Origin of the sequence: Gordonia oleivorans (assembly GCF_040044975.1) — a bacterium.
In the GTDB taxonomy this organism is placed as follows: Bacteria; Actinomycetota; Actinomycetes; order Mycobacteriales; family Mycobacteriaceae; genus Gordonia; species Gordonia oleivorans.
Map to the genome: position 1 here is coordinate 1 of NZ_JBDZDI010000015.1, position 57,671 is coordinate 57,671.

46 protein-coding genes, 2 tRNA genes and 1 pseudogene are annotated in these 57,671 nt (G+C 67.8%); 28 read left to right on the forward strand and 21 right to left on the reverse strand.

Annotated features, from left to right (window positions below; all coding sequences use genetic code 11):
- Positions 1-662 precede the first annotated feature (662 nt).
- From ABLE92_RS18445 to ABLE92_RS18455, 3 genes are read left to right on the forward strand one after another with little or no spacing between them, the layout of a single operon-like run.
- Entirely contained in the window at positions 663-1,709 is a 1,047-nt protein-coding gene (locus ABLE92_RS18445) for a nitronate monooxygenase (RefSeq protein WP_348806223.1), read from the forward strand.
- A 54-nt stretch (positions 1,710-1,763) separates the two neighbouring features.
- Positions 1,764-2,405, forward strand: coding sequence for a GntR family transcriptional regulator (locus ABLE92_RS18450; RefSeq protein ID WP_348806224.1), 642 nt, complete (start codon positions 1,764-1,766; stop codon positions 2,403-2,405).
- On the forward strand, positions 2,402-3,643 hold the full coding sequence (locus tag ABLE92_RS18455; protein WP_348806225.1) for an MFS transporter: 1,242 nt from the start codon (positions 2,402-2,404) through the stop codon (positions 3,641-3,643). The genes ABLE92_RS18450 and ABLE92_RS18455 overlap by 4 nt, the downstream gene beginning before the upstream one ends.
- Positions 3,644-3,670: 27 nt before the next feature.
- On the opposite strand, the gene ABLE92_RS18460 is transcribed toward ABLE92_RS18455, so the two are convergent.
- The gene (locus tag ABLE92_RS18460; protein WP_348806226.1) at positions 3,671-4,942 is read right to left on the reverse strand and encodes a competence/damage-inducible protein A; all 1,272 of its coding nucleotides are present in this window, start codon (positions 4,940-4,942) and stop codon (positions 3,671-3,673) included.
- Between the two features lie 201 nt (positions 4,943-5,143).
- On the opposite strand from ABLE92_RS18460, the gene ABLE92_RS18465 reads away from it, so the two are divergent.
- Positions 5,144-5,821, forward strand: a complete 678-nt coding sequence (locus ABLE92_RS18465) for a TetR/AcrR family transcriptional regulator (protein WP_348806227.1) — start codon at positions 5,144-5,146, stop codon at positions 5,819-5,821.
- 33 nt (positions 5,822-5,854) lie between these two features.
- Here ABLE92_RS18465 and ABLE92_RS18470 read toward each other — a convergent pair whose 3' ends face one another.
- Complete coding sequence (locus tag ABLE92_RS18470) at positions 5,855-6,550, reverse strand: CPBP family intramembrane glutamic endopeptidase (RefSeq protein ID WP_348806228.1); 696 nt, start codon at positions 6,548-6,550, stop codon at positions 5,855-5,857.
- Between the two features lie 117 nt (positions 6,551-6,667).
- Between ABLE92_RS18470 and ABLE92_RS18475 the strand changes: the two genes are divergently transcribed.
- The 4 genes from ABLE92_RS18475 (at position 6,668) to crtI (ending at position 11,678) form a co-directional block, all read left to right on the forward strand.
- Complete coding sequence (locus tag ABLE92_RS18475) at positions 6,668-8,485, forward strand: alpha/beta hydrolase (RefSeq protein ID WP_348806229.1); 1,818 nt, start codon at positions 6,668-6,670, stop codon at positions 8,483-8,485.
- A gap of 124 nt (positions 8,486-8,609) precedes the next feature.
- Positions 8,610-9,161: an isopentenyl-diphosphate Delta-isomerase gene (idi, locus tag ABLE92_RS18480; RefSeq protein WP_348806230.1), complete on the forward strand. Its 552-nt coding sequence runs from the start codon at positions 8,610-8,612 to the stop codon at positions 9,159-9,161.
- On the forward strand, positions 9,158-10,057 hold the full coding sequence (locus ABLE92_RS18485) for a phytoene/squalene synthase family protein (protein ID WP_348806232.1): 900 nt from the start codon (positions 9,158-9,160) through the stop codon (positions 10,055-10,057). Before idi ends, ABLE92_RS18485 begins: the two co-directional genes overlap by 4 nt.
- Positions 10,058-10,082: 25 nt before the next feature.
- Positions 10,083-11,678 carry a phytoene desaturase family protein gene (crtI, locus tag ABLE92_RS18490; RefSeq protein WP_348806234.1) on the forward strand — a complete coding sequence of 532 codons (1,596 nt, stop codon included), beginning with the start codon at positions 10,083-10,085 and terminating at the stop codon, positions 11,676-11,678.
- 298 nt (positions 11,679-11,976) lie between these two features.
- On the opposite strand, the gene ABLE92_RS18495 is transcribed toward crtI, so the two are convergent.
- The 5 genes from ABLE92_RS18495 to ABLE92_RS18515 are packed head-to-tail and all read right to left on the reverse strand — an operon-like array spanning position 11,977 to position 17,187.
- Positions 11,977-13,461, reverse strand: coding sequence for a phytoene desaturase family protein (locus ABLE92_RS18495; RefSeq protein ID WP_348806235.1), 1,485 nt, complete (start codon positions 13,459-13,461; stop codon positions 11,977-11,979).
- Positions 13,454-14,584: a glycosyltransferase family 2 protein gene (locus tag ABLE92_RS18500; protein ID WP_348806236.1), complete on the reverse strand. Its 1,131-nt coding sequence runs from the start codon at positions 14,582-14,584 to the stop codon at positions 13,454-13,456. Before ABLE92_RS18500 ends, ABLE92_RS18495 begins: the two co-directional genes overlap by 8 nt.
- On the reverse strand, positions 14,571-15,398 hold the full coding sequence (locus ABLE92_RS18505; protein WP_496560823.1) for a carotenoid biosynthesis protein: 828 nt from the start codon (positions 15,396-15,398) through the stop codon (positions 14,571-14,573). Before ABLE92_RS18505 ends, ABLE92_RS18500 begins: the two co-directional genes overlap by 14 nt.
- Positions 15,395-16,090, reverse strand: a complete 696-nt coding sequence (locus tag ABLE92_RS18510) for a monooxygenase (RefSeq protein WP_348806237.1) — start codon at positions 16,088-16,090, stop codon at positions 15,395-15,397. Before ABLE92_RS18510 ends, ABLE92_RS18505 begins: the two co-directional genes overlap by 4 nt.
- On the reverse strand, positions 16,087-17,187 hold the full coding sequence (locus tag ABLE92_RS18515) for a polyprenyl synthetase family protein (protein WP_348806238.1): 1,101 nt from the start codon (positions 17,185-17,187) through the stop codon (positions 16,087-16,089). Before ABLE92_RS18515 ends, ABLE92_RS18510 begins: the two co-directional genes overlap by 4 nt.
- Before the next feature lie 172 nt (positions 17,188-17,359).
- Here ABLE92_RS18515 and ABLE92_RS18520 point away from each other — a divergent pair, with 172 nt between their 5' ends.
- Positions 17,360-18,580, forward strand: a complete 1,221-nt coding sequence (locus ABLE92_RS18520) for an NAD(P)/FAD-dependent oxidoreductase (RefSeq protein WP_348806240.1) — start codon at positions 17,360-17,362, stop codon at positions 18,578-18,580.
- A gap of 47 nt (positions 18,581-18,627) precedes the next feature.
- Positions 18,628-19,056 (forward strand): hypothetical protein, encoded by a 429-nt coding sequence (locus ABLE92_RS18525; RefSeq protein ID WP_348806241.1) that lies wholly within the window; start codon positions 18,628-18,630, stop codon positions 19,054-19,056.
- A 79-nt stretch (positions 19,057-19,135) separates the two neighbouring features.
- Here the strand turns inward: ABLE92_RS18525 and ABLE92_RS26215 are convergent, their stop codons facing one another.
- The 4 genes from ABLE92_RS26215 to ABLE92_RS18540 form a co-directional block, all read right to left on the reverse strand.
- The gene (locus ABLE92_RS26215) at positions 19,136-19,294 is read right to left on the reverse strand and encodes a DUF8730 family Cys-rich protein (protein WP_496560824.1); all 159 of its coding nucleotides are present in this window, start codon (positions 19,292-19,294) and stop codon (positions 19,136-19,138) included.
- 65 nt (positions 19,295-19,359) lie between these two features.
- Positions 19,360-21,084, reverse strand: a complete 1,725-nt coding sequence (locus ABLE92_RS18530; protein WP_348806242.1) for an FAD-dependent oxidoreductase — start codon at positions 21,082-21,084, stop codon at positions 19,360-19,362.
- Positions 21,085-21,138: 54 nt separating this feature from the next.
- Entirely contained in the window at positions 21,139-22,257 is a 1,119-nt protein-coding gene (locus ABLE92_RS18535; RefSeq protein WP_348806243.1) for an Rv3169 family protein, read from the reverse strand.
- Entirely contained in the window at positions 22,257-23,423 is a 1,167-nt protein-coding gene (locus ABLE92_RS18540) for a phosphotransferase family protein (RefSeq protein WP_348806244.1), read from the reverse strand. Before ABLE92_RS18540 ends, ABLE92_RS18535 begins: the two co-directional genes overlap by 1 nt.
- A gap of 41 nt (positions 23,424-23,464) precedes the next feature.
- Between ABLE92_RS18540 and ABLE92_RS18545 the strand changes: the two genes are divergently transcribed.
- Positions 23,465-24,082: a TetR/AcrR family transcriptional regulator gene (locus ABLE92_RS18545; RefSeq protein WP_348806245.1), complete on the forward strand. Its 618-nt coding sequence runs from the start codon at positions 23,465-23,467 to the stop codon at positions 24,080-24,082.
- A gap of 80 nt (positions 24,083-24,162) precedes the next feature.
- Here ABLE92_RS18545 and ABLE92_RS18550 read toward each other — a convergent pair whose 3' ends face one another.
- Complete coding sequence (locus tag ABLE92_RS18550; RefSeq protein WP_348806246.1) at positions 24,163-26,205, reverse strand: OPT family oligopeptide transporter; 2,043 nt, start codon at positions 26,203-26,205, stop codon at positions 24,163-24,165.
- A gap of 167 nt (positions 26,206-26,372) precedes the next feature.
- On the opposite strand from ABLE92_RS18550, the gene ABLE92_RS18555 reads away from it, so the two are divergent.
- On the forward strand, positions 26,373-26,858 hold the full coding sequence (locus ABLE92_RS18555; RefSeq protein WP_348806247.1) for a PPOX class F420-dependent oxidoreductase: 486 nt from the start codon (positions 26,373-26,375) through the stop codon (positions 26,856-26,858).
- Between the two features lie 16 nt (positions 26,859-26,874).
- Here ABLE92_RS18555 and ABLE92_RS18560 read toward each other — a convergent pair whose 3' ends face one another.
- From ABLE92_RS18560 to ABLE92_RS18570, 3 genes are all read right to left on the reverse strand, one after another.
- Positions 26,875-28,143, reverse strand: coding sequence for an aspartate aminotransferase family protein (locus ABLE92_RS18560; RefSeq protein ID WP_348806248.1), 1,269 nt, complete (start codon positions 28,141-28,143; stop codon positions 26,875-26,877).
- A 10-nt stretch (positions 28,144-28,153) separates the two neighbouring features.
- Entirely contained in the window at positions 28,154-31,765 is a 3,612-nt protein-coding gene (locus ABLE92_RS18565; RefSeq protein ID WP_348806249.1) for a DUF3376 domain-containing protein, read from the reverse strand.
- 348 nt (positions 31,766-32,113) lie between these two features.
- Complete coding sequence (locus tag ABLE92_RS18570; RefSeq protein WP_348806250.1) at positions 32,114-32,977, reverse strand: ribokinase; 864 nt, start codon at positions 32,975-32,977, stop codon at positions 32,114-32,116.
- A 262-nt stretch (positions 32,978-33,239) separates the two neighbouring features.
- Here ABLE92_RS18570 and ABLE92_RS18575 point away from each other — a divergent pair, with 262 nt between their 5' ends.
- The 4 genes from ABLE92_RS18575 to ABLE92_RS18590 all read left to right on the forward strand — a co-directional run bounded on the left by ABLE92_RS18575 (position 33,240) and on the right by ABLE92_RS18590 (position 36,684).
- The gene (locus tag ABLE92_RS18575; protein WP_348806251.1) at positions 33,240-34,154 is read left to right on the forward strand and encodes an oxygenase MpaB family protein; all 915 of its coding nucleotides are present in this window, start codon (positions 33,240-33,242) and stop codon (positions 34,152-34,154) included.
- Positions 34,155-34,268: 114 nt separating this feature from the next.
- Positions 34,269-34,964: a GntR family transcriptional regulator gene (locus ABLE92_RS18580; RefSeq protein ID WP_348806252.1), complete on the forward strand. Its 696-nt coding sequence runs from the start codon at positions 34,269-34,271 to the stop codon at positions 34,962-34,964.
- A gap of 45 nt (positions 34,965-35,009) precedes the next feature.
- On the forward strand, positions 35,010-36,131 hold the full coding sequence (locus tag ABLE92_RS18585; RefSeq protein WP_425476192.1) for an alpha/beta hydrolase: 1,122 nt from the start codon (positions 35,010-35,012) through the stop codon (positions 36,129-36,131).
- 73 nt (positions 36,132-36,204) lie between these two features.
- A complete protein-coding gene (locus ABLE92_RS18590) occupies positions 36,205-36,684 on the forward strand; it encodes a GNAT family N-acetyltransferase (protein ID WP_348806253.1) in 480 nt (159 codons plus the stop codon).
- A 36-nt stretch (positions 36,685-36,720) separates the two neighbouring features.
- On the opposite strand, the gene ABLE92_RS18595 is transcribed toward ABLE92_RS18590, so the two are convergent.
- The gene (locus ABLE92_RS18595) at positions 36,721-38,475 is read right to left on the reverse strand and encodes an NAD(P)/FAD-dependent oxidoreductase (protein ID WP_348806333.1); all 1,755 of its coding nucleotides are present in this window, start codon (positions 38,473-38,475) and stop codon (positions 36,721-36,723) included.
- Positions 38,476-38,722: 247 nt separating this feature from the next.
- On the opposite strand from ABLE92_RS18595, the gene ABLE92_RS18600 reads away from it, so the two are divergent.
- The 6 genes from ABLE92_RS18600 to ABLE92_RS18625 are packed head-to-tail and all read left to right on the forward strand — an operon-like array spanning position 38,723 to position 45,448.
- Positions 38,723-40,555 (forward strand): hydroxysqualene dehydroxylase, encoded by a 1,833-nt coding sequence (locus ABLE92_RS18600; protein ID WP_348806254.1) that lies wholly within the window; start codon positions 38,723-38,725, stop codon positions 40,553-40,555.
- 51 nt (positions 40,556-40,606) lie between these two features.
- Positions 40,607-41,248, forward strand: coding sequence for a TetR/AcrR family transcriptional regulator (locus ABLE92_RS18605; RefSeq protein ID WP_348806334.1), 642 nt, complete (start codon positions 40,607-40,609; stop codon positions 41,246-41,248).
- 46 nt (positions 41,249-41,294) lie between these two features.
- On the forward strand, positions 41,295-41,603 hold the full coding sequence (locus ABLE92_RS18610; protein ID WP_348806255.1) for a hypothetical protein: 309 nt from the start codon (positions 41,295-41,297) through the stop codon (positions 41,601-41,603).
- 52 nt (positions 41,604-41,655) lie between these two features.
- Entirely contained in the window at positions 41,656-42,978 is a 1,323-nt protein-coding gene (locus ABLE92_RS18615; RefSeq protein ID WP_348806256.1) for an NAD(P)/FAD-dependent oxidoreductase, read from the forward strand.
- Positions 42,979-43,007: 29 nt separating this feature from the next.
- Positions 43,008-44,219 (forward strand): hypothetical protein, encoded by a 1,212-nt coding sequence (locus ABLE92_RS18620; protein ID WP_348806257.1) that lies wholly within the window; start codon positions 43,008-43,010, stop codon positions 44,217-44,219.
- Complete coding sequence (locus tag ABLE92_RS18625; RefSeq protein ID WP_348806258.1) at positions 44,216-45,448, forward strand: sulfotransferase family protein; 1,233 nt, start codon at positions 44,216-44,218, stop codon at positions 45,446-45,448. The genes ABLE92_RS18620 and ABLE92_RS18625 overlap by 4 nt, the downstream gene beginning before the upstream one ends.
- A 3-nt stretch (positions 45,449-45,451) precedes the next feature.
- On the opposite strand, the gene ABLE92_RS18630 is transcribed toward ABLE92_RS18625, so the two are convergent.
- Positions 45,452-46,042 (reverse strand): hypothetical protein, encoded by a 591-nt coding sequence (locus ABLE92_RS18630; protein ID WP_348806259.1) that lies wholly within the window; start codon positions 46,040-46,042, stop codon positions 45,452-45,454.
- Between the two features lie 115 nt (positions 46,043-46,157).
- Between ABLE92_RS18630 and ABLE92_RS26220 the strand changes: the two genes are divergently transcribed.
- A complete protein-coding gene (locus tag ABLE92_RS26220) occupies positions 46,158-46,286 on the forward strand; it encodes an Rv1535 domain-containing protein (RefSeq protein WP_425476195.1) in 129 nt (42 codons plus the stop codon).
- Between the two features lie 111 nt (positions 46,287-46,397).
- On the opposite strand, the pseudogene ABLE92_RS18635 reads toward ABLE92_RS26220, so the two are convergent.
- Positions 46,398-50,672, reverse strand: a pseudogene (locus tag ABLE92_RS18635) (cation-translocating P-type ATPase); the annotation flags it as partial.
- Positions 50,673-50,769: 97 nt separating this feature from the next.
- Entirely contained in the window at positions 50,770-51,840 is a 1,071-nt protein-coding gene (locus tag ABLE92_RS18640) for a magnesium transporter CorA family protein (RefSeq protein ID WP_348806261.1), read from the reverse strand.
- A gap of 82 nt (positions 51,841-51,922) precedes the next feature.
- On the opposite strand from ABLE92_RS18640, the gene ABLE92_RS18645 reads away from it, so the two are divergent.
- Complete coding sequence (locus ABLE92_RS18645) at positions 51,923-53,059, forward strand: acyltransferase family protein (RefSeq protein ID WP_348806262.1); 1,137 nt, start codon at positions 51,923-51,925, stop codon at positions 53,057-53,059.
- A 70-nt stretch (positions 53,060-53,129) separates the two neighbouring features.
- On the forward strand, positions 53,130-54,389 hold the full coding sequence (locus ABLE92_RS18650) for a hypothetical protein (protein WP_348806263.1): 1,260 nt from the start codon (positions 53,130-53,132) through the stop codon (positions 54,387-54,389).
- A gap of 15 nt (positions 54,390-54,404) precedes the next feature.
- Here the strand turns inward: ABLE92_RS18650 and ABLE92_RS18655 are convergent, their stop codons facing one another.
- On the reverse strand, positions 54,405-54,806 hold the full coding sequence (locus tag ABLE92_RS18655; protein WP_348806335.1) for an acyl-CoA thioesterase: 402 nt from the start codon (positions 54,804-54,806) through the stop codon (positions 54,405-54,407).
- A gap of 293 nt (positions 54,807-55,099) precedes the next feature.
- On the opposite strand from ABLE92_RS18655, the gene ABLE92_RS18660 reads away from it, so the two are divergent.
- Positions 55,100-56,095, forward strand: coding sequence for an alpha/beta hydrolase (locus tag ABLE92_RS18660; protein ID WP_348806336.1), 996 nt, complete (start codon positions 55,100-55,102; stop codon positions 56,093-56,095).
- A gap of 93 nt (positions 56,096-56,188) precedes the next feature.
- On the opposite strand, the gene hisC is transcribed toward ABLE92_RS18660, so the two are convergent.
- A complete protein-coding gene (hisC, locus tag ABLE92_RS18665; protein WP_348806265.1) occupies positions 56,189-57,256 on the reverse strand; it encodes a histidinol-phosphate transaminase in 1,068 nt (355 codons plus the stop codon).
- A gap of 157 nt (positions 57,257-57,413) precedes the next feature.
- Here hisC and ABLE92_RS18670 point away from each other — a divergent pair.
- Together ABLE92_RS18670 and ABLE92_RS18675 are read left to right on the forward strand one after the other, a co-directional pair.
- A tRNA-Ser gene (locus ABLE92_RS18670) sits at positions 57,414-57,502 on the forward strand.
- A gap of 63 nt (positions 57,503-57,565) precedes the next feature.
- Positions 57,566-57,641, forward strand: a tRNA-Arg gene (locus ABLE92_RS18675).
- Positions 57,642-57,671: the final 30 nt, after the last annotated feature.

Consider the following 57,671-nt stretch of genomic DNA (forward strand, 5'->3'; position numbering starts at 1 on the left):
CACTGGACATGCGCAACGCCGGAACTCCTCAGGTTTAGTCTTCGCAAACCAAACCTTAAGCAGGACAACGGCGTTGCGCCCTCACGCCACGCCGAACCCACCCACAACTACGTCACAAGAGCCAAGCTTCGCCACTATATGGTAAGTGGCGAGTTCAGGAGCTAACGGAGAAGCAATCTTGGGAATCCTACAGCGACGGCGTACATGAAAGCCGGGAGGGGAGATCTAAGATCGATTTTTTCGCCCCTCCATATGTCCGCCCAATATTTCCACAATTTCTCCCAATATGGGGACGGGGGCAGGATACCTTCACGCCGGACTCCGCGACACCTCTTACGGGGAGTAGAGTCCATCTCCGGTGCAGGTCGACAGGAGACGCCAACAACTTCGCAACGCTCGAGGTTGACATCGACAACTGGTTTCCTGTCACTTACCAAGAAACAACTTCAGGGAACCTGCATCTACTCGAGCATATTGTCGTGCATGCTGCCGTGGCGTGAGATGCGGCGCGCTGGTCGACGACGGTCTTGCACAAAGGGGTGCGTGGGCCGCGCGCTCACAGAGACTGTCCTAATTTCTCCCGCGCTGACTGATTAGACGCATTACCCGGGCGCCGCGGTGGTGATTACGCTGGCCCTGACCGCGACTGAGAGGAGTGCGAGATGTTCGATCTGACGAGTCCGGCGGTGCCCGTCATCGCCGCGCCGATGGCGGGTGGACCGAGTACACCGGAGTTGGTGATCGCCGCGGCACACGGCGGTGGGCTCGGTTTCCTGGCGGCCGGCTACAAGACGCCCGACGCCGTCGGTGCGGAGATCGATGCCGTCGCCGACGCCCGAATCAACTATGGCGTCAACATCTTTGCCCCGGGACGACCCCTGGGTGACCGCCGCGCCGTCGAACGCTATCGCGAGGCCCTCGGCCCGCTCGCCACACGCTTCGGTGTCGATCTTCCCGAAATCGTCGACGCCGATGACGACCGGTTCGACGTCAAGGTCGATCTGATGATCGAGCGGCGGGTTCCGTTGGTGTCGTTCACTTTTGGTCTTCCCTCGCGCGAGGTGGTCGACCGATTGCACGAGGTCGGCATTCTCGTGATCGCGTCGGTGGCCGATCCGGCCGATGCGACGCGGGCACTCGCCCTCGGCGTCGACGCCCTGTGCGTCCAGGGCGCCGAGGCGGGAGGGCATCGAGCCACCCTCGACCTCGACACCGTCCCGAACACCACGTCGACCCTGGATCTGCTCGGACAGATCGGTCGATTGACCGATGTCCCGCTGATCGCCGCCGGCGGGATCGGCGACGGGCCGACGATCGATGACTGCCTCGCCGCCGGCGCGGTGGCGGTGCAGGTGGGTACCGCACTCCTCGACGCCGATGAGGCCGGGACCAACCCGGTCCATCGCGCGGCGCTGCGCGACCCGGCATTCGACGCGACCACGGTGACCAGAGCGTTTTCCGGACGGCCGGCTCGGGCGCTGCGCAACCGGTTCATCGACGACTTCGATGCGGCCGCACCCGCGGAGTACCCGACCGTCCATCACCTCACCAGCCCGATCCGCAAGTCGGCCATCGCGGCCGGGGATCCGTCGGCGGTCAACCTCTGGGCCGGGGCGGCCCATCGCGGCGTGCGCGGTGGATCGGCCACCGAGATCATCGCCGGGCTGTGGGCCGACACCGCGGCGGCGTCACGGCGGTCGGTGCGCTGACGGCCGGTCCCCGTCCTTGCACGCAAGCTTGTATGCAAGCTAGGGTCGTCGTTCATGACGTCCACGACCGGGCCGGTGGCGGCCGAACGCGCCTACGCCTACACCAAGGAGCGCATCCTCGCCGGCACCCTCGCCGGCGGTGACCTCGTCAGCGAGGGCGTCATCGGTGGGGAACTGGGCATCAGCCGGACCCCGGTGCACGAGGCCTTCTTGCGGTTGGACTCCGAACAGCTGCTCACCCTGGTGTCCCGGAAGGGAGCCATCGTGCGCCCGATGACACCGACCGAGGCGGCCGACGTCCTCGCGATGCGTCACGGCGTCGAGACGGCGGCGGCCGGTCAGGTGTTCACCGCCGGCGGCCCCGCACCGGAGTTCGCCGATCGCCTCGCCGACAATCTGCGTCGTCAGCAGGGATTGGTCGACGACGGCGACGTCGACGGGTTCGTCGAGGCCGACGACGAGTTCCACGCCACGATGGTGAGTGCGTCGGGGAACCCGATCGCCGCGGACTTCTACGACCGACTGCGCAGTCGGCAACAGCGCCTGCGAAACCTGTTGTTACGCATCGACGTGGCCAACCTCGCGGCCTCCTATGCCGATCATCGGGTGCTCGCCGAGCGGCTGATCGCCGGAGACCGGGCGGGTTTCGATCAGGTGCTCGCCGACCATTTCGGCCGGTACCGCGGGGCGATATGAGTTCGGGCACCGCGATCGCCGGATCGGCGGAGACGCTCGACCCACGAGCGGTCGCCCGCCGTGGCTGGATTCCGGTGTTCGGCGCGGTCTTCGCCTGTGCGTGGTCGGGCAATCAGTTCAGTCCGATGCTCTTGCTCTACGAGCGTGTGGGCCACTACTCGGCCGGCACGGTCACGATGTTCCTCGGTATCTACGTCGCGGGCCTGGCCCCCGCGTTGGTGATCGCCGGCGCGGTGTCGGACCACATCGGCCGGCGCACACCGATGTATTACGCGGTGGCCTTCGGTCTCGTCGGCAGTGCACTTCTCGCGCTCGGTGAATTCGGTTCTGCTCCCATCTATCTCGGGCGGCTGTTCGCCGGCATGTCGGTGGGCACCGCGATGGCGGTCGGCACCAGTTGGCTCAAGGAACTGTCCGGGCCGCCGCACGACGTCCGGGCCGACGCCGGTGCCGGGGCGGGCCGGGCATCGCTGGCCTTCACGCTCGGTTCGGCCGCCGGTGCCGCGGTGGCCGGCAGTATCGCCCAATGGGGGCCGATACCCCAGGTGCTGCCCTACGTTCTGCACATCGCGGTGACGCTACCGATGCTCCTGCTCGTGCGTCGCGCACCCGAGACCGTGTTCCCCGCCGCCGCCGCGCGGCCGCTGCATCATCGACTGGTGGTGCCGTCGGCGCGACACCGGCGGTTCCTGGGCGTGGTCCTGGTTTGCGGCCCTTGGCTTTTCGCGGCCTGCGGACTGTCCTACGGCTACCAGCCGGTGTTGCTCTCCGGGTCGACGGGTGGGCTCGGGCTCGCCTACGCGACGGCATTGAGTGTGATCGCGCTGGTCTCCGGTGCGGCCATCCAGCCTGTTGCGCGGCGGATCGACACCCCGTCGGGGGCCCGCGGGATCGTGGTCGCACTCATCGCCCTCGTCGTCGGGCTGATCACGATGATCGGCGCCGTCGCATCGCAGAGCTGGGTGATCGGCATCGTCGCGAGTCTCGTCTTCGGAGCGGGTTTCGGCATCGGGCTGGTCTCCGGACTCCTCGAGGTGCAGCGCATCGCCCCCGCCGAGGACCTGGCGACCCTCACCGGAATCTTCTACGCCGTGGCCTATCTGGGTTTCGCGGTGCCCACGATCCTGGCACTGCTGACGCCGCCGCTGAGCACCGTCGGCCTGCTGTCGATTCTCATCGGCCTGCTCGTGGTGTCGATTCTGGTGGTGCTGCGCGGCTATCGGCGTCATCTGCCCTGACTTTCCATGCAGGAGTGGTGATGCCGACTATCCGGCGAGTGCGCGCCGCAACAGGTGCAATGAGATCGTCGTCGAGCGGTCGCGAACCGCGGCGCGGTCACCGGGCAGATGCAGGGTGCGTGTGATGGTGGGACGTCCCGCCAGTGCGACGCCGAAACAGACTGTGCCCACCGGTTTCTCAGTGGTTCCGCCACCGGGTCCGGCGATCCCGCTGGTCGACAGTGCGGTGTCGGCGCCGAATCGGTCGAGGGCGCCCTCGGCCATGGCGGCGGCCACGGGTTCGCTGACCGCACCGTGTTCGGCGATCAGCTGCGCCGGCACCCCGAGCAGTGCCGCCTTGGCCTCGTTGGAGTACGAGACCACGCCTCCGGCAACGTAATCCGACGATCCCGGCCGATCGGTGAGGCGCGCGGCGATCAATCCTCCGGTGCATGATTCGGCCGTCGCGATGGTGCGGCCCTGCAGCGCTACCGCGATCAGGTCGTCGATGGTGGCGCCGTCGACGGAGAAGATCTGCGAACCATGGTGTGCGAGAAGGGCATCGGCGAGGGCATCGTAGGAGGCGGCGGCGGTCGACGGATAGCGGGTGACGATCTCGACCTCACCGCGACGAAGGCACGTGGTGACCTCGAGATCGTCGAATCCCGCAATACCCGGACCGATCTCACGCAGCGTTGCGGCGAGATCGGATTCGGACAGCCCCATTGCGCGGATCGTCTGCTCACGGAAGTCGCCCCGGCCGGCGAGCGCCTGCTCGATCGGGCCGGTGGCGATGGCGGCGGGCCACATGCCCTGCAGTTCGCGCGGTGGTCCGGGCAGGATGAGGATCGCCGGGCCGTCGTCGCCCGGGATGGCGATGCCGGGCGCGGTCCCGACCGGTGAGATGGGTTGGGCCCCTGCGGGAACCATGGCCTGCTTGCGGGTGCCCGCGCGGGCTGCGGCGGAGTCGTCGGTGACGCCGCGTTGCTGCTGCCATCGTCGGATGATGCCACCGATGTGGGCCTCGAGGTCGGTGTCGAGGTGCAGTGGCCGGCCGGTGAAGCGGGCCACGGTGTCGACGGTCAGATCGTCGGCGGTGGGGCCGAGTCCGCCGGTGGTGACGATCAGCGATACATCCTGTGCGGCGAGGAACTGTAGTTGGGCGATCAGATCGTCGGGGCGATCTCCGCACACGGTGATGTGTGCGACGTCGACGCCCATGTCGAGTAGTTGCCGCGCCACCCACGGACCGTTCTGATCCGCGATGCGGCCGGTCAGGACCTCGGTGCCGGTGACCACGATTCCTGCGCGCGCATTCACGTCGTCGAGCATAGTGCGCGACGCGGATCGGAGGTCGATGCGCGGCGCCGGCAGCGTGGGACAGAGCGCTGTCAGTGAGGTGGGGAGTGCTGTGAACGGGGGATGGTGAATCCCGGAGATCGGGCATGCTCGGATTAGCATGGTGGGGGGTCGGGTCGTTCGTGGTCGGGTGATGCCGTCTCAACAATCCGTGGGAGAAGTATGGACTCAGCAACGCCGCCGCGAAAATCGTTGCTGCAACGGGCCTTCGACGATGTCACCGCGGTCGGGGGTGGGGTTGACGTCGAGGAGGACCCGATCCGGGTGCGTCTGCTGGACGCGGCCTACGACCAGTTCCGACGGATGGGTATCCAGCGCACCTCGCTCGAGGAGGTGGCGCGCCGCGCGGGAACATCGCGGGTGACGCTCTACCGCAAGTTCACCAACAAGGACATCCTCGTCGAGGAGGTGATGCTGCGTGAGTTCCGCCGGTATCTGGTGCAGTTCCTCGCCGACGTCGCGCCCGCCCGCACCGCCGCCGATCGGCTGGTGGCCGGGTTCCTGAGCGCGTATCGCGCGGTGACGACGAACCCGCTGATCATCGGGCTGCTCGAGGTGGAACCGTCGGTGCTGGCCGGCCTGATCGGTGGTGACGACGGTCGGCTGCTGACCGCGGTGCGGATCTTCGTCGCCGCGCAACTGCGTGAGGAACAGCAGGCCGGGAACCTGCGCGGTGACCTCGACGTCGACCTGACCGCCGAGATGCTGGCGCGGATCTCCGTGTCGTTCGTCGTCATCCCCAGCCACATCATCGACCTCTCCGACGACGATCAACTCGTCGACGTCGCCCGGCGCTACCTGGTCCCGATGCTCGACGCCCCGCCCCCGACGACCGGGTAGCGCGACGACCGGGTAGCGCGGCATTCTGGTCGGTCAGTTCAACTGCCAGGCGATCGCCGCGGCGATCGCACCGATCCCGTTGACCGACCAGTGCAGTGCGATCGGGGCGAGGAGGCTGCCGCTGCGCATCCGCAGCCATCCCAGGAGGAGCCCGGCGCCGCCCGTGACGACCACGGCGATCAGTACCCCGGCCACCACGCCGAGGGATCCGGTGCCGACGATGTCGCCGATGCCGTCGTTGTGCGCGGCGAGCCCCAACGACGATGCGACATGCCAGCAGCCGAACAGTGCGGCCTGACCGGCCAGGGCGACGCGCGCAGAGGTTAGCCGCGCCAGCGACCCGAGCAATGCACCCCGGAAGATCACCTCCTCGGCCAGGACCGTCCGCAACGGAATCAGGACCAGCGCGGCGTAGATCGCCGCCGGAACATCGGGGTAGCTGTCGTTGTGGAACAACTCGCGCGTCCACGGCAGCGCGACGGCCCCCGCGGCGACGACGGCGACGATCACGACGATCACGACGGCATACCGCAACCCGGTGGGCATCGTCCGGGGCGACAGTCCCAGGTCATCCCAGCTCAGGCCGGTGACGCGGCCGAGGATCGCGATGACGACGGCAGCGGCCGGGATGAACCATCCGGCGTAGGTCAGAGGGGAGGTGAACACCACGATCTGCACACCGATCAGCAACGCCACCACCAGCGGCGGATACCAGCGCAACCGTGACATGGGTGGTTCCTCGCTGCCGGGCTCGGCTGGTTGCCGCGGATGATGTGCGGATAGGGTTTCGGCGGTATCTGGGTGATTGTGCCCGATGATCGATCCGTTGCGGTGACAGGAGCAGTCATGTCGAGCAAGCCCGCCGAGGATCATGCGGCGACGCCGGGAGACGGCGAACCACGGAGTGAACCGGACACCGCGTCGTCGAAGGGCGTTGGCGTCAAACCAACGGACGGCGAACCGACGGACGCTGAATCGAAAAGAGATGTGCTCGAGGACGACACGCCCGGGGCAAGCGGGCTGCGTCGGCGCCTCGTCGCGTACTCCCACCGCATCAGTTTCACCGGATTGGTGATGGGCACCATTTTCCTGTGGCTGTCGGCCACGCCATCACTGTTGCCGCGTGGTGCGTTCTTCCAGGGGGTCGTCAGTGGCGCGGGCGCCGCGCTCGGTTACTGCGTCGGGGCGTTCCTGGCGTGGTTGGGGCGGTTCATGCTGTCCCGGGATCGGCGGTGGTCGTCGCCGCGCCGGGTGTTCTGGATCGCGCTGGCGGTGGCCTTCGTGATCGGTACCGCGTCGATGTTCTACTGGTTCGCGAAGTGGCAGAACGATATCCGCGACCTGATGGGCGTCGATCGGCTGTCGTGGACGGCGTACCCGGCGGTGGTCGTGATCGCGGTGATCGTGTTCGTGATCCTGATGGTCATCGGTCAGGCCTGGGCGTCACTGCTCGTGTGGCTGGTTCGGCAGCTCAACCGGATTGCGCCGCCCCGCGTTTCGGCCGTCGCCGGTGCGGTGGTCGTGGTGTTGCTGACGGTGTTCATCCTCAACGGCGTCGTCGCCAAGTATTCGATGCAGTGGCTCAATGCGAGTTTCGCCGCCGCCAACAACGAGACCGACCCGGATTCGGCGCCGCCGACGAGCGGGCTGCGATCCGGCGGTCCGGGGTCGCTGGTCACCTGGGCGTCGCTGGGACGGGAAGGCCGCCGCATCGTCAACGGCGGCCCGTCCGTCGAGGAACTGTCGGCGTTCAACGCCGCACCGGCGATGGAACCGATCCGTGCGTTCGTCGGGCTCGGGTCCGGCGACGACCAGCGCGCCAATGCCCGGCTGGCCGCCGACGAACTCGTGCGGGCCGGTGGACTCGACCGCGCGGTGATCGCCATCGGCTCGGCGACCGGTTCCGGCTGGCTCAACAAGGCCACCATCGACTCGCTGGAGTACATGTACAACGGCGACGTCGCGACGGTGTCGATGCAGTACTCCTACCTGCCGAGTTGGATCTCGTTCCTGGTGGACAAGGAACGCGCCCGGCAGGCGGGCAGTGCACTGTTCGAGGCGGTGGACGCCCGGGTGAGGGCGCTGCCGGAGGATCAACGACCCAAGCTCGTCGTCTTCGGGGAGAGCCTGGGCAGCTTCGGTGCGGAGGCCGCCTTCGGCACCGTTCCCACCGTGGCCGCCCGCACCGACGGTGCCCTGTTCAGCGGTCCCACCTTCAACAACGCCATCTGGAGCGATGCGACGACGGCGCGTGACGCCGGGTCGCCGCAGTGGCAGCCGATCTACGGCAACGGTGAACAGGTGAGATTCATCGCCGACCCGCCGGATCTCGACCGCCCCGATGCGCCCTGGCCCGGGCCACGTGTGGTGTATCTCCAGCACGCCTCCGACCCGATCACGTGGTGGTCGCCGGCGCTGGTGCTGTCCGAGCCGGACTGGCTGCGCGAGGACCGGGGACGTGACGTCCTCGACGCGGTGCGCTGGATCCCGTTGGTCACATTCCTGCAGGTCTCCGCCGATATGGCGGTGTCGACCGGCGTACCCGACGGGCACGGGCATCACTATCTGAGCGCGATTCCGTACTCGTGGGCGCGCATCCTCTCACCGCCCGGATGGACCACCGAGAAGACCGAGGCGCTGCTGCCGCTGTTGCATCGCGACTGATCGGAGCCGCTACTCCGCGACCGGGCGGGACCCGCCCATCCGGATTTGCTTCGGCGTCGAAGTGCTGGTGGGTTAGGGGTGACACAACCGACTGCAGCGACGAGTGGAGCGAGGAGCCGCGCCGATGACCGAGGACCTGGTGGTACTCGTCGATGACGACGGCACGCCGCGCGGCACGGCGGATCGAGGGTCGGTGCACGACGAGCACACACCGCTGCATCTGGCGTTCTCCTGCCACGTCGTCGACGATGCCGGCCGACTGTTGATGACGCGGCGCGCGTTGAGCAAGAAGACCTGGCCGGGCGTCTGGACGAACTCGTTCTGTGGGCATCCCCGGCCCGGGGAGGACATCACCGACGCCGTTCGCCGCTACTCGCAGCGTGAGCTGGGTTTCGATGTCGACGACCTGCGGCCGATCATCCCCGATTTCCGTTACCGCGCGGTCGACGCCAGCGGTGTGGTCGAGAACGAGGTGTGTCCGGTGTTTCTGGCGCGTGCCCGGGGACCGGTCGTCGCCAATCCGGACGAGGTGATGGAAGTCGCCTGGGCCGGGGTCGACGACGTGTGGGCGGCAGCGATCCGTACGCCGTGGTTGCTCAGCCCGTGGTTCGTCGAACAGGTTCGTGCCCTGGGTACCGGGCCAGATCCGTATCGCCTCGTCGGAGCCCGGACGTGAGCCTGCGCCGACCCAACCTGGACCGGGTGCAGCCGTACGCCCGGTACGACGCCGTGGCCGAAGCGAGTGCCTCCCTGGTGATCCGGTCGTACTCGTCGTCGTTCGGTCTCGCATCCCGCTTGCTGCGCGGGCCGGTGCGCCGCGATGTCCATAACATCTACGCGCTGGTGCGGGTGGCCGACGAGATCGTCGACGCCCCACGCCCGGGACAGGGCATCGACGAACGTCGGGTGGCCCTCGACCAGCTCGAGAGCGACACCGAGGAGGCGATGGGCACCGGGACGAGCGCCAATCTCGTCGTCCACGCCTTCGCCCGCACCGCCCGCCGGGTCGGTATCGAATCATCGCTCACCGCACCATTTTTCGCGTCGATGCGTACCGATCTGGACTGCACGAATCACGACGATGCGTCGCTGGCCACCTACATCTACGGATCGGCCGAGGTCGTCGGATTGATGTGCCTGCGCGCGTTTTTGGCCGATGAGCGGGATCGGTACGCGCGGTACGACGCGATGGCCCCGGGGGCGCGTAGGCTCGGTGCGGCCTTCCAGAAGGTGAACTTTCTCCGGGACTTCGGCGTCGACAGCGGCGATCTGGGACGGACGTACCTCACCGGGCTCGACCCGGCCGACCCGCGCGACGACGCCTGGCACCGGTGGCTCGACGACGTCGACACCGATCTCGCGGCCGCGGCGACGATCATCCCCGACCTGCCGATCGGCAGCCGCATCGCGGTGTGTACGGCCCACGATCTGTTCGCGGAGTTGGCCGTCGGTCTGCGCGGGGTGCCGGCGGCCGAGGCGGCGCGTCGGCGGATCCGGGTGTCGACCCCCGGCAAGGTCCGGATCGCGGCCGCCGCGATGGCGCGTCGTGGGCGGCCCCGGGTGGCCGCATGATCGGTGAGTCGAAGGTGGTCCCACGATGAATAGTCTTGTGCCGCAACAGAAGAAGGTAGTGATCATCGGCGGTGGCGTGGCCGGTCTGGCGACGGCCGCGCTGCTGGCCGCCGATGGCCACGATGTTGATGTGGTGGAGCAGGGCGCCGAGTTCGGTGGCCGCGCCGGAAGCTGGGAGCGCGACGGTTTCCGCTTCGACACCGGCCCGTCGTGGTGGCTGATGCCGGAGGTCTTCGACCACTTCTTCGCCCTGCTGGGGACATCGACGGCCGAACAGGTGAGGTTGACGTCGCTGGAGCCCGGGTATCGGGTGTTCTTCGAGGGACATGGCGACGCGCTCGATGTGTCCGGTGACGTGGCGCGCAACCGGGCGATGTTCGAGTCGATCGAGCCGGGGGCCGGTGCCGCGTTGGACCGGTATCTCGCGTCGGCACGCGACACGTATGACGTTGCGGTGCGACGGTTCCTGTACACCAGCTTCGACACTGCGCACGCGTTCACCGGCGCCGAGTTGGTGCGGCGGTTGCCACGGTTGTTGCGGCTGCTCGGCGAAAGCCTCGACGGCTACACCAGGCGGTACTTCACCGATCGGCGGCTGCGCCAGATACTCGGGTACCCGGCGGTCTTTCTCGGTGCGTCGCCGGAACGGGCGCCGGCGATGTACCACCTGATGAGCTGGCTCGACCTCGACGACGGCGTGCGGTATCCCGACGGCGGATTCACCACCTTCGTCGATGCGCTGGTCCGGGTGGCGCAGGGTGCGGGTGCGCGCCTGCATTCGTCGAGCCCGGTGGTGGGTATCACGACTCGCCCGAATCCTGGCCGCTCGCTGCGGGATCGGCGGTCGGCGGAGGTCAGTGGCGTCCGCGTGCGGGACGCCGACGGTACCGAGCGATCGCTGGCCGCGGACGTGGTGATCGGTGCGACGGACCTGCATCACCTGGAAACGGAGTTGCTGCCGGCCCGATTGCGGACCTTCGACCAGAAGTGGTGGGATCGTCGGACATCGGGCCCCGGTGCGGTGCTGGTGTTCCTGGGAGTGCGTGGGCGGCTGCCCGAACTGGCCCATCACTCGCTGTTCTTCACCGAGGACTGGGGCTCGAACTTCGATGCGATCTTCGAAAAGCCCACTCGCATACCCGATCCCGCATCACTGTATGTGTGCCGGCCATCGGCCTCGGACGATTCGGTCGCACCCGAGGGCGATGAGAATCTCTTCTTCCTCGTCCCGGTGCCGGCCGATCCCGGTCTGGGGCATGGGGGCGTCGACGGTCTCGGTGATCCGCTGATCGAGCAGATCGCCGACCGCGCCATCGAATTGGTGTCGAAGTGGGCTGACATCCCCGATCTCGCCGACCGGATCGTGCTGCGGCGCACCACCGGTCCGGCGGACTTCGTCGACGACCTGAACTCCTGGTCCGGTGGCGCGCTCGGACCGGCACACACGTTGCGGCAGAGCGCCTTTCTGCGTGCCACCAACCGGTCCCGAAAGGTGTCGGGACTGTACTACGCCGGTGGGAGCACGCGACCGGGTATCGGTCTGCCGATGTGCCTGATCAGTGCCGAACTCATCCGCAAGAGATTGCGTGGCGACACGACGACGGGACCGTCGGCGTCGTAGTCTCCGTCGCGTCGAGTGGGCGCTGTTTCGCGTCGACTGTGCGTCCTTTTGCGTCGAGTGGGCGCTGTTTCGCGTCGACCGTGCGTCGAATCTCGTTGAGTGGGCGCTGTTTCGCGTTGACTGTGCGCACCATCCTCCACTTGCGGCGGGCGGAGCGAGTAACTCGGTAGGATACTGCGCACACTCGACGGAATACAGCGCCCACTCGATGGAATACGGCGCACACTCGATGGAATACGGCGCCCACTCGACGGAATACAGCGCACACTCGACGGGAAAGGGCGCCCACTCGACGGGGTCAGGCCGGGCCGATCAGTCCCGCAACGATTTTCGCGGACAGCAGGACCAAGGGCACGCCCCCGCCGGGGTGGGCCGATCCGCCGACCAGGTACAGGCCCGGGACGGGGGAACGGTTGGCGGGACGCAGGAAGGCGGACCGTGGTCCGTTCGACGACGTCCCGTAGATCGACCCGCCGGGAGTGAGGGTCCGCCGCTGGAGGTCGGACGGTGAGATGACGAATCGATGGCGAATGCGTCCGGCGATGTCGATGTCGCGCATCGACATCAGGTCCACGAGGAGATCGGCATACCGGCTCGCCACACCGGGTGCATCCCAATCCATTCCGCGGTCCGGGTCGTGCCGTGGGGCGTTCACGAGGACGAACCACGCCGCGGTCGAGGCGTCGGGTCGCACCGCCGGGTCGTCGGGGGCGGTGATGTAGATGGTCGGGTCGGCGACCGGGCGGGGCCGGCCGTGGCGTCCGAAGACCGCGTCGAACTCGGCGTCGTAGTCGGAGGGGAACAGCACCGTGTGATGGGTCATCGGCGGCGGATCGTCGACGGCGAGCAGCATCACGAAACCCGACAACGAGGGGGTGGATCGATGCAGCGAGCGGCGCGCCCGACGAGCGGGCGGTGTGGTGATGAGATGCGAATAGACCTGCTCCGCATCGGCATTGGCCACCACGAGATCGGCGTCCACGACGCGGCCGCCGACGGTGCGCACACCGGTGACCCGCCCACCCGAGGTGGTGATGGCCTCGACCTCGGTGTCGGTGCACAGGAGCCCACCGAGCTCGAGGAGCCGGTCCCGTAGGGCGATCGCGATGCGGCCGAGACCGCCGCGCACATACCACGAGCCGCCGCTCTGCTCGGCCCACGGAACCGATAACAGCGCCCCCGGTGCGCGGCGCGGATCGGAACCCGTGTAGGTGGCGTAGCGGTCCAGCATCATGCGGAGTCGGACGTCGTCGAGGTACCGGTGGCCCAGGCCGCGCAGACTGTGCCACGGGGCGACGGTACGGACGTCGGACACCGAACGAGCCAGCGAGGCCATGCGCCGCAACGAGATCGGGGATTCGAGAAACGGTTCCCGCGTGACGTCCCAGATCTGCTGGGAGCGCCGCAGCAGACCCTGCCACTGGGCGCCGCATCCCGAACCCAGGGCGGCGTCGAGTGCGGCGGGGATGTCGGTCATCTCCCCGGGCAGGTCGAGGAGTGTGCCGTCGGGAAAGTAATACCGCGCGGCGATCGGAAGGCGTTGCAAGTCCAGGACATTCCCCAGTGGCGCCCCGGTGTCGGCGAACAGCTCGGCCAGCACCTGCGGCATGGTGAGGAGCGAAGGCCCGGTGTCGAAGACGAATCCGTCCTGGGTGAGGACGCCGAGTTTGCCGCCGACGTCCGCCGATTGCTCGAGAACGGTCACCCGATGCCCCGCCGCCTGCAACCGGATCGCGGCGGCGAGCCCGCCGACACCGGCGCCGATCACCACGATGTCAGACACCGTTGATCTCCCGTCCCTTCCAGCGCAGCAGTCCTCGGCGATGGGTGATCACGGAATCGACTGTCATACCGGTGAAGGCGACGACCGAGATCGGATGTGCCAGCGAGTCGGGCAGTGCACGTCCACCTGTCCGGCGGGCACTGACGACCCGCGAGGCGACCCCGGCCAGATAACCGAACAGGCCGACCCGTGAGCCGGTGAGTGCGGCCACGGCGGGCACGACATAGGTGAGCAGCAGGAGAGCGGACACCGCCGCCGCACCTGCCGGGGAACCGAAGGCCGACCACAGCGACTTGCGGTACCCGTCGCGAATCTCCCGCCAGCCCACATACATTCGGCACGAAGCCACCTCGCTGCCGTCACCGACGACCCCGCGCCCATCGACCGCCTTCACCGCACGCAGCAGCGCGATGTCCTCCAGCACCTCGGCGCGCACCGCGCCGTGACCACCGGCACGGCGGTAGGCGGTGGCGTCGACGATCAGGAACTGACCGTTCGCGGCCGACAGGCTCGGCCGCGCCGACCGTTCGGCCAGTCGCAGCGGGAGCGTCGACATCCAACTCCACTGCAGGAGCGGTTGTATCAGCCGCTCGGCGTAGGTGCCGGCGATCTGACGCGGGTAGGGACAGAACATGTCCAATCCGGCCGTGCGCATCGTGGCCACGCTCGCGGTGAACGCGTCCGGCGCCACCCGCACGTCGGCGTCGACGAAGACGAGAACGCCCCGCTCGACGGCGCGATACGACAACTGCTCACACGCCCACGCCTTGCCGAGCCACCCGGAGATGGGGCCGGCGCCGCTGACGATCTCGAGTGCGGGAATCTGCTCGGCCAGGTCCGCGAGGATGTCGGCGGTGCCGTCGGAGGAGTCGTCATCGAGTACGACGATGCGCACCGGCCCCCGCCACCGATCGGCTGCGGCGGCGACGGCGCGGAGGCAGTCGCGGGCGTGGCGGGCCTCGTCGCGCATGGGCAGCAGCACCGACAACGGTTCGTCACCACTGGGTGCGTGCGCATTCGGCACCCGGATGGTGGCGGCGTTCACCATCGCCAGCACGGCCGAGCCGGTGGCCGTCGCTGTTCCGCACGCCACCAGCGCACGCCAGATCTCACCGCCGCGCACGACGCACCTCGCGGACCAGCGAGATCGCGAGGGGAATCGCGATCACCCCCATCAGCACCCCGCCGACCACCGCGACCATGGGTCGGCCGAAGAAGACCAGGTGGCCGATCACCGACGAGAAGTACGTCCAGAGGTACGCGACGAGCGGGACCGTGCCCTCCGGGGCGTCCGAGCCCCGTCCGGTGCGCATTGCGACGCTCAGACACGTCATGATGATCAGCGAGACCATCAGCCAGCCGGCGAAGTTCGACAGCGGGATGCCGTCCACTCCGGGCAGCGATGGCGTCGTCGAATCCCACTGCCAATAGCCGTTGTCGACCATCTGCGGATCGAGGAAGACATCCCACGCGGTCAGTGCGTACGCACCGACCGGGATGACCAACCAGGTCCGGTCAGCGGCAAGCCGGGTGGCGACGACGAACGCCGGCCAACTCATCATGATCCACGCCGCGGGCACCGCGACGGGCACTCCGAATAGTTCCGGTTGCAGCGCGCCGGTGTAGGAGTAGGCGCCGAACGGGACTCCGGTGTGCACGCCCACGGTTTCGGCCAGCAGTCCGCCACCACCGGCGACGAGCAGCAGGGTCAGGGCACCACGGAGACCGTGGGTGGCACCGGCCGCGCAGAGCATGGCCACCGACAGCAGCAGGGCGCTGCCCGTGGTCATCGCGGTGGTGCCGCCGCCGGTCAGCGGGAAGGCGATCTGGAGAAGGATGTTGGCGCACAACAGCGTCCAGGCGGCGATCGGCAGGAAGCGACGTGGGACGAGGTGTGCGCCGGCGTGCTCGACGGTGCGTCCGGACACGCTGCTCACTGGGTGTCACCCCGGTATGTCCCGTCGACGGTCTCGACGCTGAATCGGGCGAAAAGCTCTTCGGCATACCACCGTTCGGGTGTGGTACGTCGAATGGCGGAGACGTGTTCGGGGTTTCGATAGGCGAAGGCCGTCAGATCGCGCGCGTCATCCCACAGCGAGAAGGTGCCCTGCACGCCGATGGGAGCCTCACCGATCCCCACCGCGAGACGCACCCCCGACGACGCGTTGAGGGCCGCCGCGACCGGCGGTACCGAACGCCAGAAGGATGCCATCCGGGTCGGGCGCAGCCGCGCCCGGGTGATCGCCGCGACCGGACCCGGTACTCGACCCGGCGTGCGAGAGGCGTTGACACCAAATGGTTCCCGCCGCGACCACCGGCCGCGGGCGGAGAGCGGTCGCATCCGGATCCGCAGGTGCTCCCGGCTGATCGCCTCCCACCGATCGAGGTAGGACAGTCCCATCGGGCCGCTCTCCTCCCAGGCGAGGAGTACGGCCCAGTGGGACAGATCGGCGTCGCGCATGGTGAACGTCTCACCGGAACCGGTGCCGAGGACCTTGGCAAAGCGCAGTCCGGGAACATCTTTCAACGATCGACGGGCACGTGCGACGCGCTGCAGCGCGGCGAACACCGAGTCGACCCCGAACAGGTGCAGGTCGACCACCGGCGGTGCGGGTGCTGCGTCGCTCATGACTCCCGCCACACGCACCGGTGGATCAGATCGGTCAGCGCCTTCCGCGTGCGGTCATCGGAGTCGAGCCCGTCGACGGTGCGCAGGGCCGCATCGGTCAGCTCGTCGATGCGTCGTTCCACACCGCGTCGAGCGCCGGTGGACTCCATCAACTCGCGCAGCGCGGCCACATCCCGTTCTCGCACAGCCGGATTACCCAATGCGCGGGACAGCAGTTGACGGCCGACCCGGTTCGCGCGCTCCTCGGTGATGGCCACGAGCAGGGTGCGTTTGCCCTCCCGGATGTCGTCGACGTTGGATTTGCCGGTCGCCGCCGGATCGCCGAACACACCCAGGACATCGTCGCGTAGCTGGAAGGCCTCGCCGGCATGGATGCCGATGTCGTCGTAATCGGCGAGCAGGCGGGCATCGGCTCGCGCCAGGGTTCCGCCGAGCCGAAGTGGCTGGGAGATGGTGTATTTGGCGCTCTTGAAGCGCAGGATCGTGTGCGCTCGCGCACGGGTGATACCGGATGTGGTCTGCGCCAGCATGTCCAGGGTCTGGCCGGCGAAGGCCTCGTCGCGCATCTGTGACCACACCGCGCGCGCCGCACGGCGGATGTCGCGGTCGGCGTCGTCGAGGGCGGTGGCGAGCAGATCGTCGGACCAGGTCAGGCAGAGGTCGCCGGCGAGGATCGCCATCGAGGTGCCGTGGGTGGTGGGGTTGCCGCGCAACCGGTCTCGACGATGCCGATCGGCGAAGTCGCGGTGCACGGTCGGAAGACCGCGACGGGTGTCGCTGTCGTCCATGATGTCGTCGTGGACGAGCGCGGCGAGGTGGAACAACTCGATGGCGGCGGCGGCCGCGGCGGCGCCGGGCGCGAGATCGGCACCCGCACCGCGAGATCCCCACAGGCAGAACGCCGCGCGTAATCGCTTGCCGCCGGTCGCGGAACGCCGGATCGCGCCGGTGAGCGCTGCGGTGTCGGGGTCGACGGCACCGAGGACCGAGGCGTGGGCGTCGAGGGTTCCCCGCACGATGCCCTCGACGAGGGTGGCGTCGTCTGGTGGATCGCTGGGGGCGTCGGACGTGACCGTGGGTAGCGGCCTCGTGCGCATGTGCGGCTCCTCGGGGACGCGGGTGGGCTACGGATCTGGACTGTGATGGATTCGGTGCTGCGATGGATTCGGAGCTGCGCAGCGGAAGGATGGGTGTGGACTCAAGTCGCCCGGACGGTGTGGCGTGCCCGCGTACGGTGGATCGGAGAGTCCACCGAGAAGAGGAATCGCCATGTCGAGAATCATCATCGTCGGAGGAGGCCTCGCGGGAGCAAAGACCGCCGAGGCGTTGCGAGATCAGGATTACGGCGGCGACATCGTGCTGCTGGGTGCCGAGGAACGCCTGCCGTACGAGCGTCCACCGCTGTCCAAGGAGTTCCTCGCCGGGAAACAGAAGCCCGACGAGTTCACCGTCCACGACACCAACTGGTACCTCGACCACAAGGTCGACTTCCGGCCCGGCACCACCGTCGACGCCGTCGATGCGGCGGCGAAGACGGTCTCCCTGCCCGACGGATCGACACTGTCGTATGACTCGTTGGTGCTGGCGACAGGGTCGTCGTCGAGGCACCTGGACCTGCCCGGAGCGGATGCGAGCGGGGTGTATCACCTGCGGTCGCTCGACGACGCTCAGGCGGTGAGTTCGGCGCTGGACTCCATCAGCAGACTCGCGATCGTCGGTGGCGGGTGGATCGGGCTCGAGGTGGCGGCGACGGCCCGCGGACGCGGTGTCGAGGTGGCGGTCGCCGAGGCCGCGGCCTTACCACTGCAACGAGTCCTGGGCGACGAGGTGGCCCGCGTCTTTGCCGACCTGCACCGCGGCCACGGGGTGGATCTGCGGACCGAGGTGCAGGTGGCCGAGATCCTCACCGACGGCGGTGCCGCTGCCGGGCTGCGTCTGAAGGACGGATCGACCATCGATGCCGACGCCGTGCTGGTCGCGGCGGGTGCGGTTCCGAACCTGGGACCGGCGCAGAGCGCCGGGGTGGAGATCGATGGTGGGGGTGTCCTCGTCGACGCCGGCCTGCGCAGCAGTGATCCGGACATCTTCGTCGTCGGTGACATCGCCAACCAGATGCATCCGGTCCTGGGGCGCCGGGTCCGCACGGAACACTGGGCCAACGCACTCAATCAGCCGGCGGTGGCGGCGACGAACATCCTCGGCGGCGACGCCGAGTACGAAAACCTGCCGTACTTCTTCACCGACCAGTACGACCTCGGCATGGAGTACAGCGGGCTCGCCGGCGCCGACGATCGCGTGATCATCCGTGGCGACCTCGGGGCGCGGGAGTTCGTCGCGCTGTGGGTCGACGACGATGCGCACCTGCTCGCCGGGATGCAGTGCAATATCTGGGATCAACTCGACGACATCAAGGCGCTCGTGGCCTCGGGAGCAACGCTCGATCTGAACAAGCTCGCCGATTCGGAGGTCCCGCTGGGTCAGCTGATCTGAGGACTGCCCCGGTGACCTGACGGAATCATCGTGACAGACTGACGGCCATGGCACCCGACATCGGCATCGACACCGCGATCGTGGTGTTCGCGGCCGGTCTGATCCTGGTGCTGGCGCTGATCCTGGGTGTGTGGAAGTACCGGGAGATGCTGTCGTCGCCCACCCATCTCGCCCACCCGTACGTCGACATCGCCCATCGGGCGGCGCTGCTCTACGCGTTCGCGACGTTGCTGCTCGCCGCGCTTGTCGAGTTCAGTGCCTGGCCGACCTGGGTGAATCTCGTCGCCGCCGGCGTGCCGATCGTGTTCTTCGTCGGGGCGATCATCACCTACATGCTGCACGGCTGGCGCCGCGACACCGACAACCAATTCGCGCATGCCTCAACGAGTTTGCGTGCATCCACCACCGCATTGATCGTCGGTGAGATCGGTGGTGTGGTGGTGCTGCTGATCGGCTTCGCGGTCGGCCAATTCTGAACGGCGCGATTCTGAACGGCGCGATTCTGAACGGCGCGGCTCAGAACGGTTGGTTCTGAGCCGCGCCTGGCGTGTGTGTCTAGCCCTTGCCGAAGAACCGAGCGAACATGCCCGGCTCGCCCGCATGCCCTTGGCAGCGTTGCGATTGCGGGATGCCGCGCATCACCTGGTCGACGTGATTACCGCAGCCTCGCCAGCTGGCCTTTCCGCATTTCCGGCAGGTCGTTCGTTGGCACATGGGTACTCCTCGGGGTTGATGAAGATGGGGGGTCGGTGAGATGGGGTGGGTGTGATGGTGCGAGGTCAGGCGGTGGTGCGTTCGTCGGCCACGATGTGGTCGGCGGCCGCCGCACCGAACCAGCCGAGGAATGTCAGCATGCCGCCGGAGAGATTCGCGACGTCGGGCAGGGACGCGGACAGGGCGCGGGTGGCCAGGTACGAACGCATGCCCGAGTGGCAGTAGACCCGCACCGGCCGGCCGTCGGCGGCCGCCCGGACCTCCTCGATCCGCTCACGAATCTCGGTGTGCGGGATGTTGAGTGCTCCGGGAAGGTGTCCGCCGGCGTACTCGTCGGCCGAGCGGGCGTCGAGCACCAGTGACGAGACGAGGACGGTGTCGACGTCGGCGGCGTGCCAGAGTTGCACGGTGCCGGTGGCGATGTTGTCGGCGATCATGCCCGCGAGGTTCACCGGATCCTTGGCGGATCCGTAGGGCGGCGCGTAGGCGAGGTCGAGATCGATCAGATCGGCGGCGCTCATGTGATTGCGGATCGCGGTGGCGAGCACGTCGATTCGCTTGTCGACGCCATCGAGGCCGACCGCCTGGGCGCCCAGCAGGAGCCCGTCACCCGCGCGCACGTGCAGCATCAGACTGATCTGTTCTGCCCCCGGGAAGTATCCGGCATGACTGTTCGGATGCAAGTGCATTGTCCGATAATCGATTCCGGACGCATCCAGGGCTGCCCGATTGGCACCGGTGAGGGCGGCGGTGAGCTCGCCGACGCGGACGATCGCCGTGCCCAAGGGGGCCGGGATCGGCCGGGCGGTCTCGGGTCGGAGGATGGCGTCGGCGACCTGCCGGCCCGCGCGATTGGCCGGCCCGGCCAGGGCGACGGGGCGTCGCATACCGGTGACCGCATCGGTGGAGACCGTCGCGTCCCCGACGGCCCAGATGCGGTCGAGGTTGGTCCGGCCATGCTCGTCGACGACGATCGCACCGCGTTCGCAGGCCACGCCGGCGGCCTCGAAGGGGGCGGTATCCGGGGTGACGCCGACCGACAGCACGATCACATCGGCGGGTATCCGGGTGTCGTCCGACAGGATCACGGTCGCGGGTGGATTGCCGGAATCGGTGGTGGCGCCGTGGTATTCCACTGCGGTGTATTCCACTGCGGTCGCACCGATGCCGTCGTGAACCGCGATGCCCAGGCGGGTCAGTTCATCGCGCACGGCGGAGGCCAGCTCCCGTTCGAGGGGCGGCAGCACGTGATCGGAGAGTTCGACGAGGGCCACCTCGAGGCCACGCAGGCGCAGGGCCTCGGCCGCCTCGACGCCGATGAAGCCGGCACCGAGGACCACGGCGCGCCGGGCTCCGTCGAGGACACGTTCACGCAGGGCGACGGCGTCGCCGACGGTGCGCAACGTGGTGACGCATTCGGCGTCGAGGCCGGGGATGGGCGGGCGGACGGCGCGCGCGCCGGGGGCCAGGATCAGGTGGTCGTAGGCCATCTCGTCGATGCCCTCGGCGGTGGCCACCCGCACCCGGCGGGCGGTCGGGTCCACCGCAATGACCTCGTGGTTCACCCGGACGTCGAGGTTGAGTGTCTCGGCCAGACTCTCCGGCGTGTGCAGCAGGAGCTCGTCGCGGTCGGCGATCTCACCGCCGACGTAATACGGCAACCCGCAGTTGGCGAACGACGGGTGCGGACCGCGTTCGAGGACGATGATCTCGGCATCTTCGTCGAGGCGCCGAGCGCGGGCGGCCGCACTCATACCTCCGGCGACACCGCCGACGACAACAATTCTCATACCCCCGAGGGTATATACCCCGGGGGGTACCTGGCAAGGGGTGTGGCGCAGAACTCAGGGGGCGACCGACAACCAGTCCGCGAAACCCGACGGATCGTGGCGGCCCAGGGCGCCGTGCTCGAAGAGTCCCCACCCCTCGCGGGTGGTGCCGTCGGCCTCCCGGCACACCGCGTGTCCGACGTGATCGATGACCCCGAACGGGATGCGGCCGGCGACGGCCGGATCGGACAACGAGTACGAGCGACGCTCGGTGAAATCGGCGCCCTTCCACACCCCGTGTGTCCAGTCGGGATCGCCGCCGTAGCCGCCGCCCACGTGGATCGGTACCGCCAGCCGCGACGTGACCTCGAGGTGCACGGCCGCCCCGGAGGGGGCGGTGGTCTCGATGGTGGCGCCGGCCGGAATCCTGGTACCCGAACGGTAGTGGACGGTGATCCGAGGCCAGCCCAATTGCTCGACGCGGCCGTCCTTCCACACCCGGCTGCAGTCGTTGAGCGTGCGGAAGCCATCCGGGGATTCCTGCACGATCAGTACGAGCTGGAAGTGGTCGAAGGCCATCGGGATGTAGTTCCACCACATGCCCTCGAAGGGTGGATCGGCCGGGCGACCCGCGGGCTCGGGTTCGCCGACCGGCCGGATACCCCAGGACCGGTCGCGGGTGCCGATCCAGGTGGCGGGGTCGACGGTGATCTCCTGGCCGTCGACGACGATGCTGCCCTGCCACGTGCCGACCTGGGCGAAGCGTTGGGCGTCGAGGGTCACCTTGGGGCCGGTGCGCATCAGGTGTGGCATCTCCTGCAGGGCGTCGAACAGTCCGGTGAAGGTGAGGTCGATCTCGATGCCCTCGGTCTCGGCGAGGGAGATGTGCAGCGAATGCAGGGGATCGGTGACGTCGATGCGGTAGTCGCCGACGTGTTGGTGCAGGCGATCGGCGTCGATGGCGTCGGACAGGTGTACCGCGGTCTGGGCGTCGCCACCACGGTTGATCAGGACGAACGCATCTTTCACGCCCAGATTCGGGTAGTAGCCGATGCCGGTGATCAGGAAGATCTCGCCGGTGCGGTCGTGCGCGTTGAAGTAGGAGCGGTCGTAGAAGTTGCGATCGGAGCTCGCGGGCCAGGCGATCGGTTGGGGTACTTGATGAATCGGGAACTCGTCGGCGGGGCCGAGCATCAGTGTCCTTCCTCGGGTGTGGTGATGAGACGTTCGAGCAGGGTGCGGTGATAGAACAGTTCGGCGTCGATGTCGCCAGGCGGATCGATCTCCCCGAAGTGGACGCGCCGCGCGCCTGCCCGCATGAAGACGCAACACCAGATGACGCCGGCGAACACCGAGAACCACTGCAGGTCACCGAGTTCGACGCCGGTCGCGTCGCGGTAGGTGGCGCGGACGTCGTCCTCGCGCATGAAGTCCGGCATGCCGGGCAGGGCCGCCAGGCCGGATAGTTCCTGGAATACCCGGTGGGCGAAGATGATCCAGGCCACGTCGAGTTCGCGTGGGCCGAATGTGGCCATCTCCCAATCGAGTACGGCCACCGGAGCGAAGTCCCGATAGATCACATTGCCGATGCGGGCGTCACCCCATACCAGCACCGAGGGCCGGTCGGCGGCGTCGGTGGGGAAGTTCTCCCGTAGCCAGATGAGCGCGCGGTCGACGAGTGGTGAACGGCCGATCGCGGCAGCCGACGAGTCGTACCATTCGACCAGCCACGAGAAACGGCTGCCGAGATCGGTGTCCGACGGTGGCCCACCGTCGCGCAGGAAGCCGAAGGTGGCGGCGGCGTCGGGTATCGAATGCAGCTCGGCGATCAGGCGCACCGTCGAATCCTGCAGGGCTCGTTGCTTTTCCGTCGACGCATCGAAGAGCCAGTTGTCGCCGAAGGTGTAGGGCATGACATCCGGCGGTACCAGACCGTCGACGCGGTCCATCAGGAAGAACGGAGAGCCCGTCACGTCGCCGGTCGGTTCGAGCCAGTGCACTCGCGGAATCGGGACGGCGGTGGCCGCGGCCGCGCGGCGCATGGCCTCGTATTGATGATCGAGGCGGTAGGTGTCGAAGACCGGGATGTCCTCTGCCCGTGGCGCCATCCGCATCACCCAGCGTTCCGGCGCCGATTCGCCGGGCCACTGCGCGTCGACCATGATCGTCTCCGACGACATGCCGTTCGCGTCGCCGCCGGCGTCGACGTGCAGATCGGGGCGGCCGCGATCGGGTGTCTGGGTGGCGATCCAGTCCGCGAGGGTGTCGGCGAGCGACGAGGTGTCGCGCGCCGAACGCTGGAGGGGATCCACGTGGGTGTCGACGGTGGGAGTGCCCGTCGAGGATGCCGACTCGGTCATGATGCTCCATTCGCCCCGATTCCGCTACGCTCGGTTGCGTTATGACGACAGACCAGATGTCCCCGCGCAGCGAAATCCGGAAATCCGCCGGGAGACCTCGCGATGAGGCGATCGACGGGGCGGTCATCGGCGCGACCCGTGAGCTCCTCGTCGACGTCGGATACGCCCGGCTGACGATGTCGGCGGTGGCCGAACGCGCCGGGACCACCAAGACGGCCATCTATCGTCGGTGGACGGGTAAACCCGATCTCGTGCACGACGCGACCCTGCGACGATTCACCACGCTGGTGTCACAAACCGGCGACCTCGACGCCGACCTCGCCTCGATGATCGCCGAGGTGCGCGAGGTGTTCGGCAGCCCGGTCACCCGCGCCGCGCTGCCCGGCCTGATCGCCGACATGGCCGCCGACCCGGCACTGCATCGGCAGGTCCTCGAAGGCTTCGGTGGGGTTTTCGGGGCCGTCGGCGTGCGGCTCGAGGCGGCGCGCGACGCCGGTGCCATCGGTGCGGACGTCGACGCCACCCTGCTCATCGAGATGCTCGGTGGCGCGGCCATTCTGCACACCCTGATGCGGCCCGAGGAGCCGCTCGACGACTACTGGGGGACGCAGATGCAGCGCATGGTCGCCGCGATCCTGGCGCCGGCGTCGTCGGGATAGTTGCGCGCGCACCTCCCGCTTGCACGGAATGCATTGCATGCGTGTGGGAGTCGAGCATGCAGATGCAAGGGATCGGCGCCTCAGAGCCGCTTGGTCGTGTCGATCTTCGTGTTGGGTGTGCCGCCGGCGCTCGCGAGGCGCTGCGCGTACTTGTACAGTCCACCGACGAGCAGGACGAAGAGCACGACGCCGAGCCAGATGGCGTAGTTCTCGAAACCGTCGCCGACGACGGCCAGCGCAGAATCGTCGCCGGTGGCCGCGACGATGCCGGCGAAGATGACACCGAAGAGGCTTTCACCGACGATCAGGCCGGTGGCCATCAGCACGCCGATCCGCTTCTTCTGCTCGGCGTCGCCGCCGGAACGGTCGGCCCACTTGTTGTAGAAGACACCGAGGATCGCGCCGATCGGGATGACCAACGTCAACGACATCGGCAGGTACATCCCCATGCCGACGGCGAGCGGCGGAACCCGCAGCCGGCGGGTCGTGAGGCCGAGCACCTCGTCGACGATGATGACGCCGATCCCGATGAGAGCGCCGATCCCGAGGAGGCTCCAGTTGAGCGAACCGCCGAGGACGCCGGTGGCCAGGGTGGACAGCAACTGGGCCTGTGGTGCCGACAGGGCGTCGTCGCCGGCGCCGGGCATCCCGGCGAAGCCGAAGGAGTTGTTCATCAGTTCCAGGATCGGCGGGATGATGATCGACCCGAAGAGGACGCCGATGATCAACGCGACCTGCTGCTTCCACGGTGTGGCACCGACAAGTTGGCCGGTCTTGAGGTCCTGGAGATTGTCGTTGGAGATGGTGGCGACACCGAAGACGATCGCGGCGGCGAACAGCGTGTAGGCGATGAGCGCGTCGGTCTCGCTGCCCGACGCCGTCCCGTAGACGATCTTCACCAGGACCGCGGCGATGATGACGACGAGGATGCCGACACCCGAGATGGGGCTGTTGGACGAACCGATCAGGCCGGCCATGTAGCCGCACACGGCGGCGATGACCAGGCCGATGATCACCACGAACAGGATGGTGACGGAGATGATGCCGCCCGACGACCCGTCGATCGGGTTGGTGGACTGCCCCGACGCGGGGGTTTGCACGAAGTCCCAGAGCAACAATCCGATCGGGATGAGCATCGCCACGACGGTGGCCCCGACGTAGGTGATCGGGATGTCGCGTTCGGTGATGTCGACGGTGATCCCCTCGCGTCGTGAGCGCGACGAGGTCAGGGCGTTGGAGATGCCGGTGATGATCGGCCGCAGGATCTTGATGAGGGTCCACACCGCCGCCACGGCGATGGCGCCCGCACCGATGAGCCGGACGTCGTCGGAGAAGACGGTGTCGAGGACGTCGCCGATGGCACCGGTCGATGCGGTGAAATCGCCCCACGAGTAGATCGGCATCAGGATGAAGTAGGAGATCACCAGACCCACGAGCATGGCGATGCCGACGGTCAGGCCGACGAGGTGCCCGACACCGATCAGGGCCAGGGACAGGCTGGCGCCGAAAATGGTGCCACCGGAACCGATTTTGAGGTATGCGCCCACCGAGTCGGTGACGATCCGCATCTTGGCCAGCAACGCGAACAGCGCCGATCCGACCGATCCGACGATGATCGCGATGAGGCCGGCGCGGTTGCTCTCCGCGCCCTCCTCGGTCTCACCGACCTTGAGAACCTCTGCTGCGGCAACACCTTCCGGATACGGGAGGTCGGAGCCGGTGACGAGTGCGCGGCGTAGCGGGATCGAGTACATCACGCCGAGGATGCCGCCGACGGCGCAGACCGCCACCGTGATCCAGTAGGGGAATCCGGTCCACCAGCCGATCATCACCAGGCCCGGGATGACGAAGATGATCGCCGACAGCGTGCCCGCGGCCGAGGCGATCGTCTGGACGATGTTGTTCTCGACGATCGAGTGATGGGCGAAGAACCGGAGGACGGCCATCGAGATCACCGCCGCGGGAATGGCGGTGGCGAAGGTGAGACCGACCTTGAGGCCGAGGTACACGTTCGCGGCGGTGAACACGAGGGTGATCAGGCCGCCGAGGATGATGCCCCGAACGGTCAACTCCCGCAGTGTCGGTGACGCGGCGGGCGGGGTGGCGACAGGAGATTCAGACATAGCGGGCTCTCCTTCGTGGAAGGTTTGTCACACCATAAGCCCGGGCTCGGGCGGATGTCGCCGAACGCCACGGTCTTCGACGCTGCGGCGGTGACGGCCGGCTACCGTCGTGTCGACGCGTGAGTTGGCCCGCCCATCGGCGTTGCGCTCATGGTTAGGGTGGCGGTATGCCCAGAACCATCGCCACCGCCACCGACGTCGAGAAGGCCGAACTCATCGACTTCGTCACGCCTCGTCACAAGATGCTGCTGCTCACCACCCGGGGGTCCGGCGCGCCACAACTCTCGCCGGTCAGCGGCGGTGTGGACGCGCAGGGCCGTATCGTCATCGCGACCTATCCCGCTCGTGCCAAGACGGTCAATGCCGCACGGCGACCGCAGGTCAGCGTGTGCGTGATCTCCGATGAGTGGAACGGCCCGTGGGTGCAGGTGGACGGCACCGCCGAGGTCCTCGACATGCCCGAGGCCGAGGATGCGCTGGTCGACTACTTCCGCTGCATCTCCGGTGAGCACCCGGACTGGGAGGAGTACCGCGAGGCGATGCGGGTGCAGAACAAGTCGGTCATCCGCATCACCCCGACGTCGTGGGGGCCGGTGGCCACCGGCGGATTCCCCGCCGAGGTGGCCGCGGCTCTCGACGCGAAGGACGGCTGACCGGCGGCTGCCGGGGTCACGCGTCGAGTTCGGCGATGGCCTGCTCCAGGATCGACAGACCCAGTTCCAGTTCGTCGTCGGAGGCGGTCAGGGGTGGCGCGATCCGGAAGGTGCCGCCCATGCCGGGCAGCTGGACGACGTTCATGTGCAATCCGAGGTCGTAGCATCGGCGGGTGACTTGGGCGCCGAGGCGGTCGGCGTCGGAGTCGACGAGCTCGAGTCCCTGTAGCAGCCCGCGGCCGCGGACGTCACCCACCACACTGTGACGTTCCTGGATGCGAAGCAGGCCGTCGCGCAACAGTTTTCCGGCGTGTGTCGCACGGGTATCGAGGTGATCGCGTTCGAGGACGTCGAGCACGGTGTTGCCGACGGCGGCGACGAGCGGGTCGGAGACGTGGGTGGTGAAGAACAGGAAGCCGCGTTCGTGGGCGGCCTGTTCGATCTCGGTGCTGGTGATGGTGGCGGCGAGGGGCAGGCCGGCGCCCAGCGTCTTGGAGAGGGTGATGATGTCGGGGACGACACCGTCGCGTTCGAAGGCGTACCAGGTGCCGGTCCGGCACAGCCCGGTCTGTGCCTCATCGAGGATCAGCAACATGTCCCGCTCCCGGCATTTGCGTTGCAGCGCAGCCAGATAGCCCGGCGGGAGGTCGATGACGCCGCCGGAGGACAGGATGGGTTCGACGATGCAGGCGGCCAGCGAACCCACCGACTGCGCGTCGATAAGACCGAATCCGAAGTCGAGTTGCCGTTCCCAGTCGAGGGTGCCGTCGGCGTGGGTGAAGTCGGGCCGGAACGAATCCGGTGTCGGAAGAGCATAATTGCCCGCCGCGACCGGACCGTAACCGCCGCGTCCCGCACTGTAGGTGGCCGCGGCCGCCGCGTGCGTCATGCCGTGCCAGGAGCGGGCGAACGAGACAATCTCGTGCTTGCCGGTGACGAGTTTCGCCAGTCGGATCGCGGCCTCGTTGGATTCGGCGCCGGTGGTCAGCAGCAGCACCTTGTCGAGCGGATCGGGCAGCGAATCCGACAGGCGTGCAGCCAATTCCAGCACCGGCTCGGACAGCATGCCGCTGAAGAGATGATCGAGGGTGGCGGCCTGCCGGGAGATGGTCGCGACGATCTCCGGGTGCGCATGCCCGAGGATCGCCGACATCTGCCCCGAGGTGAAGTCGAGGATGCGTCGGCCGTCGGCGGTGTAGACGAAGCTGCCCTCCGCGCGGGCGATCAGCTCCGGAGAGAAGGTCCCGCCGTACCGGATCAGGTGGCGGGTGTGGTCGGACGTCATGGTGTCGACGTTACGAGGGATTGGCAGTGCTCGCAGTGTCGTCGGACGACTCCTCAGGCAATAGGCCCATGGCCTTGGATGACAGGGGTGTGACGTTGCCGAGAAAAACGGCCATCCAGATCCACCACGTTGCCACCGGGACCAGGATCACCAGGACGTTGTTCTGCGCCCAGCAGTGGGCGACCACACCGGTCACGATGCCTGCGAGCAGAGCTGCGGGCGCGGCATAGGTGTATGTCTCCCGGAGGGGGACCCAGCCCCACAGTGAGCAGGCGACGAGTGCTGCGGTGAGCACTGATGCCACACTGACAGCGGAGGCGATGGTGCCGGGCAGCGAGATGTCGATACCGATACCGAGGACCACCACGACGATCAACAACCCGGCCGCGCAGCAGAAAGCAAGCCGCCGTGCGGCGGATCGGCCGACACGGCCGGCCTCATGGCCAGATCGAGGTGGAGTCACCCGGGTACAGACAACGAACAACCACCCGGCTAGGCCGAGCAGCGGGAACCACACGGCGAGTGCAGCTTCCATCGGATGGCATGCCAACACCGTGGCCAGGAGCCACAGCGCGATACCGATGCACGCATAGGCAACCCCGAAGCACAGCGTCACCCACAGGTAGGGACGGGCCCGGCCCTGGGCCTCCGTGAACGCGCGACGCCAGTCTGTGAACACACGCTGACGTTCGGCCGGAAACACCTGTTTGGCGCGTTCCCATCTCTCATTCATGCCGTGCCACTTCTTCCGAGCCGCCCACCATCGCCAGCCGATGCCCAAGCCCACAAGCGTCGTCAGGAACCCGAACACCCTCCAGTTGGATTCATCTGTGCCCGAATCCCCCGGCAGTACTTCCGATGCGAGGAGAGTTGCTCCCAGGGCGATGGCGAGTCGGATCGGATCGACGAGAAGTCCGAGAAGTGGTGGGATGACCCGCAACGCGGCCACCGCCGCGACCACGATCGATTTCTTCACGACGCTCGGTTTCACGGTGGCGGGCTGTAGGGCGCGGATGACCAGGCTGGACGCACGTGACACCAGACCGACACGATAGGACGAGGGAAGTCCGGTGATCACACCCATCCCGCGCGGCGGCATCGCCAGCGAGGTCGGGAGGTCGGCGAAGATGCACTGCTGCAGGTCCCGTGCGGTGGAATCCGATTCGGACGCTGTGGACTGTTCCTCATTCTCGTCGCGGGCGGTCGCCTCCAGCAGATCGGCGATCCCTGCGGCAGCATCCATCCGACCCCACGTCCAGTCGTTCGAGCGCCAGCGCCAGTCGAAGAAGCCGGCGAACCGCGCAAGCGGTGTTCCACACAGCTTGTCCTCGGCCCGGTTGACTCCCTCGACGTGAGACATCCACGCGGACAACTGTTCTGGGTCGATGTGCTCCAGGGCGGTGTTCTTGCGTAACCAGGAAGCCAGTTGTGAGTGGATGGCTGCGGACCGCAGCTCGGAGACGTGCTCGTTGTCCAGCGCGGGGGTCTGGTTGCCTGTGATCTCGTGGTAGCGAATCATCGACTGACCGCCGGGGACGCCGCTGACCGAGAGTAAGCGGGTTATCTCATACGCCGAGTGTGAGTGCGCCGATACTCGTTGGCGCAGTGCGTTGTAGATGGAATCGGACCACTCCGAATCGTTGCGTTCGGCCTGGCCGGGGTGGATGGTCCTTAGCGCACGAAGATACGAGTCGAGGCGTGACCACACGGTGGTGAGTAGCTGGGCCGAATGGGGGATCGCTGTTGACGCTGTGGCAGTTCCCGGCATTCCCAAAGCAGATGACAGATGTACGTAGAACTCCGAATCATCCCCTGGTTCAGAATGATTCAACAGACTGTCGAGACCCTGATCGAGCGTCAGAAACAGCTGATGGCTTATCCCTGCGACGATTGCCGTCGACAACGCGTCTGAGTCGGTGGTGCTGCGAACGGCGTCATCCACGGTCTGACGCCGTACGCGGAGAAGTATTGACAGGCAACGGTACAGGCATCGTTTGACCCTTCGGAGCAATGGAGCATCGTTGCAGCTGACAGTGTCCGTGTCCTGGAGCATTCGCGTCCACGCGATCAGGAACAGCGAGGCGTCGATTGCGGCACCGGCATCGCCGATCGTGACGACATGCCACGCGTGACGGTCGAGCGTGGTTGAGCGCGATGAGATAGCAGCGTATGCCCTCTCGACGGCTTCGGCGACCGCGAGGCTGGCTTCGGCATTGACGGGGACCCAAGGTTGGGCGGGGAATCCTGGGCTGACGAGGACATCATTGGGTTTCGTGAGGATGAGGGCATACCGTTCGGCGTCGGCTCCCGCACGCGACGCGAGATAGTCACGGAGTCCAATGTTCGGCAGCCGCGTCCCGGGATTGGAGAGCCAGGCCGCCAACGAGTCCAGCCGTCCTTGGAGTTCCTTGACGGAGTCATTGTGCTCGCGGATGTACGTGATCTCGTCGGCTGCGGACTCCTCACGTTGCTTGAGTGACATTCCGGTGGTGATGACGTTGAGCCAGCGACTCAGCTGCGCAGACTGATTGCGTGCGCGGGTGCCCTTCTTCGCCGGCGACGGTGCAGGTTGCGGTTCGGGTTGTGACGGTGGTTGCGGATCGAGGTAGATCAGCACACGTTGCGTCGGATCGGTGGCCGATGCGCGCTGAATTGCGCGAACGGCGCGATCGATAGGGATGTTGTCGAAGACACCGCCATCGATCACCAGGAATGGATCGTCGGCGTCGTTGGCCTCACGGCACAACGAGAAGACCGGCTGCATGTCACCGGGCGCAGAAAGGTCGGTCATGGGAGTCGGTTGCGACGAGTGCACCGACGCCGGCTCGAATGCGCCCGGAAATGACGAGGTGGCGCGCATGCTCAGTGCCATACGTTCCTGGGCATGTATGGCCGCGCTCTGGTCGACGTCGATTGCTCCGGGGATGGTGGAGTACGTCGATCCGAGTCCACCTGGGCGACGGGTGAATGAGAACCCTGCGCGGGAGGGCATGCTCCGTCGCTTCGGGTCGGGCAGCACGGTGGCTGCCAACTCCACGGTCAGTCGATCCTGTGGTTGGACTCGGCCAACCGTGGAGGATTCTTCTGCCTGCGGCGGATTCCAGGATTCCCCGACGATTATTTCGATGGCTTCGCGTGCCAGCGTCAGGAACCGGCCGTCGCCGGACAGCACCGAGTCGACCGCACTGAATCCTGATCGCTGCTTGCCGTCCGCTTCGGCTTCCTTGTCGGGCGTCCGCAACAGATCCCAGAGGCCACCATCCTTCAGCCACATGTCGCGAACAATGTCGTCGGTGACGACGCCGTAGCTCTGCGCCAGGGCAAACAGCACAGCGTTGAGTCCGCCCGCGCTCGCCCCGGCGAGGATGTCGAATTCGACCTTGTCGAAGCCGGCGGCCGCGAGAAGCTCTTTATAGACGTGGGCACGGTGATGCTCTGGTGAAGCGTGGGGACCAGGAGTGGGGATTGGTGTCAACGATGCCCGCCGCACCAGATCGAGTTCGGCGACGGCACCGCCGATCCAGACGGCCATGCTCACACCACCGCGCATGGCAAGGGCGATGCGGAGGGTGCGTTTCGGGCTGGTGCTCTGGGTCGTCGAGACACTTCTGTTCTCAGACATCGAGACTCGTCCTCCGTCTCACCCGACCGTGGCATTCGTAGTGCGCTAATTGAATCCCAATACGGACGTATCGGACGCCGAATACGCGGAGTTGGCGTCGTCGGACGATATACGGCGAGCGGTCACGGCCACCTGCGGTCTTCGATATGGAAGCACAGCGCTGTCAGTGCCGAGCCGAGCGCTGTCAGTGATGGGGAGAGCGCTGTCAACGTTGGGGAGAGCGCTGTCAGTGCCGAGCCGGGCGCTGTCAGTGAAGAGGTGAGCGCTGTCAGTGGCGAGGATGGCGCTGTCAGTGGCGAGGTGAGCGCTGTCAACGGGTGCGTGTATGAACGAGGCGGTCAGGTTGGCTCAGTGTGCTGCCGGACCACGCTCGACGAATTCGGTTGCCGCGCTTGTCGCGTGCCGGGCGGCGTCCAGGAGGTCGAGGCCACCGGCGAGATGGGCGGCGAGGACTCCGGCGAAGACGTCACCGGCACCGGTGGTGTCGGTGGCCGTCACGGCGCGGACCTCGATGTGATGTTCACCCGCGTCGTCGATCACGACGACCCCGGCGCCACCGCGGGTGATCACCACACTGCGACACGTCGAGCCCAGCTTCTCCGGACCGCCGTAGTAGGTCTCCTCGACCTCGTTGACGATCACCGGATCCGCGATGGTGAGAATCGAATCATCCAGCGGTGCAACCGGACTGGGATTGAGGATGAATCGTCGCCGGTGGCTGCGGCACCAGTCGGCCACCGCCTCGGTGATCGCCATGGGGCACTCGAGTTGGGTCAGGACGACGTCGGGATCGAGTGCGTCCAATGCGGTGAGCGTGTGGTCGACCGGCAGGTCGGTGTTGGCGCCGGACAGCACGATGATGCGGTTGGTGCCGTGCGCGTCGACCTCGATGACGGCCCGTCCGCTGATGCCCTCGGCGTGGTGGATGTGGTCGACGTCGACGCCGGCGGATCGCTGATGGGTCAGCATCGTCTGCGCCGCGGTGTCGTCACCGACGGCACCGATCAACGCCACCCGGGCGTGACCGGCGGCGGCGAGGGCCTGATTGGCGCCCTTGCCGCCGGGCCGTTCGGTCTGCGACAGGCCGAGGACGGTTTCGGAGTCGGCCGGAAGTCGATCCACCCGGATCACCTGGTCGAGATTGAGGGTGCCCACCACGGCGACGACGCCGGTGTCCTCGGATGGCGCTGCGGTCGGGTCGTGAGAGGTCATCGCCGATGAGTATGCCCGGTCGACGGAACCCGACGCTGCGACCGACTCTACATTTAATATTTTAAGTATGTTAGCCTGACCGGAGAAACCTGAGATATCAGTCACAAGTGGACACTCCTCTGCGGGATGATCGTCGGGGCACCACTACGGCACAGGAGTCGCCTGGCGGCCGGAGTCACCCGCGTGGCGGGCCGCCCGGCGACTCGGTCGGTCACCCGGGCGGACGCGCTCGTGGTCCGGCCTCGCGAGAAAGAAGACGTCCATGGCCACCACCTACCTGCCCGATCTCGACGAGACGACCGCGGTCCTCACCAACGCGCAGACGCGTATCGCGATCCCGCGGCGCAGGCGGCACGCCATCGGCCGGCACACGACGGCGAAGGTCACCGAGGCGCTCGACTTCTGGTCGTTCGCCGGCGCCGCCGCCAACGTGATCATGCAGCTGTCGTGGCCCGAGGTCGCCTACGGCGTGCTGGAGAGCAAGGTCGAGTCCGGCGCGCTGCAGCATCACCCGTGGAAACGGGCCCGGACCACCACCCAGTACCTCGCGGTCGCGATCCTCGGCACCGACGAGGAGCGGGCCGCGTTCCGCGCGGCGGTGAACACGGCTCATCGTCACGTCCGGTCCGACGAGAACAGCCCGGTCCGCTACAACGCCTTCAACCGTGAACTCCAGATGTGGGTGGCGGCCTGCCTGTTCGTCGGCGTCGAGGATTCCTATCAACTGATCCACGGGACGATGGATGAGACGCAGGCCGAGGAGTTCTACCAGTCGTCGAAGGTTCTCGGCACCACCCTGCAGGTGCCCGAAGAGATGTGGCCCGCCTCGCGCGCGGAGTTCGACCACTACTGGAACGTCGCCTGTGAACGGGTCTCCATCGATGAACGGACCCGGGCCTTCCTCAACGACCTGGTGGACCTGAAGATGATCAACCCGTTGGTCCGCCTGCCCTTCGTCGACCTGCTGCGGTTCCTGACCATCGGCTTCCTGCCGCCGCTGTTCCGCGAGGAACTGGGCGTGGAGTGGACCGCGACCGATCGACGACGATTCGCGCAGCTGTTCTGGACCGTCTCCGTGGTCAACGCACCCCTGCCGAAGTCGATTCGGTTCGGCGGGAGCCGCGCGATGATGCGCGATCTGCGGTACCGGATCCGTCACGACAGGGCGATCGTGTGACGCGCAATGCCCGTTCGGTTGTCCCGATCGGGGAACGCATCGACGAATTCGGGCACGAGACAATAAGGTTCGGTAGGGGAAGTGCGGTCGGGGATGACGAGAGGAGACAAGGCGATGGCAGCTGTGCGGCTCGGTCGTAAACAGCTCACCGATGAGGTCGCCGACCACTTGCGTACCCGGATCATGACCGGAGACATCCGTCCCGGTCAGTTCATCCGGCTCGACGAGACAGCGTCCGCGCTCGGATGCAGCGTCACGCCGGTCCGCGAGGCGTTGGTCACGCTGCGGGGTGAAGGTCTGGTCCGGTCGTCCCCTCATCGCGGGTTCATCGTCGAGAATCTCGAACGCGGTGACATCGTCGACCTCTTCTGGATGCAGGCCGAGTTGTCGGCGCGCCTGGCGACCCACGCCATCGCCGATCCGGAGTTGGCGCGCAGCCTCACGGAATTGGCGACCATCGTCGATGAACTCGAGGCCGCCGTCGACACCGGCAATGCCGATCGGGTCCTCGATCGCGAGTTCGCCTTTCACCGTCACGTGAATCTGATGGCGCACAGCAAGAAACTCGCCTGGTTCCTGTTCGAGGCCAACAAGTACTCACCGCATCAGCTCTATGCGCACGATCCGGAGTGGGGCCGCCAGGCCGTCGCCAGCCACCGCCGACTCATCGGTTTTCTGCGCGATGGCGACGAGGCCTCGATCCGGACCGAGATCCACGCCCGGTTCGCCGACGCCCGCGATCGGCTGATCCGCAGTCTCGACGCCGTCAACTTCTGGGACGACGACGAGTCCCGCGAGCACGCGTCCTAAAGGGCTGCCGCCTCGCCGATGGGTGCGTCGCGTAGATTCGCCAGGATGTCGAGCCCCGCAATCGCGCCGAAAGACAACGAGGCGCCGTCCACCGCCGAAGGTGCGCTCCTCGTCCTGCGGATGTTGGGAGGCCACCAGGTGGCCCCCGACGTGCAGACCGAGCACACCGTCCTGCACACCGGTGAGCACCGGGAACTGCGCAGATACGGCAGTGACGCCGATCGTGCCGCGGCGCGCGTCGCCGGTCGTCCCCCGGTGCTGCTGGTACCGCCGCTGGCGGTGTCGGCCCGCTGCTACGACCTCGGCCCGGGGCAGTCGGTGGTGGCGAAGCTGCTCGAGGACGGACGGGTGCCCTACGTCGTCGACTTCGGTGACGTCGGGCGCGCCGACCGTGACATGGGCTTTTCCGACTACTTCGACGACATCGTGCCCCAGGCCGTCGGCCGGGTTCTCGCCGACTATCACGGTGGCGACGAGGCGTCCGCGTCGTCGACGGGCGACCTCGTCGATCTCATGGCGTGGAGCATCGGCGGGACGATCACGTTCCTGACCGCGGCCGCGCATCCGGAACTGCCGATCCGGTCGATCACCGCCATCGGCACGCCCCTCGACTACGCGAAGGTTCCGCCGTATCCGCTGGTCAAGACGCTGATGAAGCCGACCGGCGGCACCCTGATCTCCGGTGCGCTGCGCGCCCTCGGCGGCATCCCGGCACCGCTGGTGCGGCTCGCCTACCGGGCGACGGCGTGGGAGCGGGAACTGAAGAAACCCGCTTACATCATGCGCAACGCCCACGACACCGATGCGCTGGCGCGGATGCAGGTGATCGACCGTTTCCAGACGACGATGCCGGGATATGCGGGCAAGGTATCGCTGCAGATGTGGGAGAACTTCATCTACCGCGACGAACTCGCGTCCGGGGTGCTCAATTTCGACGGCAGGCTCGTCGACCTGACGTCCATCACCGCACCCATCCAGCTGTTCGGCAGCCACCGCGACGCGATCGTCAGCTGGGCCGCCGCCCGGCACGGAGTCGACCTGTTCGCCGACTCCGAGCAGGTCCATTTCGCGACCGTGGAGACCAGTCACCTCGGTCTCATCGCCGGTGATGCCGCGACCCGCGAGACCTGGCCACGGGTCCGGGAATTCCTCGCCTCGCTCGACTGAGTCGATCGCGCCCGGGTCTCGACGCGCGGTGTGCGGGCGGTCCGACCGTGACGCTCTGACTTGATCGGCTGTCATGGAAACCGCCGTGGTGATCCTGTCCGCATCCGACGCCGGCGAGTTGCTCACGTTGCAGCGTGCCGCCTACGTCACCGAGGCCCAGGCGCATGACGATGTCTGGCGACCCCCGTTGGTGCAGTCGCCGGACGAGGTGACGACCGAGCTCTCGGCGTCGAACGTCCTGGCGCTGGGGCTCCGGGACACCAACGGGCGTCTCGTCGGCGCCGTCCGGGTGACCGTCGATCCCGCGACGACGATCGCCGAACTCGGCCGGCTCGTCGTCGCTCCGGATGTCCAGAGCCAGGGTCTGGGTAGCCGGCTGCTGGCATTGGCCGAGCAGCGGCTGCCTCCCGAAGTCGGCGAGATGCGCCTGTTCACCGGCGACCGCAGCGTCGGCAACCTGCGGCTGTACGCCAGAGTCGGTTTCCGGGAGACACACCGAACACCGACCTCGGGTGGATACGCACTGGTTCACCTGACCAAGGATGTGCGGTAGACCGGCTCCGACGAAGGGCGGCGTCGCCGGGTGGGCTCAGGCCCGCACGCAGGTCTCCACCCACTCGTGGACCAGGGGCACCACGCTCGCGCCCTCACCGGATGCCGACGCGACCCGCTTCATCGAACCGGCGCGGATGTCGCCGGCGGCGAACACCCCCGCGGCGCTGGTCGCGAGGTTCGCCGGGGGCAGGCCGTCGGCCCATCGGTTCTTGGGGACGTCGCGGCCGGTGAGGACGAAGCCGTGATCGTCGCGCGCGATCTCCGTGGAGACCCATTCGCAGTGCGGTTCGGCACCGATCAGCAGGAACAGCCCGCCGACGGCGCGTCGCTCGTCCTCGCCGGTGTCGCGATGATGCAGCGTCACCCAGTCCAGCGAACCGTCGCCGCCGCCGTCGACGACCTCGCATCGACCGCACACGCTGATGCGCGGATGGAAGGTGATCTCGCCGATCAGGTACTGCGACATGGTGGCCGACAGGTCATCGCGGCGGACCACGATCGTCACCGACCGCGCGAACCGGGCCAGGTGGATGGCCGCCTGACCGGCCGAGTTGCCGCCGCCGACGACGATCACGTCGCGGCCCTCCATCTCGCGGGCCGCCGACATCGCCGCGCCGTAGAAGACGCCGACGCCGACCAAGGCCTCCAGTGAGTCGACGCCGACCCGTCGGTAGTCGACGCCGCTGCTGATCAGGACGGCGTGCGAGCGCACATCGCCGCCGTCGGTGACGAGGCGGTGCGGGGTGTGCTCGCTGCCGAGTTCGAGGCCGCCCGGTTCGAGGCCGCCGAGTTCGAGTCTGTGGACCGGCCACCCGGAGTAGAACCGCGCACCGAAGCGCACCGCCTGCACCCGGGCCCGCTGGGCCAGCCGCATCCCGGAGATCCCGCGCGGGAAACCGAGGTAGTTGCGGATCATCGAACTCGTGCCGGCCTGCCCGCCGATCACCGACGATTCGATCACCACCGTCGACAGTCCTTCGCTGGCCGCGTAGACCGCGGCCGCCAGACCGGCCGGGCCGGCGCCCACGATGGCCAGATCCACCACCGCCTCCTCGTCCACATCCGAGGGCCGCCCGTAGAGCATGGCCGACACCTCGCGGGCCGACGACGGTGCGATGACCAGCCCGTGGTTGAGGCTGATCATCGACTGGAGCAGCGGGAACGACGGTGCGGAGTCGGGATCGTCGGGCTCGGGCACGTACGCGGCGAGCGCCTCACGCCCGGCCGGACTGTCGGGGGGATAGGTGCGATGCGGCATGCCCGAACGGTCGAGCATGTCCCGGATCTCGAGGGTCAGTGCGGTCGGCTCGTCGGTGATGATCCGGACGGCCTCGACGACCGGGGCGGCGATGGTCGAGCCCCAGTCGGACAGCATCTCGGTGATCGCGTAATGGAACTCCTCGTCGCGGGCGCCGCGCGGCATCAGCAGGAAGGTGTCGAACTTGCCCTTGCGCAGCGCCGGACGCAGTGCCGCCGAGGTCACCGCGAAGGTCTCCCAGGCGATGGCGACGACGCGGCGTGCGGTCGGCGTGATGGAGCGAAAGGTGTGCAGCGCCTCCATGAGTGGCATGTCGGGCAACTCCGAATCGGCGACGATGAGCGCCACCGGATCACCACGGCCGGCCAGCTGACCGAGTGCCACGATCGCCTCGATCGCCGACGCCACGCAACGCACGTGGTAGTCGCGGCGGTACCGGCCGAACTCGTCGGCGAGGGCGTCGGCGTGGGTGCCCGACACCAGCAGGATCGTGGGGGTTGCGGCGTCGGCGGGTGCCGCGGTGCCGGGGATCGGTTCGGTGTCGACGCTGGCCGGATCGGGATGAGACGCGGGGTCGGGAGCGGTCGGGCCGGTCACCGGGCTGTGCCGGGGATGGGGTGCAGGGACGAATCTGCCATGGGTCCAGTGTGACATCGCCCGGCCCGGCCCATCCGGCGCGAGACACTTCGCCGATTCCGTCCCGCAGGCCTCGGAGTAGTGGTGCACATCACATCAAAAGAGTCAGAGTTGACTGTTCCGAGGTTGGGAGGGCCGTGCCATGTCCGAAGGTGACGAAAGAATCGACGGATCGGGCGGAGGGCCGGGAGTCTCCCGGCGGTCGCTGCTGACCGGCGGTGCCGCCGCCGCGGTGTTGGCCGGGACGGCCGTCGCCATGCCCGGGGTGAGCGTGCCGTCGGCGCGTGCGGTGCCGCCCGCGGCGGGTCGGCGACGCTCGGTGGCGGTGTTCGGCGGCGGCATGGCAGGACTCGCGGCCGCCCACGAACTGATCGAACGCGGCTTCGCGGTCACCGTGTACGAGCCGGCCTACCTCGGTGGCAAGGCCCGCAGTCTCGACGTTCCCGGAACCGCGGCGGGCGGGCGTAAACCGCTTCCCGGCGAACACGGCTTCCGCTTCTTCCCCGGCTGCTATCAGCACGTCACCGAGTCGATGCAACGCATTCCGGTGCCGGGCGGCAACGTCAAGGACCGGCACCTGATCAACGTCGAGACCGCGATCGTCGCCTTCGACGAATCCGGGTACGCGCCGACCGTCGCGCCCGCATCGATCATGGGATCGATCACCCACGCGGGTTCGCTTGCGACACTAGAGAATCTACGCAACGCGCTGACCACCGGACTCAAGTTCGTCGTCGACATCCCGCCACAGGAGTTGGCGTACTTCGTGAACCGCGAACTGATCATCGCCACCAGCAGTGACGAACGCAAGGTGGGCCAGTGGGAGAAACAGTCCTGGGTCCAGTTCGTCAAGGCCGACGGCAAGTCGCCGGCCTACCGCAAGTATCTCGCCGGCGCCCTCACCCGCGCCCTGGTGGCCGCGAAATCCGGCACCGCGTCGGCCCGCACGATCGGCCAGATCGGTTGGGCGCTGGCCGTTTCCGCGACCGGTCTGATCGGCCAGTACGACGCGGGACTCGTCCACGGTGGTGTCGACCGAATCCTCAACGGCCCCACCAATCATGTGTGGATCGATCCGTGGGTCGCGTATCTCCGAGGACGCGGCGTGCGCTTCGAGATGGGTGAGGGCGCCGCGGCATTCGACGTCTCGGGCGGACAGATCGCCGGGGCGCGCACCTCCCGGGGCCGGACGGTGACCGCCGACTGGTACGTCGCGGCCATGCCGATCGACCGGCTCCGACCCCTGCTGACCCCGCAGATCCTCGGTGCCGCACCGGAACTCGGTGGGATTCGTCATCTCGAGGACGACTGGATGGTCGGCATCCAGTACTTCCTGTCCCGCAGGTCGGACCTGCCGCCCGGACACATCGCCTCCCTCGGCACACCCTGGGCGCTCACCGGGTTGTTCCAGGCCGGTCCGTGGAACGTCGACTTCGCCCGGACCTACGGCGACGGCCGCGTGCACGACTGCCTGTCCATCGACATCTCCGATTGGGAGACACCGGGAATCCTGTTCGGCAAGAAGGCAAAACAGTGCACCAGGGACGAGATCGCGAAGGAGGTGTGGGCGCAGATGGCGCGCGCGATGAACTCCGGTTCGCGGCGCATCCTGCGCAGCGAGGACATCGTCACCTGGTCACTCGATCCCGGGATCACCTGGTCACCGACCATCGCCAACGCCACACCACTGATGGTCAACACGGCCGGTTCGCTGCAGCACCGTCCCACCGCAGCCACCTCCATTCCCAACCTGTTCATCGGCGGTGATCATGTGCGCACCAACATCGACCTGGCGACGATGGAGGGGGCCAACGAGGCGGGACGGCGCGCGGCGAATGCGATCCTCGACGCCGCCGACAGCCCGGCCCGCCCCGCTCCGGTGTTCCCGCTGTGGGACCTGCCGATCCTCGACCCGATCAAGGCCGCCGACCGGGACCGCTACCGTGCGGGTCTGCCCCACATTCTCGACTTCTGACGTCTCGGCACCCCGATGGCGGAACCCGGCTCGTAGACTGGCCCGGTGACGATGCGCCCGAGCAGTGCGCTCACCCCGAACAGTGTGCTCACCCCGATGGAGGCACCCCGGCAGCGGCGCAGCGACGAGACCCGCACCCTGATCCTCGACGCGGCACTGCGTGTTCTGGTGGCGCGCGGCTATGCCCACACCAGCACCGTGGCCATCCAGTCCGAGGCGGGCGTGAGCCGCGGCCGGATGCTGCATCATTTCCCGTCCAAGGACGCCCTGCTGACCGCGTCGGTCGGGCATCTCGCGCGGACCCGGATCGCCGAACTGCCCGCACAGATCGACTGGCCCGAGGATCCGGTCGAGCGGATCTCGGCGGCCACCGACCTCGGGTGGTCGACCTTCCATCAGCCGTACTTCGTGGCGTCGATGGAGTTGTGGGTGGCCGCACGCACCAACGAGTCGCTGCGCACGGTCCTGCTGCCGGCCGAGCGGGAGATCGGCCGCACCGTGGCCGCCGTCGTCGCCGACTTCCTCGGCCCCACCCTGACCTCGGCGCCACGCTATCCGGAGCTCTATCCGATCCTGTTCTCCAGCATGAGGGGAGCGGCCACCACCTACCTCATCGACCGGCGCGATCCCACCACAGATCCGCACCTCGCGCTCTGGAAGCGGATGCAGCAGGACTATCTGATCACCGGATGAGTACTGCGCGGCCGGTGTCGCCCGCCCCTTGCGTAGGCTTTCGGCCATGGCTCTCGATCCCACGGTTCCCGCTGTCGCTGTCGGCCTCGTCGGCGGGTACGCCGCCGCCCGCTACACCGGTCGCCGCGAACTGGGCGGCGTGGTTCTCGCGGCCGTCGGCGCGTACTGCACCAACGAATGGCGCTCCCGCGGGCCGGCCGTCGCCGCCGGACTGCTCGGCACCTATCTCGTGGCATTCGGGGCGTCGCACCCGCTGGCCAAGAAGATCGGTGCCTGGCCGTCGGTGTTCACCGTGACCGCCGCGACGAGCGCGGCCACCCTTGCGGTGACCAGCGCGGTTCCCGCCTCCCGCTGACCCCGACCGCGGACAGCCACCGCCTCGCCGGGTTTCTGCCACAATCGGCGGGGTGGGTGTATCCGACTCCGGCCGGCGCGGCCGGCCGCATGTGGTCATCATCGGAGCGGGTTTCGGCGGCATGAACGCCGCCCGGCGTCTGCGCCGAGCCGACGTCTGGGTCACGGTGATCGACCGCGGCACCAGCCATCTGTTCCAGCCGCTGCTCTATCAATGCGCGACCGGACTGCTGTCGGAGGGCTCCATCAGCAGCCCGATCCGGCATCTGCTGCGCCGGCAACGCAACGCCGAGGTGTTCTGCGCCGAGGCGACCGCGGTGGACCCGGCGGCGCGCACCGTCACCGTCACCCGGATGGATTCGACCGTCACCGAGGTCACCTACGACTACCTGGTGGTGGCGGCCGGGATGCGGACGTCGTATCACGGCAACGAGGATCTCATCGAGCACGCCATCGGGATGAAGACGCTCGACGACGCCCTGGCCATCCGCCGACGCATCATGGCCGCCTTCGAGATGGCCGAATCCCTGCCCGACGCCGAGCAGCGTCGTCCGTGGCTGAGTTTCGCCGTCGCCGGCGGTGGTCCGACTGGTGTCGAATTGGCCGGGCAGATACGGGAATTGGCGCACGTCGCACTCGAGAGCGAGTTCCGCAGCATCGACCCCGACGAGGCCCGGGTGATGCTGTTCCACGGCGGTGATCGGGTCCTGCCCTCGTTCAGTCCGACGTTGTCGGCGAAGGCGCAGCGCACCCTCGACCGCCTGGGTGTGGAGACGCACCTCGGCGTGCACGTCACCGGTGTGGATGCCGATTCCGTCGAGATCACCGAGAAGGCCACGAAGAAGGTGTGCCGATATGACGCGCGCACCACACTGTGGACCACCGGCGTGGAGGCCGTCCCATTCGCCGGGGCGCTGGCCGACGCGCTCGGCGTCACCACCGACCGGGGCGGCACCATCCCGGTGGGCGACGACCTGTCGGTGCCGGGGCATCCGGAGGTCTTCGTCGTCGGCGACATGAGTTCGTACCAGAAGTTGCCCGGGGTCGCCGAGGTCGCCATGCAGGGCGGGCGGCATGCGGGTGCGGTGATCGCCGGAGTGGTGGCCGGCGACACCGACCGGCCACCCTTCAAGTACCGCGACTTCGGCACCGCCGCATACATTTCCCGCAAGAATGCGATCCTGCAGACCGGGCCGCTGAAGCTGTCCGGGAGCATCGGCTGGTTGGCGTGGGGCGCGATCCACATCGCCTTCCTCGCCGGTGTTCGCAACCGCACCGGAACCGTCGTGACGTGGGCGGCCACCCTGCTCACCGACACCCGACGCGAACGTGCGATCACCTACGGGGATCCGAAGACCGCCCGAAAGTCGTTCTGAGCAGACCGACCTCGCCGTAGGGTGGGCCCATGAACGGCCGCACGCTGGCAACCTCCGCCCTCGATGGATTCCGCCGCGCCCGCATCGCGTGGCTCCGATTTCGTGGCACGACGCCCGACGACGTCGCGCAGGCGCGGGTCGCGTCCGGGCAGGCGTGGGAGGAGTTCTGTGACACGCTGAAATCGGCCGGCGCGTCGATCATGTACCCGGGCACGCCGACCGATCCGCTGACCCAGGCCGAGGGCTACCGCTACCTGTCGCGGCTCACCCGTGCCGGACTCGAGGCCTTCGTCGAGTACGCCGACCCGCGAGCCCCGGTGCTGCGCCGGATGATTCACGAGACCGCCAAGATGGGCTCGGACAATCCCGACAACCACTACCAGAACGCCACCATCGACGGCACGCTCAGCTACCGGATCTCCGGCACCCGTGGCACCGTCGACTACCTCGGCTTCGGCACCCAGGAGGGCAACTACGGACAGGGTGGCCAGATGCCGACCACCGGATACGTGGAGGCCTCGGATCTGGCCATCGGCGCCGACGGTCGGTTCGAGCTGATCGTGAGTGCCGTTGAGCACGAGGGCAATTGGTTGCCGATGACGGAGGCGTCCGGGTTGCTGATCGTGCGGCAGACCTTCGCCGACCGCAACACCGAGACGCCCGCGGACCTGCGCATCGACCTGATCGACGACGCCGCCGAAGGCACCGACGCGAGCCCGCCGGCACCGGCACCGCTGACGGCCGCGCAGCTCGACGCCGGGCTGGGCAAGGCGAGTCTGCTGGTGGCCGGTGCGTCGATGCTGTTCGCCAAGTGGGCACACGACTTCGCCAAGCACACCAACGAACTGCCGATGTTCGACCCGGATCGTTCCACCAAGGCCGGTGGCGATCCGAACATCATCTACTACCACAGCTATTGGCGGCTCGGACCCGACGAGGCGCTGGTCATCGACGCCGAGATCCCCGACTGCGAGGCGTGGAACTTCCAACTCGACAACCACTGGCTGGAGTCGTTGGATTACCGGTACTCCACGATCCACGTCAACAAGCACACCGCCGGCTACCGTCCGGACGGCAGTGTGCGCGTCGTCGTCGCCCACACCGATCCTGGGGTGCCCAATTGGATTCACACCACCGGACATTCGAGTGGCGGCATGACGTTCCGATGGATTCGGGCGACCGATCATCCCCAGCCGCGCACCCGCGTCGTGCCGGTCTCGCAGGTGAGAGATCTTCCGTGACCGACGGTTTCGTTCCCCTACAGCGTTGGCCGATCACCGCACTCAACGCCCTCGGGCGGCGCCTGACCGACCGCGGGCACGGTCCGGACCTGTCGGCGGATGCGTTGCGCGCGCGGGCATCCCGGGCCACCGGACTACCCTGGCGGGCCGATCCGCTCACCGAAGAGGCCCTCGAGGTGCTGACCCGATCGATCCTCGACGAGGCCGACCTCTCCTCCTTCGGTGCGCTGGTGATCCGGGCGCGTCTGACCGGTCTGCTCGCCACCCGACTGCGGGTGGCCGAACTGATCACGGGCCGGCCGGAGATCGCCGATGAACCGATCACCCCGCCGATCGTCATCGCCGGACTCCAACGCAGCGGAACAACCATGCTGCACAGGCTGATCGGATCGGACTCCCGGATACGCGCGGTGCAGTCGTGGGAGGTCGTGCACCTGTTGCCGCACCGATCCGAACGCCCCGGCCGTCGTCCGTGGATGCGGATCGCACAGACGAAGGCGGCCGAGTGGTCGCTGCGCTACCTCAATCCGCAGTTCTTCGCGATCCACGCGGTGGAGGCCGACGGTCCCGAGGAAGACGTTCTGCTGCAAGAATATTCACTGATGTCGCAGGTGCCCGAGGCGATGCTGAACGTGCCGTCGTACGCCCGCTGGCTCGCCGATCAGGATCCGCGACCGTCCTACGACTACCTCAAGCTGTTGCTGCAGGTACTGGCCCAGCAGGATCGGCGAGGTCACTGGGTCCTCAAGACGCCGGCTCATCTCGAACATCTCGACACCCTGCTCGACGTCTTTCCCGATGCTGTCATCGTCGGCACCCATCGGGATCCGGTTCGCACGACGGCATCCTTCTCCAGCATGCTCGCCCACGGACATTCGATGTTCTCCGATCATGTTGACGCACAAGCGGTTGCGCGGCACTGGCTACGACGCAACGTCGACATGGCGCAACGGTCCCTCGCCGTGCGGGAACGTCACCCGGACCGATTCGTCGACGTCTACTACGACGACCTCATCGACGACCCGATGACACAGGTCGAGCGCATCTACGCCGCGGCGGGCATCGACCTCGGCGCCGACACCCGGGCCGAGATGACGCGGCACCGCGAGTCACACCGCCAGCACTCCCACGGCGTGCACCGGTACTCCCTCGCGGAGTTCGGCCTCACCGACGACGAGGTCGCCGACGCCTACGCCCACTACCTCGAGGTCATCTTCGGGGACCGGTGAACCTCAGTCGGTGGGCTCGGTGACAGGCGCGGGAGCGGGCGGCGCGGACTTCTTGGCGGTGGTCTTCTTGGCGGCAGTCTTCGTCGCGGTGGTCTTCGTCGCTGGGGTCTTCTTGGCCGCAGTCTTTCGCGCCGGGGTTTTCTTGGCCGCTGCCTTTGCCGCAGTGGTCTTCTTCGCGGGGGCTTTCCGCGCCGGGGACTTCGTGGCAGGTGCCTTCTTCGCCGGTGCCTTTGTCGCCGCAGCCTTCGTGGCGGCGGTCGTGCGGGTCGCAGCCGGTGTCGCGGGCTCGGTCCCGAGGACGTCGGCCACGTCGTCGGCCGCCGGCTCGGTGGTCACCCGCTCGACGATCATCTGCTCGACGATGACCGGCTGGGCCGCGACGAGCGCGGGTTGCGGCGCGGCGGGGGAGGCGCTGACGGCCTTGGCGGTCACCGCGACACCGAGGCCGAGGGCCACCGCAACCGGCCACTCGATGGCCCCGGTCGCGGCCAGCGCACCGAGCACCCCGTAGAACGCCAACTGTTTGGGTTGCGGCACCGCGACCTTGCCGACCAGCGGCAGATTGATCGAGAAGCGACGTGCGTCACGCACCATCTTGGAGACGTCGTTGTGGGTCGCGACGAGGTGACGAACATCGTCGAGGACCGAAGTCCCTTCTTCCGGTTTGCCCCTATCCGTTTCCGTAGGACTTGGGGTAGGCTCACCTGTCATGACGGAGATCACTCGCTCTCTCGGGCCCGATGCCCTGGTCGACTCCGGCGTTCGTCTGCTCACTCCTGCTCTCGAGCACGTCTACGCCGTCCTCGTCCGTGTCGGTGTGCTGAGCATCGACGAGTAGTTTAGGAAGTTCCTCTGCCAGCCGGTCCATGACGCCCGGCATTGTCTTGGCAATGGCAGCGGCCGCGAAGGCCGCAGCGAATGCCTCGCCCCACCCGATGGGTCCCACCGGAGTACAGCCGAACACCTGACTGACGCCCGGGATGCTGATGATTCCCGCCATCACCGCGAAGGTGCCGACGTTCGTCGCGACGACCAACGGCCCGTGCGAATCGCCCAGGGTCTCCATCATCTGGGTCAGCACCAATCCCACCAATCCGATGGTGGCCGCCCGTTCGGGTGTGCCCGTGAGGCGCCCCAGCGTCCAGGCGAGCGTCGCGCCGGTGGTGGTGAAGACGCCACGGACCGCCACCGCACGCCAGATGGTGGCCTCATCGTGACGCCCGGCCACGTCGGGCTCGTTCTGCGGGCTCATCGCCAATGCCGCGGCCGGCAGCGCGTCGGTGAGCATGTTCACCAGCAGCATCTGACGGGCGTTCAGAGCGGGCGATCCGGTCAGCACCGTCGTGATGAGACCGAAGCTGACCTCACCGACGTTGTGCCCGAGTAGGACCGACACCGCCGACTGCACACGCCGCCACAGCTGCTCACCCTCGTCGAGGGCGTCGATGATGGCGCCGATGTCGCCGTCGAGGAGCATCACGTCGGCGGCCATCCGGGCCGGGTCGCTGCCCTTCGACGCCACCCCGATTCCGACCGATGCGGCGCGGATGGCGGCGGCGTCGTTGGCCCCGTCGCCGACCATGCCGGTGATCAGGCCGGCCGATTCCAGTGCCGCGACCACCTGCACCTTGTGTTCGGGTGACATCCGCGCGAAGACCTGGTGGGTGCGGGCGGCCTCGACGCGCGCCGACGCGTCGAGCACGTCCCAGTCCGCCCCGGTCATCACGTGGCCGTCGTCGACGTCGAGACCGAGTTCGCCGGCGACGACCCGCGCGGTCACCGGATGATCACCGGTGATCAGCCGGACTCCGATGTTCCGGGCCTGCAGGTCGGTGAGCAGTTCGCGGGCGCCCTCGCGGGGCGTGTCGCTGAGACCGATCGTGCCGATCAGCCGCAGCTCCGAGGAGCACAGCTCGGCCAGGACGGCGGGATCGGCGGCTGCGGTGGCCTGGGCCGCGGTCAGGGTGCGTTCGGCGACGGTGAGCACGCGTAAACCCTGCAGTGCCATGTCGGCGACGGTGTCGTGCAGGATGTCGCGGTCGGCCGGGTCGAGTGCGCTCACCAGCGCCTCGGGTGCGCCCTTGACCATGAGGCGGCGGCCGATCACGGCGGCCGCGAGTGGTCGGTCGGATTGGAAGGGCAGGAATCCGTCGAGGGTCGCCAACCCGATCCCGGCCTCGGTGGCTGCGCGGTGGATCGCCGCGTCGGTGGCGTGCTCCACCTTGCCTGCGCGGTTGACCAGCATGGTGGCCCCGGCCACCTCGAGGACGTCACGTTCGGTGGCGCCGTCGAGGGCACGCACCGACGTCACCCGCAGACGGTTCTCGCTCAGCGTGCCGGTCTTGTCGAAGCAGACCACGTCCAGCCGGGCGAACGCCTCGATGGCGCGCGGGTTGCGTATGAGCACCGACGACCCGGTGAGCCGTCGCGCCGATGCGGACTGCGCCAGGGTGACGACGAGCGGGAGGCCCTCGGGAACAGCGGCCACACCCACCGAGACGGTGCCGGAGGCGGCCTCGTGGACGGGGGTGCCACGCAACAGACTGAGGGCACCGACCAGGGCTCCGCCGGCCAGGCTCCACGGCAGGGCGCGTTTGGTGATCTCGCCGAGTTGGGCGGCCAGTCCGACGGACTTGGACTGGGCGGGGGAGAGCGCCAACGCGCGGTCGACCTGTGTCGCCCCGTCGGCGGCGGTCACCACCGCGTGGGCCTTGCCGGCCACCATGGTGGTGCCGGCGAACAGCATTCCGGTCCGCTCGGCCAGCGGTGCTCCCGGGGTGTCGGCGGTGTTCTTGGCCACCGGCAGGGACTCGCCGGTCAGCGCCGATTCGTCGACCTCGACGGCGTCGGCGTCGATGATGCGGGCGTCGGCCGGGACCACCTCACCGGAACGGACCTCGATCAGGTCGCCGGGCCGCAGACGTCCGGCGCGCACCTCGTCGTAGTCCGCGGCGCCGAGTGCACCGGCGTATTCGGTCGACGTCAGGCGCCGGGCGAGGGGTTCCTGGACGGCCAGCATCGACCGCAGGAGGCGCTCGGCATGCAGCGATTGCTGGGCCGAGATCGCGGTGTTCAGCAGCAACACGCCCGACACCATCACCGCGTCGAGCGGTGAGCCGAGCAGCGCGCTGGCGGCCGCGCCGGTGGTCAGGATCGGGGTGATCGGATCGGCGAGATCGTCGCGCATCGTGTCGGTGAAGTCGCCCACCCGTCGCCATGCGCCGCTGATCGTGGTCCAGGGAATCCGGATCGGTGGTGACGAGGTGACCCGGTTGGTCAGGCTGGTGTCGATCGGCTCGGGGGCCGGCATCGGCAACAGCGCGCGCACCTCGTCGATCGGCATCGCATGCCAGTCATGCCCCGAATCCGGTTGCGGCAGTTGCTCGTCGAAGACCTCACGGCCCACCGAGAATCCGGACCAGAACGCGTACATCGCCGAGACATTGGCCGAATCGGGCCCGTACCCGGGAACACTGGGGATCAGCATGAGCGTGCCGAGCAGCGACGCGCCCGTGGACAACGCCTTTCCGTGTTGCGCAGCCTCACGGGCCGCGGGCAGGGCGTGCAGCACGCGCCAGGCCGCGCCCAGGTCGGGGACCAGGATGTCGGCCGACCAGCTCGGTGAGTCCACCCGGTCCATCAGGCCGACCGAGAGGTGAGCGGCGTGCGCCGCGTCGTCGGCACCCCGGCAGATGAGTGCGACGCGCGCGCCGTCGGCGCGTAACCGTTCCACCGCGTCGAACAGATCCTGATCGGGGTCCTTGCCGTCGGGTAGGAGTTCGTCGAATCCCTGTCGCAGCGAATGCAATCCGTCATTGGCGAAGGTGATCACGCGAACCTCGGCCCGGCGTGCCTCCATCAACAGCGCCGAGGCCATCGGCTGCCGGATCGGGCTGATGAGCGCCGACGCATCGGGCGCGTCGTCGACGTGGTGCGCCAACGGATTCCAGCCGGGCTCGAGGATGCCCTCGTCGAAGGCCTTGGTGGCGGCCTTCCAGACGCGGGAACGGTCGTCGTGATCGACCCCGGTGATCTGGGTGACGGCGAGTTCGTCGGTGAACAGCACCCGCGGGTCGACCACGAGGGTGTCGATGTCCTCGAGGCGACGCAGGACGCGCGGGTTCATCACCAGGGCGCCGTGGCGAAGGTGCAGCCCCCGCGACAGGGCGGCGGCGAACGACTCGCGCACGGCCCGTGCGGCTTTCGGGGCGGAGACCAGGGTGGCGTCGGCGGCGGTGCGCAGTCCGTCGGCGAGGGCGAGGATCCCGGAGCCACCCAGGCCGACATTCATCGAGATCTCATCGAACCGGGACCCGTGGCGTGTGTGCCGACCCGCCGGGCCCGCCCGCAGCGGTGCCACCACATCGACCTTGCGTGCCTGGCCGGCGAGAACGGTGGCATGTTGCGCCCAGGCGCGGCGCGCGTTGAATGCCTCGGCGCTCTGCACCGCGCGGGCGGTCGTGGTGACCAGGACGGACATCGGGGCCGCGGTGACGATGCCGGTCACCGATTGGAATGACGAGAGGAGCAGGTCCGCGCCCTCGGCGCCGAGGCGATCCTCGACCATGCCGCGCAGGCGGGGGTGATTGTTGAGCAGGGTTGCCGGGACGGCGGCGACATCGGAGACCACCGGCAGCGGCAGGAAGCGGTACACGGCCGCCGAGACGAGCGCGGTGCCCGCGACACCCAACCCGATCAGATCGGCCGCGATGACATTGTCGTCGCCCGGCAGCGGAGCCAAGGCGGGGGGTGTGGCCTCGCGTGGGGCCCGGCGTTCGGCGTCGGCGATCACCGCCGCCAGGTCCGCAGCCGACGGCCCGCCCGCGGCGACGGTGACCATCACCCGCGACAGCGGCCCGTTGACGTGGACGTCGGTGACGCCGGGGGTGGCGTCGAGTGCGATGGCGACGGCCTCGGCGAGGGCGTCGAAATCGGTGTCGAGGCCGCGGACCTCGATCCAATGCACGTCACCGTTGCTGGTGATCCGGCGTGCGGGGGTGCCCCCGAAGGCCTCGGCGATCATCCCCGCGGATGCGGACGCCGTGGTCTGCGCCATCGAGGTGACGTCGGCAGCGATCGAGGACAGCGTTGCCCGGGTGGTGTCCTCGGCCCAGCGTCCGGCTCGCACCGCCGACTCACCGCCGACGAGGGCGGCACCGACAGCGATCTGAACCGCCTTGACCGGAACGGAAAAAAGCGACATTGCGCGGCCTCCAATCCGCATTCAACTTTACCCAAGTCACCTCGTATCCCCGGGCCGGCCCGAGGGACTGTGGTGCCAACCGGGGCCGGGGTCGTCGACCGCGGATGTGGCCGGAGCGCTACAGCCAGTCGCGCCGTCGGAAACCCACGTAGAGCGCGACGACCACGACGAGGATCACCAGCGTGCTCACCAGGAAACCGGTGAATGTCTGGAACAACGGGAAATCCAGATTCTGGCCGTAATACCCGGTGATGGCCGTCGGCACCGCCACGATCCCGGCCCACGCGGTGAGCTTCTTCATCACCGTGTTCAGACGCGCGTCGGCCAGCGACAGATTGGTCTCGAAGATGGTGGTCACCATGTCACGCAACGACTCCGTCCACTCCGCGGCGCGCAAGGCGTGGTCATAGAGGTCGGAGAAGTGCGGATCGAGTTCCGGTGGGGCCTGATTCTCGAATCGTCGACGTTGAATGCCGGCGATCACCTCACGCATCGGCACCACCACGCGCCGCAGCAGGACGAGATCCTTGCGCAGATCGAAGGTCCGTCGTTGCAGATCGTGGGAACGCATCGTGTCGTCGAACAGGGACTCCTCGAGGTCCTCGATGTCGGAGTCGAGTCGCTGCACCGCGTCGAAATGGCCGTCGACGACGACGTCGAGCAGGCCGTGCAGCAACGCGCCGATCCCGTATTGCTCACCGCCGACCTCCTCCCACCGGGTGGCCACCTGGCCCATGTCGAAGCCCGGTGAGAGCCGGACGGTGATCAGCGCATTCTCCTTGAGGAAGATCGAAATCCGTTGCAGGGTGAACGTTTTGGCGCGCCACGCGAAGGGGGAGTGGTGGTCGGGGGAGCCGGCGACCGCGTCACGCGGCGGCGGTACCGTGCCCGGCTCGCGTTCGGAGATCGCGTAGACGGTCATGAAGGTGTAGTTGCGGTAGTTGACGGTCTTGACGCGTTCGGCGGCGGCGATGGTGTCCTCGATGGCGAACTTGTTGAGGTCGAGTTCGTCGGCGAGTGCGGTCAGCGTCTCGTGTGAGGGGCAGTCCAGGTCGGCCCAGATGAGGGTGTTCTCGCAGCGGAGGTGCTCGGAGATGCTCGCCAGATCGAAGCCGTCGACCTTGTGTCCGTCGCGCCAGATCTGACCGCGGATGACCTCGTGGTGGCCGGAGTCCGGCGTGGCCGACATGGTGTCATCGTGCCATCTCCCCGGTACCTCATCTCCCACGGCTGTGGTGGCCGAGCGTTTCGCCCCTGGCAGGATCGGGCGCATGGCCTCGCGTGTCCCCTCGCTCACCGGTGTGCGTACCGTGGCCGCGGTGTCGGTCGTGGTGACCCATGCGGCGTTCTGGACCGGTAACTACACCGACGACGTGGTGGGACGGCTGTTCGCGCGGTTCGAGGTCGGGGTGGCGATCTTCTTCGTGCTGTCCGGATTCCTGCTGTTCTCCCCGTGGGTGCGCGCCGCGCGCTCGTCGACGGCGACACCGGCCGTCGGGCGATACTTCTGGCATCGGGCACGACGCATCCTGCCCGCGTACTGGATCACCGTCATCGGCGTGTATCTGATCTACGCCCTCGCGCCACCGGCCGGTGAGCCGTCGCTGACCGGTGCCGGCTGGTCGGGGTTCCTGCGCAACATGACGCTGACGCAGGTCTACGGTCTCGGGTACCTGCATTCGGGGCTCACCCAGATGTGGAGTCTGGCCGCCGAGGTCGTCTACTACCTGGTGCTGCCGCTGATCGGCTGGGTGCTGGTGGTCGGCGTCGGATGGCTGACCGGGGCGCCCGGCCGGTGGCGGCCCGATCTGCTGCTGGCCGGTCTGTCGGCGCTGCTGCTGGTCAGTCCGGTCTGGATCGTCATCGTCGCCGGCAGCACCGGGCTGAGTCCGACGGCGCGGCTGTGGGCGCCGTCGTTCTTCGGATGGTTCGTGGCGGGAATGATCCTCGCGGTGTGCGCGCCGATGATCCGGCGGTCCCACGCCACCGGCTGGGTGCTCGCGGCGGTGGTGGCCTTCGTGGTGTCGGCGGGCGAGATCGCCGGTGAACCGACCATCACGCCGACCACCGCGTCGGCGACGATCGTCAAACACGTGCTGTATCTGATCGTCGCGGTCGGCCTGATAGTGCCGTTGACCTGCGCCGATCAGCGGTCCTGGTGGGCGCGGGTGTGTGCGAGCCGGCCGATGGTGTTCCTCGGCGAGATCTCCTACGAACTGTTCTGCGTGCACGTCATCGTGCTCGAGGTGGTGATGGCGGTGCTGGGGTACCGGGTGTTCACCGGGAATCTGGTGATCGCGTTGCTGATCACCGTGGTGATCAGCACGCTGCTCGCCTGGGTGTTGCATCGGGTGACCCGGCCGCTGTGGCGGGCGCGAACGCCCGGTTCCGTCGCAACCCGCCGGTAGCATGGATGCATACGGTCGCCGCCGTTTCTCACCGGCGCATTCGACCACGTCAGGAAAGGAGCCGGGAACGATGATCGACGACGCCCATCGGCCTGCTCAACGCCCCGGTGCCCGCCACCTCAGCGGACCGACCAGCGCCGAGATCCGCGAGTGGTGTGATCGCGCGGCCATGCCCGGCGACCGACCGGAGCTCTCCGACGTGGCCGCGGTCCTCGTCGCGTCCGGATACCTCACCCCCGCCGGTCGTGCGATCGTCATCCGCCGTGTCTCCACCGGTCTGCCGATGCCCACGCTGCCCGGCGGTTTCGGGGAGCTGCGCCGCCTGCAACGCACGATCGTGCAGACCGAGCAGCAGTTGTCCGGGGCGATGATGCCCAGTGTGGTGGCCGCGGTGTTCCGCAACCGATTGTCGGGGCTGGCGCGTCGCCGCGACGACGCCCACAAGGCCATCGTCACCGGCAAGGGCGTGTTCGCCGGGAGCACCCGGGCGATCCGCCGGGAGCGCCGCGAGAACATCTACCTCGAGATCGAGGAGCGGGAGCGCCTGTTCGCCGGGTTGCTGTGTACGCCGACCCCCAACGTGGGAACACTGCGGGCCGTGCGGCGGGCCGGGACGGCCGCGGTGGACCTCATCGCCGGCGTCGTCGGACAGGTCGCGGCCCGCTCGGGTAAGCGGCAGGTGGAGCAGTGGGCCGATCAGGTCACCGCGTCGATGCCCCGAACCGCACCCGCGGCACAGAATCAGGTGCCCGCCGCACCCGGGTCGTCGAACTTCGTCGACGGATACGAGGCACTGCTGTTCATCGCCGGTCACTACTACGACCGCATCATGATGAATCCGGCGTGGCGCTCGGATCACTTTGCGGTGCAACGCACCCAGGTCAATCTGCACGCCGAGCTCGTCGAGATCGCCGCCGACATCATCGCGCTGCGCGCCGTCCGGGTCGAGCTCGATCGGGCCAAACGCAGCGGCGGATTCGATGCGGCGTTCGCCGAGCAACTCGATCGTCGGGAGACGACGCTGCGCCCGGTGTGGACCGAGTTGATCGACCGCGTGCAGGCGTTGTCCGAGGTGGCCCACGTCGTGGAGTCGGCCGCGGTCGAGTTGCGCATCCTCGCCGAGTACGACCGGGCCGCCACCCTCGACGACCGGATCGATGAACTCGTTGCCCGCTCGGGTGATCGGGAGATCTCGATGGACAACGCCAAACGGCTCTCCGAACAGGTGCGCAGCGGCGAGGAACAACTGCGTATCTACCGAGATGTGTTGGCGGGCAACATTGCTCGGCTGTCGGTGGGTCAGGAGCTACCGGCGCGGTACGAACCGTAGCCGTCGTCGAGTCCCTCAGCGTGACCAGGCCGTGAGGTACCCCTTCTCGGTGGCGGTGAGTCGGCGCAGGCTGTGCTTCTCGATGTCCACCACGGCCATCTGGGTGCTCGCGACGCAGGCCGGTTTCGACGCAGGATCGGCGTCGGCGCCCCGGATCTCGTAGCCGATGGTGAAGTCGACGGAGCGAAAACCCTTGATCCACATCCCGATTGCCAGCGGCGAATCGTCGTGGCGGAGTTGGCTCTGATAGCGGATCTCGACGTGCACGATCATCGCGCTCTTGATCAGCGGGGTGTACTCCTCACCCGCGGACAGCAACCACTGGATGCGGGCCTCCTCCATGAGGGTGACCATCCGCGCGTGGTTGATGTGACCGAAGGCATCCATATCCGACCAGCGCACCGGAATCGTTGCCAGAAATGCGAATTCGCCTGCGGCGAGGCGGCCGCCGGGAGCGGCGCCGGCAGGGTCCGTGTTGCCGCTCTCACCTGCGGTGTTTGCTGCCCTGCGGGTGGGCTTTGTGGTACTCACGCGTGGTGTGCTCCTGAATGCAATCTGTGAAGTACTCGTCGAGGGTTCACGTGATGGTCACCCGTGCGTATCCTTTCAGGCTGAGACTGTTGGTGATGAGTCTGGGGGAGACGTCAACACCCCGCGTCGGTGGTTCATCGTCCGGAATTCGCCGGATCAAGTGGAGCGGAATGGTGATGATGGCAAGGCGTATGGCTGTGCTGGCGGCGTCGGTGTTCGGCGTCGTCGCCCTCGGCATGGGTGTTGCCGCGCCCGTCGCCGACGCGGCCCCTCGACAGGTGGCCCGCATCGTCACCACCACCCCGGTGAGCGTCCTGCGCACCGACATCTGGGTCGACTCGCCGTCGATGAACGAGCGCGTGAAGGTGTCGGTGCTGACCCCCGAGGGGGCGTCGGGTCCGCGTCCCACCGTGTACATGCTCGACGGCGCCGGTGCCGAGGGTGGCGTCAGCGACTGGATCACCAAGGGTCATGCCGGACGATTCTTCGCCGACAAGAACGTCAACGTCGTGCTTCCCGTCGGTGGAGCCGGAACCTTCTACACCGACTGGCAGCGGACCGACCCGAAACTCGGCAAGCCGATGTGGGAGACCTTCCTCACCAAGGAATTGCCCCCGCTGATCGATTCGACCTTCAACGGCAGCGGCCGCAACGCCGTGATCGGTCTGTCGATGGGTGGTCAGGCCGCCTTCGCGCTCGCCATCCGTCATCCCGACCTCTACTCCGGGCTGGCCTCGCTCAGCGGTTGCCCGCCGGTGTCGGGGGCGGCGAATGAGGCCTACGTCCGCACCACCGTCGGCCGCGACGGCGGGGACGCCACCAACATGTGGGGGCCGTTCGGCTCGGCGGGGTGGCAGGCCCACGACCCGTCGCTGCATCTCGATGCCCTGCGCGGCAAGAACATCTTCATCTCCGCCGGGTCCGGAGCGATCGGGCCGCTCGACCTGCAGCGCCGGATCGAACCCGACGAGGGCCCGCCCGAGGCGGTGACCGCGTCGTCGTCGGCGCTCGAGGTCGGCGCCTACCGCTGTTCGCTCGAATTCGCCCTGGATATGCGGACCCACGGCGTCGCCTACACCGACGGCTTCCGGCTCATCGGCACCCACACCTGGGCCTACTGGGAGCAGGACCTGCCAGCCGCCTGGAACACGGTGTCGCGTGGGCTGTACTACTGAGTCCAGCCCTCACGCGGCGGCTGTCACCAAGGGTGACTCGGCTGCGATCGCGCGTCCGGCCTGATGCCGACGACGTCGACGCCCCCGATGTCGTCAGCGGCCCTTGCGGATCCAGCCCTCGGCGAAGGTCAGGAAACGGTCGTTCTCCTCGACATGGGTGACCGTCACCCGCACTCCGTCGCCGGCGAAGGGGCGCACGACCACACCGCCACCGACGGCGTCGGTCGCGAAGTCGATGGCGCGTTCGCCGAGGTCGAGCCAGACGAAATTCGCCTGCGAATCCGGCACCCGATAGCCCGCGGCGCGAAGCCGGCCGGTCACCCGGGCCCGTTCGGCGACGACGTCGTCGGTGCGGGCGAGCAGTTCGTCACCGGCCTGTAGACACGCGATCGCGGCCGCCTGGGCGACGCTGTTCACCGAGAACGGGACATGTGCCTTGCCCAGCGCGGTGATCACCGCGGGGTCGGCCACGGCGTAGCCGACGCGCAGGCCGGCCAGGCCGTAAGCCTTCGAAAAGGTGCGCAGCACAACCAGATTGGTGAACTCGCGACGCAACTCAAGGGCGTCGTACCGGTGCTCGGCGTCCAGGCGCATGTATTCGAAGTAGGCCTCGTCGAGGGCGACGATCACGTCGTCGGGCACCGAGCGCAGGAACGTGCGCAGGTCGTCGGCGGTGACGACGGTGCCCGTCGGGTTGTTGGGATTGCACACGAAGATCAGCCGGGTGCGGTCGGTGATCGCGCGGGACATCGCGGCCAGGTCGTAGACGTCGTCGCCGGTCAGTGGCACCTGCACCGGTGTGGCGCCGACGAGGCGGGTGGCCAGCGGATAGGTCTCGAAGGACCGCCACCCGAACACCACCTCGTCACCCGGCCGGCACGTCACCAGGATGAGGTTCTGGCACAGGATGACCGACCCGCAGCCGACCTGGATCTCCTCGGGGCTCACGTCGAGCTTCTTCGACAGGGCCTCGGTGAGATCGACCATCGCGTTGTCGGGATAGCGGTTCGCATTCGACGCGGCGGTGGTGATCGCGTCGAGGACCGATGGGAGCGGTCCCTGGGTGACCTCGTTGCTGGCGAGTTTGACCGCGTCCGGAAACGTCTTGCCGGGAACGTAGACCGGCAGGTCGTCGAGGTCTTCTCGGATGCGCAGGCTCACCGCTCCACTGTAGGTGTCCGACGGTGCGTGACCGCGTTCGGGGCGCGCGGGCCCCTCGGGCCGGAAACGGTGCCCGCAGCCCGCTGACCGCGCGGTTTGCTTCTGTGGGCAACCGGTGTGTAATCTTTCGATCCGGCAGTTCGAAAGGACTCCGTCAGGAGGCGTGCCAGAGCGGCCGAATGGGACTCACTGCTAATGAGTTGTCTCGCTAAAACGGGACCGGAGGTTCAAATCCTCTCGCCTCCGCCGACCGCAGTCGCGCCGACCGCGGTGACAGTCTCTCGTAGACTGTGACAACTGAATAGCTACGCGCCCGTAGCTCAACGGATAGAGCATCTGACTACGGATCAGAAGGTTTGGGGTTCGAATCCCTACGGGCGCACCACGGAAACACCCCGCTACCTGCGTGAACAGG

Bases quoted from the DNA above. Each gene is read 5' to 3' on its own strand.
- ABLE92_RS18445 (WP_348806223.1), top strand. From the start codon at position 663: ATGTTCGATCTGACGAGTCCGGCGGTGCCCGTCATCGCCGCGCCGATG.
- ABLE92_RS18450 (WP_348806224.1), top strand. From the start codon at position 1,764: ATGACGTCCACGACCGGGCCGGTGGCGGCCGAACGCGCCTACGCCTAC.
- ABLE92_RS18455 (WP_348806225.1), top strand. From the start codon at position 2,402: ATGAGTTCGGGCACCGCGATCGCCGGATCGGCGGAGACGCTCGACCCA.
- ABLE92_RS18465 (WP_348806227.1), top strand. From the start codon at position 5,144: ATGGACTCAGCAACGCCGCCGCGAAAATCGTTGCTGCAACGGGCCTTC.
- ABLE92_RS18470 (WP_348806228.1), bottom strand. From the start codon at position 6,550: ATGTCACGGTTGCGCTGGTATCCGCCGCTGGTGGTGGCGTTGCTGATC.
- ABLE92_RS18475 (WP_348806229.1), top strand. From the start codon at position 6,668: ATGTCGAGCAAGCCCGCCGAGGATCATGCGGCGACGCCGGGAGACGGC.
- idi (WP_348806230.1), top strand. From the start codon at position 8,610: ATGACCGAGGACCTGGTGGTACTCGTCGATGACGACGGCACGCCGCGC.
- crtI (WP_348806234.1), top strand. From the start codon at position 10,083: ATGAATAGTCTTGTGCCGCAACAGAAGAAGGTAGTGATCATCGGCGGT.
- ABLE92_RS18510 (WP_348806237.1), bottom strand. From the start codon at position 16,090: ATGAGCGACGCAGCACCCGCACCGCCGGTGGTCGACCTGCACCTGTTC.
- ABLE92_RS18515 (WP_348806238.1), bottom strand. From the start codon at position 17,187: ATGCGCACGAGGCCGCTACCCACGGTCACGTCCGACGCCCCCAGCGAT.
- ABLE92_RS18520 (WP_348806240.1), top strand. From the start codon at position 17,360: ATGTCGAGAATCATCATCGTCGGAGGAGGCCTCGCGGGAGCAAAGACC.
- ABLE92_RS18525 (WP_348806241.1), top strand. From the start codon at position 18,628: ATGGCACCCGACATCGGCATCGACACCGCGATCGTGGTGTTCGCGGCC.
- ABLE92_RS26215 (WP_496560824.1), bottom strand. From the start codon at position 19,294: ATGTGCCAACGAACGACCTGCCGGAAATGCGGAAAGGCCAGCTGGCGA.
- ABLE92_RS18530 (WP_348806242.1), bottom strand. From the start codon at position 21,084: ATGAGAATTGTTGTCGTCGGCGGTGTCGCCGGAGGTATGAGTGCGGCC.
- ABLE92_RS18535 (WP_348806243.1), bottom strand. From the start codon at position 22,257: ATGCTCGGCCCCGCCGACGAGTTCCCGATTCATCAAGTACCCCAACCG.
- ABLE92_RS18540 (WP_348806244.1), bottom strand. From the start codon at position 23,423: ATGACCGAGTCGGCATCCTCGACGGGCACTCCCACCGTCGACACCCAC.
- ABLE92_RS18545 (WP_348806245.1), top strand. From the start codon at position 23,465: ATGACGACAGACCAGATGTCCCCGCGCAGCGAAATCCGGAAATCCGCC.
- ABLE92_RS18550 (WP_348806246.1), bottom strand. From the start codon at position 26,205: ATGTCTGAATCTCCTGTCGCCACCCCGCCCGCCGCGTCACCGACACTG.
- ABLE92_RS18555 (WP_348806247.1), top strand. From the start codon at position 26,373: ATGCCCAGAACCATCGCCACCGCCACCGACGTCGAGAAGGCCGAACTC.
- ABLE92_RS18560 (WP_348806248.1), bottom strand. From the start codon at position 28,143: ATGACGTCCGACCACACCCGCCACCTGATCCGGTACGGCGGGACCTTC.
- ABLE92_RS18565 (WP_348806249.1), bottom strand. From the start codon at position 31,765: ATGTCTGAGAACAGAAGTGTCTCGACGACCCAGAGCACCAGCCCGAAA.
- ABLE92_RS18570 (WP_348806250.1), bottom strand. From the start codon at position 32,977: ATGACCTCTCACGACCCGACCGCAGCGCCATCCGAGGACACCGGCGTC.
- ABLE92_RS18575 (WP_348806251.1), top strand. From the start codon at position 33,240: ATGGCCACCACCTACCTGCCCGATCTCGACGAGACGACCGCGGTCCTC.
- ABLE92_RS18580 (WP_348806252.1), top strand. From the start codon at position 34,269: ATGGCAGCTGTGCGGCTCGGTCGTAAACAGCTCACCGATGAGGTCGCC.
- ABLE92_RS18585 (WP_425476192.1), top strand. From the start codon at position 35,010: ATGTCGAGCCCCGCAATCGCGCCGAAAGACAACGAGGCGCCGTCCACC.
- ABLE92_RS18590 (WP_348806253.1), top strand. From the start codon at position 36,205: ATGGAAACCGCCGTGGTGATCCTGTCCGCATCCGACGCCGGCGAGTTG.
- ABLE92_RS18600 (WP_348806254.1), top strand. From the start codon at position 38,723: ATGTCCGAAGGTGACGAAAGAATCGACGGATCGGGCGGAGGGCCGGGA.
- ABLE92_RS18605 (WP_348806334.1), top strand. From the start codon at position 40,607: ATGCGCCCGAGCAGTGCGCTCACCCCGAACAGTGTGCTCACCCCGATG.
- ABLE92_RS18610 (WP_348806255.1), top strand. From the start codon at position 41,295: ATGGCTCTCGATCCCACGGTTCCCGCTGTCGCTGTCGGCCTCGTCGGC.
- ABLE92_RS18620 (WP_348806257.1), top strand. From the start codon at position 43,008: ATGAACGGCCGCACGCTGGCAACCTCCGCCCTCGATGGATTCCGCCGC.
- ABLE92_RS18630 (WP_348806259.1), bottom strand. From the start codon at position 46,042: ATGGTGCGTGACGCACGTCGCTTCTCGATCAATCTGCCGCTGGTCGGC.
- ABLE92_RS26220 (WP_425476195.1), top strand. From the start codon at position 46,158: ATGACGGAGATCACTCGCTCTCTCGGGCCCGATGCCCTGGTCGACTCC.
- ABLE92_RS18640 (WP_348806261.1), bottom strand. From the start codon at position 51,840: ATGTCGGCCACGCCGGACTCCGGCCACCACGAGGTCATCCGCGGTCAG.
- ABLE92_RS18645 (WP_348806262.1), top strand. From the start codon at position 51,923: ATGGCCTCGCGTGTCCCCTCGCTCACCGGTGTGCGTACCGTGGCCGCG.
- ABLE92_RS18650 (WP_348806263.1), top strand. From the start codon at position 53,130: ATGATCGACGACGCCCATCGGCCTGCTCAACGCCCCGGTGCCCGCCAC.
- ABLE92_RS18660 (WP_348806336.1), top strand. From the start codon at position 55,100: ATGGCAAGGCGTATGGCTGTGCTGGCGGCGTCGGTGTTCGGCGTCGTC.